The sequence below is a fragment of the Deltaproteobacteria bacterium HGW-Deltaproteobacteria-6 genome (assembly GCA_002840435.1).
In the GTDB taxonomy this organism is placed as follows: domain Bacteria; phylum Desulfobacterota; class Syntrophia; order Syntrophales; family Smithellaceae; genus UBA8904.
This window is the reverse complement of the sequence record PHAT01000003.1, coordinates 115,344-173,014: the sequence shown is the minus strand read 5'-3', so window position 1 is coordinate 173,014 and position 57,671 is coordinate 115,344. Positions and strand designations below refer to the sequence as shown.

53 protein-coding genes (2 of these 53 cut by a window edge) are annotated in these 57,671 nt (G+C 52.6%); 27 read left to right on the top strand and 26 right to left on the bottom strand.

What is annotated here, in order from left to right:
* Window positions 1–380: the end of a catalase/peroxidase HPI gene (gene katG / locus CVU71_07605; GenBank protein ID PKN19365.1), read on the top strand. It extends 1,807 nt beyond the left edge of the window; 380 of the gene's 2,187 nt are visible here — the last part of the coding sequence; its start codon lies off the left edge, out of view; it ends in the stop codon at window positions 378–380.
* 165 nt (window positions 381–545) lie between these two features.
* Here the strand turns inward: katG and CVU71_07600 are convergent, their stop codons facing one another.
* The 3 genes from CVU71_07600 to CVU71_07590 all read right to left on the bottom strand — a co-directional run bounded on the left by CVU71_07600 (window position 546) and on the right by CVU71_07590 (window position 3,630).
* Window positions 546–1,031 (bottom strand): hypothetical protein, encoded by a 486-nt coding sequence (locus CVU71_07600; protein ID PKN19364.1) that lies wholly within the window; start codon window positions 1,029–1,031, stop codon window positions 546–548.
* A gap of 72 nt (window positions 1,032–1,103) precedes the next feature.
* The gene (gene corA, locus CVU71_07595; protein ID PKN19363.1) at window positions 1,104–2,165 is read right to left on the bottom strand and encodes a magnesium and cobalt transport protein CorA; all 1,062 of its coding nucleotides are present in this window, start codon (window positions 2,163–2,165) and stop codon (window positions 1,104–1,106) included.
* A gap of 13 nt (window positions 2,166–2,178) precedes the next feature.
* Window positions 2,179–3,630, bottom strand: coding sequence for a hypothetical protein (locus tag CVU71_07590; protein ID PKN19362.1), 1,452 nt, complete (start codon window positions 3,628–3,630; stop codon window positions 2,179–2,181).
* A 170-nt stretch (window positions 3,631–3,800) separates the two neighbouring features.
* On the opposite strand from CVU71_07590, the gene CVU71_07585 reads away from it, so the two are divergent.
* The gene (locus CVU71_07585) at window positions 3,801–4,595 is read left to right on the top strand and encodes a hypothetical protein (protein PKN19361.1); all 795 of its coding nucleotides are present in this window, start codon (window positions 3,801–3,803) and stop codon (window positions 4,593–4,595) included.
* Window positions 4,596–4,719: 124 nt separating this feature from the next.
* Here the strand turns inward: CVU71_07585 and CVU71_07580 are convergent, their stop codons facing one another.
* From CVU71_07580 to CVU71_07560, 5 genes are all read right to left on the bottom strand, one after another.
* A complete protein-coding gene (locus CVU71_07580) occupies window positions 4,720–7,785 on the bottom strand; it encodes a multidrug efflux protein (GenBank protein PKN19360.1) in 3,066 nt (1,021 codons plus the stop codon).
* A gap of 16 nt (window positions 7,786–7,801) precedes the next feature.
* The gene (locus CVU71_07575; GenBank protein ID PKN19359.1) at window positions 7,802–8,932 is read right to left on the bottom strand and encodes an efflux transporter periplasmic adaptor subunit; all 1,131 of its coding nucleotides are present in this window, start codon (window positions 8,930–8,932) and stop codon (window positions 7,802–7,804) included.
* Between the two features lie 18 nt (window positions 8,933–8,950).
* The gene (locus CVU71_07570; GenBank protein PKN19530.1) at window positions 8,951–10,369 is read right to left on the bottom strand and encodes an RND transporter; all 1,419 of its coding nucleotides are present in this window, start codon (window positions 10,367–10,369) and stop codon (window positions 8,951–8,953) included.
* A gap of 100 nt (window positions 10,370–10,469) precedes the next feature.
* Window positions 10,470–11,243: a DUF1460 domain-containing protein gene (locus CVU71_07565; GenBank protein ID PKN19358.1), complete on the bottom strand. Its 774-nt coding sequence runs from the start codon at window positions 11,241–11,243 to the stop codon at window positions 10,470–10,472.
* A gap of 211 nt (window positions 11,244–11,454) precedes the next feature.
* Entirely contained in the window at window positions 11,455–12,849 is a 1,395-nt protein-coding gene (locus CVU71_07560) for a threonine synthase (GenBank protein PKN19357.1), read from the bottom strand.
* Here CVU71_07560 and CVU71_07555 point away from each other — a divergent pair.
* From CVU71_07555 to CVU71_07540, 4 genes are read left to right on the top strand one after another with little or no spacing between them, the layout of a single operon-like run.
* On the top strand, window positions 12,833–13,054 hold the full coding sequence (locus CVU71_07555) for a hypothetical protein (protein PKN19356.1): 222 nt from the start codon (window positions 12,833–12,835) through the stop codon (window positions 13,052–13,054). The genes CVU71_07560 and CVU71_07555 overlap by 17 nt on opposite strands.
* 24 nt (window positions 13,055–13,078) lie before the next feature.
* Entirely contained in the window at window positions 13,079–14,131 is a 1,053-nt protein-coding gene (selD, locus tag CVU71_07550) for a selenide, water dikinase SelD (protein ID PKN19355.1), read from the top strand.
* Window positions 14,132–14,145: 14 nt separating this feature from the next.
* Complete coding sequence (locus CVU71_07545) at window positions 14,146–15,234, top strand: hypothetical protein (protein PKN19354.1); 1,089 nt, start codon at window positions 14,146–14,148, stop codon at window positions 15,232–15,234.
* A complete protein-coding gene (locus CVU71_07540; GenBank protein PKN19353.1) occupies window positions 15,231–16,271 on the top strand; it encodes a hypothetical protein in 1,041 nt (346 codons plus the stop codon). Before CVU71_07545 ends, CVU71_07540 begins: the two co-directional genes overlap by 4 nt.
* 80 nt (window positions 16,272–16,351) lie before the next feature.
* On the opposite strand, the gene CVU71_07535 is transcribed toward CVU71_07540, so the two are convergent.
* Both CVU71_07535 and CVU71_07530 read right to left on the bottom strand, forming a co-directional pair.
* Window positions 16,352–16,639, bottom strand: coding sequence for a hypothetical protein (locus CVU71_07535; protein PKN19352.1), 288 nt, complete (start codon window positions 16,637–16,639; stop codon window positions 16,352–16,354).
* 17 nt (window positions 16,640–16,656) lie between these two features.
* Window positions 16,657–17,193, bottom strand: a complete 537-nt coding sequence (locus CVU71_07530; GenBank protein ID PKN19351.1) for a hypothetical protein — start codon at window positions 17,191–17,193, stop codon at window positions 16,657–16,659.
* 218 nt (window positions 17,194–17,411) lie between these two features.
* Between CVU71_07530 and CVU71_07525 the strand changes: the two genes are divergently transcribed.
* From CVU71_07525 to CVU71_07480, 10 genes are all read left to right on the top strand, one after another.
* Window positions 17,412–18,260, top strand: a complete 849-nt coding sequence (locus CVU71_07525; GenBank protein ID PKN19350.1) for an ABC transporter permease — start codon at window positions 17,412–17,414, stop codon at window positions 18,258–18,260.
* A 9-nt stretch (window positions 18,261–18,269) separates the two neighbouring features.
* Window positions 18,270–19,520: a diguanylate cyclase gene (locus CVU71_07520; protein ID PKN19529.1), complete on the top strand. Its 1,251-nt coding sequence runs from the start codon at window positions 18,270–18,272 to the stop codon at window positions 19,518–19,520.
* A complete protein-coding gene (gene mlaD, locus CVU71_07515) occupies window positions 19,517–20,002 on the top strand; it encodes an outer membrane lipid asymmetry maintenance protein MlaD (protein ID PKN19349.1) in 486 nt (161 codons plus the stop codon). The genes CVU71_07520 and mlaD overlap by 4 nt, the downstream gene beginning before the upstream one ends.
* Window positions 20,003–20,021: 19 nt before the next feature.
* Window positions 20,022–20,615 carry a toluene tolerance protein gene (locus CVU71_07510; protein PKN19348.1) on the top strand — a complete coding sequence of 198 codons (594 nt, stop codon included), beginning with the start codon at window positions 20,022–20,024 and terminating at the stop codon, window positions 20,613–20,615.
* Between the two features lie 18 nt (window positions 20,616–20,633).
* Window positions 20,634–21,572, top strand: a complete 939-nt coding sequence (locus CVU71_07505; protein ID PKN19347.1) for a VacJ family lipoprotein — start codon at window positions 20,634–20,636, stop codon at window positions 21,570–21,572.
* On the top strand, window positions 21,569–22,369 hold the full coding sequence (locus tag CVU71_07500) for a hypothetical protein (protein PKN19346.1): 801 nt from the start codon (window positions 21,569–21,571) through the stop codon (window positions 22,367–22,369). Before CVU71_07505 ends, CVU71_07500 begins: the two co-directional genes overlap by 4 nt.
* 44 nt (window positions 22,370–22,413) lie before the next feature.
* Window positions 22,414–23,544 carry a D-alanine--D-alanine ligase A gene (locus CVU71_07495; protein ID PKN19345.1) on the top strand — a complete coding sequence of 377 codons (1,131 nt, stop codon included), beginning with the start codon at window positions 22,414–22,416 and terminating at the stop codon, window positions 23,542–23,544.
* 306 nt (window positions 23,545–23,850) lie between these two features.
* On the top strand, window positions 23,851–24,033 hold the full coding sequence (locus tag CVU71_07490) for a hypothetical protein (protein PKN19344.1): 183 nt from the start codon (window positions 23,851–23,853) through the stop codon (window positions 24,031–24,033).
* Window positions 24,030–25,046, top strand: coding sequence for a hypothetical protein (locus CVU71_07485; GenBank protein PKN19343.1), 1,017 nt, complete (start codon window positions 24,030–24,032; stop codon window positions 25,044–25,046). The genes CVU71_07490 and CVU71_07485 overlap by 4 nt, the downstream gene beginning before the upstream one ends.
* Window positions 25,046–27,055, top strand: coding sequence for a hypothetical protein (locus CVU71_07480; GenBank protein PKN19342.1), 2,010 nt, complete (start codon window positions 25,046–25,048; stop codon window positions 27,053–27,055). Before CVU71_07485 ends, CVU71_07480 begins: the two co-directional genes overlap by 1 nt.
* A gap of 273 nt (window positions 27,056–27,328) precedes the next feature.
* On the opposite strand, the gene CVU71_07475 is transcribed toward CVU71_07480, so the two are convergent.
* The gene (locus tag CVU71_07475) at window positions 27,329–27,784 is read right to left on the bottom strand and encodes a hypothetical protein (GenBank protein PKN19341.1); all 456 of its coding nucleotides are present in this window, start codon (window positions 27,782–27,784) and stop codon (window positions 27,329–27,331) included.
* A gap of 50 nt (window positions 27,785–27,834) precedes the next feature.
* Window positions 27,835–28,545, bottom strand: coding sequence for a hypothetical protein (locus CVU71_07470; GenBank protein PKN19340.1), 711 nt, complete (start codon window positions 28,543–28,545; stop codon window positions 27,835–27,837).
* A 102-nt stretch (window positions 28,546–28,647) separates the two neighbouring features.
* Between CVU71_07470 and CVU71_07465 the strand changes: the two genes are divergently transcribed.
* Complete coding sequence (locus CVU71_07465; GenBank protein PKN19339.1) at window positions 28,648–28,842, top strand: hypothetical protein; 195 nt, start codon at window positions 28,648–28,650, stop codon at window positions 28,840–28,842.
* On the opposite strand, the gene CVU71_07460 is transcribed toward CVU71_07465, so the two are convergent.
* Window positions 28,839–29,366: a hypothetical protein gene (locus CVU71_07460; GenBank protein ID PKN19338.1), complete on the bottom strand. Its 528-nt coding sequence runs from the start codon at window positions 29,364–29,366 to the stop codon at window positions 28,839–28,841. The genes CVU71_07465 and CVU71_07460 overlap by 4 nt on opposite strands.
* Before the next feature lie 215 nt (window positions 29,367–29,581).
* On the opposite strand from CVU71_07460, the gene CVU71_07455 reads away from it, so the two are divergent.
* Window positions 29,582–29,857, top strand: coding sequence for a hypothetical protein (locus CVU71_07455; protein PKN19337.1), 276 nt, complete (start codon window positions 29,582–29,584; stop codon window positions 29,855–29,857).
* A gap of 170 nt (window positions 29,858–30,027) precedes the next feature.
* Here the strand turns inward: CVU71_07455 and CVU71_07450 are convergent, their stop codons facing one another.
* The 5 genes from CVU71_07450 to CVU71_07430 form a co-directional block, all read right to left on the bottom strand.
* A complete protein-coding gene (locus CVU71_07450; GenBank protein ID PKN19336.1) occupies window positions 30,028–30,483 on the bottom strand; it encodes a hypothetical protein in 456 nt (151 codons plus the stop codon).
* 308 nt (window positions 30,484–30,791) lie between these two features.
* Window positions 30,792–31,214 (bottom strand): hypothetical protein, encoded by a 423-nt coding sequence (locus tag CVU71_07445; protein PKN19335.1) that lies wholly within the window; start codon window positions 31,212–31,214, stop codon window positions 30,792–30,794.
* A 205-nt stretch (window positions 31,215–31,419) separates the two neighbouring features.
* A complete protein-coding gene (locus CVU71_07440; protein PKN19334.1) occupies window positions 31,420–32,592 on the bottom strand; it encodes a hypothetical protein in 1,173 nt (390 codons plus the stop codon).
* Window positions 32,593–32,787: 195 nt separating this feature from the next.
* Complete coding sequence (locus CVU71_07435) at window positions 32,788–33,753, bottom strand: hypothetical protein (protein ID PKN19333.1); 966 nt, start codon at window positions 33,751–33,753, stop codon at window positions 32,788–32,790.
* Window positions 33,754–33,817: 64 nt separating this feature from the next.
* Window positions 33,818–34,927, bottom strand: a complete 1,110-nt coding sequence (locus CVU71_07430; GenBank protein PKN19332.1) for a hypothetical protein — start codon at window positions 34,925–34,927, stop codon at window positions 33,818–33,820.
* 482 nt (window positions 34,928–35,409) lie between these two features.
* On the opposite strand from CVU71_07430, the gene CVU71_07425 reads away from it, so the two are divergent.
* From CVU71_07425 to CVU71_07390, 8 genes are all read left to right on the top strand, one after another.
* Window positions 35,410–36,540 carry a hypothetical protein gene (locus CVU71_07425; GenBank protein PKN19331.1) on the top strand — a complete coding sequence of 377 codons (1,131 nt, stop codon included), beginning with the start codon at window positions 35,410–35,412 and terminating at the stop codon, window positions 36,538–36,540.
* Between the two features lie 164 nt (window positions 36,541–36,704).
* Window positions 36,705–39,107: a 5-methyltetrahydrofolate--homocysteine methyltransferase gene (locus tag CVU71_07420; protein ID PKN19330.1), complete on the top strand. Its 2,403-nt coding sequence runs from the start codon at window positions 36,705–36,707 to the stop codon at window positions 39,105–39,107.
* Between the two features lie 10 nt (window positions 39,108–39,117).
* Window positions 39,118–39,831 carry a hypothetical protein gene (locus tag CVU71_07415; GenBank protein PKN19329.1) on the top strand — a complete coding sequence of 238 codons (714 nt, stop codon included), beginning with the start codon at window positions 39,118–39,120 and terminating at the stop codon, window positions 39,829–39,831.
* Between the two features lie 27 nt (window positions 39,832–39,858).
* Entirely contained in the window at window positions 39,859–40,449 is a 591-nt protein-coding gene (gene pyrE, locus CVU71_07410; protein PKN19328.1) for an orotate phosphoribosyltransferase, read from the top strand.
* Complete coding sequence (locus tag CVU71_07405; GenBank protein ID PKN19327.1) at window positions 40,442–41,632, top strand: hypothetical protein; 1,191 nt, start codon at window positions 40,442–40,444, stop codon at window positions 41,630–41,632. Before pyrE ends, CVU71_07405 begins: the two co-directional genes overlap by 8 nt.
* Before the next feature lie 79 nt (window positions 41,633–41,711).
* Window positions 41,712–44,690 (top strand): hypothetical protein, encoded by a 2,979-nt coding sequence (locus CVU71_07400; GenBank protein ID PKN19326.1) that lies wholly within the window; start codon window positions 41,712–41,714, stop codon window positions 44,688–44,690.
* A gap of 160 nt (window positions 44,691–44,850) precedes the next feature.
* The gene (locus tag CVU71_07395) at window positions 44,851–45,057 is read left to right on the top strand and encodes a uracil-DNA glycosylase (protein PKN19325.1); all 207 of its coding nucleotides are present in this window, start codon (window positions 44,851–44,853) and stop codon (window positions 45,055–45,057) included.
* A gap of 218 nt (window positions 45,058–45,275) precedes the next feature.
* On the top strand, window positions 45,276–45,581 hold the full coding sequence (locus CVU71_07390; protein ID PKN19324.1) for a hypothetical protein: 306 nt from the start codon (window positions 45,276–45,278) through the stop codon (window positions 45,579–45,581).
* A 204-nt stretch (window positions 45,582–45,785) separates the two neighbouring features.
* On the opposite strand, the gene CVU71_07385 is transcribed toward CVU71_07390, so the two are convergent.
* From CVU71_07385 to CVU71_07360, 6 genes are all read right to left on the bottom strand, one after another.
* Window positions 45,786–47,651, bottom strand: coding sequence for a hypothetical protein (locus CVU71_07385; GenBank protein ID PKN19323.1), 1,866 nt, complete (start codon window positions 47,649–47,651; stop codon window positions 45,786–45,788).
* Entirely contained in the window at window positions 47,652–48,629 is a 978-nt protein-coding gene (locus CVU71_07380) for a hypothetical protein (GenBank protein ID PKN19322.1), read from the bottom strand. It lies immediately after the preceding gene.
* Window positions 48,610–49,320, bottom strand: coding sequence for a hypothetical protein (locus tag CVU71_07375; GenBank protein PKN19321.1), 711 nt, complete (start codon window positions 49,318–49,320; stop codon window positions 48,610–48,612). Before CVU71_07375 ends, CVU71_07380 begins: the two co-directional genes overlap by 20 nt.
* 21 nt (window positions 49,321–49,341) lie before the next feature.
* Window positions 49,342–50,061 (bottom strand): glycosyl transferase, encoded by a 720-nt coding sequence (locus CVU71_07370; protein PKN19320.1) that lies wholly within the window; start codon window positions 50,059–50,061, stop codon window positions 49,342–49,344.
* Between the two features lie 294 nt (window positions 50,062–50,355).
* Window positions 50,356–52,278 (bottom strand): NADH:flavin oxidoreductase, encoded by a 1,923-nt coding sequence (locus CVU71_07365; GenBank protein PKN19319.1) that lies wholly within the window; start codon window positions 52,276–52,278, stop codon window positions 50,356–50,358.
* 128 nt (window positions 52,279–52,406) lie between these two features.
* Window positions 52,407–52,811: a hypothetical protein gene (locus CVU71_07360; protein PKN19318.1), complete on the bottom strand. Its 405-nt coding sequence runs from the start codon at window positions 52,809–52,811 to the stop codon at window positions 52,407–52,409.
* A 304-nt stretch (window positions 52,812–53,115) separates the two neighbouring features.
* On the opposite strand from CVU71_07360, the gene CVU71_07355 reads away from it, so the two are divergent.
* On the top strand, window positions 53,116–53,664 hold the full coding sequence (locus CVU71_07355) for a hypothetical protein (protein ID PKN19317.1): 549 nt from the start codon (window positions 53,116–53,118) through the stop codon (window positions 53,662–53,664).
* A 181-nt stretch (window positions 53,665–53,845) separates the two neighbouring features.
* Here CVU71_07355 and CVU71_07350 read toward each other — a convergent pair whose 3' ends face one another.
* Complete coding sequence (locus CVU71_07350; GenBank protein PKN19316.1) at window positions 53,846–55,150, bottom strand: TolC family protein; 1,305 nt, start codon at window positions 55,148–55,150, stop codon at window positions 53,846–53,848.
* On the bottom strand, window positions 55,147–57,671 hold the 3' portion of the coding sequence (locus tag CVU71_07345; GenBank protein ID PKN19315.1) for an AcrB/AcrD/AcrF family protein. Its footprint extends 577 nt past the window's final position; the window shows 2,525 of its 3,102 coding nt (coding positions 578–3,102); its start codon lies off the right edge, out of view; it ends in the stop codon at window positions 55,147–55,149. The genes CVU71_07350 and CVU71_07345 overlap by 4 nt, the downstream gene beginning before the upstream one ends.

The window sequence follows — 57,671 nt, the reverse complement described above, 5'->3', positions numbered from 1 at the left end:
TGCTGACGCTGACCGCGCCCGAAATGACGGTGCTGGTGGGCGGCATGCGCGTCCTTTTGACAAACTCCGGAGGGTCCCGGCACGGCGTCTTCACCAAGCGGCCGGAAGCGCTCACCAATGACTTCTTCGTGAATCTGCTCGACATGAGTACGATGTGGGCGGCAACCGCGGAAGATGCGGATATTTTCGAAGGTCGTGATCGCAAAACGGGCGAGCTCAAATGGACCGGCACCCGTGTCGACCTGATCTTTGGTTCAAACTCACAACTCAGAGCCCTGGCGGAAGTCTATGCATGTGATGATTCCCGGGAGAAGTTCCTGTACGATTTTATAAGGGCATGGAACAAAGTCATGAATCTTGACCGTTTCGACCTCGGCTGATAGCGGTAAATGCAAGCGCATCGGTTCAAACGGGATGCATGCATCATTCGGATGAAAACGGAAAAGCCGCCAAGACGGGCGGCTTTTTTATGATCCGTGTAATCCCGCTGTTGCGGGACGGGCGTTAATCGCCGGTGCCTGCTGCGAGGCGGTTGATTCGGATATTTATTTGGCGTAGCGTTTTTTCATGTCGCACAGGAGCGCGTAATGCTTTCTCTCTTCATCGATGATTTTCTCAATCGCTTCGTGCTGGGCCGCCGGAACCAGATTTTTGATTTCATGATAATACAGAACGGAATCCAGCTCGCGCTGCATGGCAAAATCGAAGGCGGCAACGGTATCTTTTATGCCTGCCAACTGTTTGTCCATGATTTCTTTCGTGAAAATAAGATTATTGTCCACATAATTGCGCAAATAGGCGCTGTATTCGCCGGCGTACTGCTCGGGCGGATTGTATTTTTCCATGGCGGCAAAGAATTTTTCAAATGTCTTTTTATGGGCTGCCTCGGCATCAGCCAGATGCGCAAAAAGTTTTTTTGCATCTTCCTGTTTGGCGATCTGTTCTGCGAATTTATAAAAATTGATCCCGTTTTCTTCAATTCTAATGGCGACTTCGACGATGTCACTTGCTGCAAATACCTGCATATTCATGCCTCCTGAAATTATTAATTACTGACTTAAATTGACACATTTTATAAGCTAATGCAACCGTTTTGCTATGATCTAAATCCACCGCTTTCTGCGGAAAAAAACGACCATTCCGGCGGCAATCATCAACATGACGCCCCATAATCCAAAATATCCCCAGGTCCATGCAAGCTCCGGCATGTTTTCAAAATTCATGCCGTAAACCCCGGCCAGAAACGTCAGCGGCATGAAAATCGTCGCGATAATGGTTAATACTTTCATGACTTCATTGAGCCTCATGCTGACCGAAGAAAGATAAATATCCAGCATGCCGGAGAGCAGATCGCGAAAACTATCCACCGTATCGATGATGGCAATGAGATGGTCGAAGATATCTTTGAAATAAAGGGCATTGGGTTCTTCAATCAATGGCGAATCCGACCGCTGCAGGGAACTGATGGTTTCCCGAAGCGGCCATAATGATTTTCGAAGAAAGATCAGTTCCCTTTTTAAATTATGAATGGATTGGAGTTTGGCCGGCGTGGTCTGCTTGATCAGATCACTTTCCAACTGTTCAATCCGGTCTTCCATATTATCCAGCAGGATAAAATAGTTATCCACTACATTGTCGATGAGGGCATGCACCAGGTAATCGCATCCGGATTTCCTGATTTTGCCTTTGTCACCCCGCAGCCTTTCCCGAACCGGTTCAAAAAGCGCGCTTTCTTTTTCCTGAAAAGACAAAATGAAATTTTTCCCTAAAACGATGCTGATCTGCTGGGAAAACAGCGCATCGTTTTCATGGTGATAGAAGTTTCTTAAGACAACATAGAGGTAATCCGTTAAATCTTCTATTTTGGGCCGTTGATCCGTATTGAGAATATCTTCCAGAATGAGAGGGTGCAGGCCGAACAGTTGGCCGATGCTTTCCAGCAGAGCCACGTCCTGCAGACCGTCGATGTTAATCCACAGGCTGCCGGGCAGATCTTTTGCCGCGCGTAAATCAGCGGCGGAGTTTACTTCCTTTTCCTCGAAAAAATTTTCGTCGTAGCGGACCAGGGTAATCTTCGATTTTTCCTGATACGCGTAACCGATATGGACCAGGCTTCCCGGACTCATTCCGGCCTTGTTCGATCTTTTTTTCAACAGGGAACCCATGCGTTTTTTCTCCTTATTTCTTTTTGACGCGGATGGTGACATGGACCAGCGGAGCTCTGCCCTCCGGGAAGGAAACACCGCTTTTGCCAACGACCTTCAGGGCCATTGCTACGGAGGATGATATGTTGTTCAGATCGACGGGTTCCGTTTCCAGTTTTATTTCCCCGGGCTTCATCCGGGGGTCCATCATCACCCGGACGGCGGTTGGATTCAATGTGATTTTCTGCAGGCCAAGATGATCGGGCAGCCGGTTTTGCGTGGCAACATGGACCGCCAGCGTCGCCCAAACCAGCTTCGATGCGTAAACATGGATTTTTGCGGGACTGATATCGGCGACTGACAAGCTGGATGGCGCGTTGACCATATCTTTGGTTAAAACGAACTCCCGTTTTCCGGCGGCAACCGGAGCCAGGTCCAGCGAAAGCCTCAGCGACTTTTCATTGAGCAGCCGAAAGGCCTGTTCGGGCCCCTGAAAGACCACTTTGGCTTCCGTTAATTGAGGTTCATCGATCTGCCAGCTTTGTGGAATATTCTTATATTCGATGGGAATGATGAAATCGCGGCGCACAATATCCCGCTGGTAGCCGAAGGCCACCCATAAAACACAGGCCAGCCCCAGGGCGATGATTTTTTCCTTCGTGTTTTCCCGAAGCCACCGGAAAACAGGACGTGTTTTCGGCGTCGGGGCGTTGGCGATGTAGAAATTCTCCAAAGCTTCATTCAGCGCGGCTGCGGTGGGGATAATCGTGAGGGATTCCGACCCGGCAAGCGAGATGGCGCCACGTTCTTCGGAAACAACAATGCACAGGGCATCGGATCGTTCCGTGAGCCCCAGTGCGGCCGTATGACGCAGGCCGATGTTTTTATACTGACTGATGTTGACCGACAGAGGCAGATGGCAGCCGAACATGATGATCCGGTTGTCCTTCACCACGACAGCGCCGTCATGTCCCGGAGAATGAGGATCAAAGATACTTTCCAGAAGCGGCTCGCTGATCAGTCCTTGAAGCGGCGTGCCGCCGTTGATATGCCGGTCCAGCGGGTCATGGCCCTGAATAACGATTAAAGCTCCGACGCGCTTTTTGGCCAGATTGGCCGCCGTCTGGGCAATGATGCCCGCCGTTTTCTCCAGTTCCGACAGGGGATGAGTTTCCTTGCGCAGATTGCCGAGCATGGCGAGGCGTTCAAAGAAGCCGCGCAGATCCTCCTGAAAGATGACAACCAGCACAAAAAGCAAAATGGCAAAGAACCCCTGAAGGACCATGACGGTCAGATAAAGCTGAAAAAACCGCGCCGCCAGATAAACGCCGCCCAGAAGCAGGATGCCGATCAGGACAAAACGCGACGCCCTGGTTTTAAACCACATCAGCAGCGCAAAGATCATCGCGGCGATGATCACCACATCCAGGATATCCTGAATCCGGATGCTTTTGATGACCGGGGTGACGACATGGACAAGATACATAAGCACAGCTTTCCGCTTTTAGTGACGTTGTTGCAAATCATATAACGAAATTCCGCAAAGCGTGTCAAGCAGGATTGCCGCAACCGCTTATTTCCTCTCTTCTTTGCAAACCCGATGAATTATGCTAATTTCCCGCATATGAAGATCAGGTCTTTACACCTTCCGGAGGCATGATGATACGACGCGTCTTACTGTTTTGTGCGGCGTTTGTTTTGATACAGGCGGGATGGGCGTCCGCAGCGCCCGGAGGCAGAACGCCACCGCCTAAATACGGTCCCGCGGAAGCGGCCTATGCCGCACCCCTCTGGCAATCCCATGAATACTTTCAATCAACAAAGAATCCGGCCCCTGATTTCTGGCCGCTGATTACCCATTACACAGGACAGCAAAACAGCATTTCCTGCTCTGTCGCGGCCGTGGCAATGGTTCTCAACGCGATCAACAGAACGCATGGCGCTCTCCGGGCCCAGGATGCCAACTATCAGCAGTCCCGATTGATTGATGACGTCAAAGCGGTGCACTGGAAAGAACGTGTGACCGGTGATGGATGGAAAGGCCGCAGGGGACTGACGCTTGCCGAACTGGCGGACGTGATGACGGATGCGCTTAAAACTTACGGAATTACGGGATGGACGGTATCCCTCCGATCCTTTCAGGACGTCGCACCCGGGGCTCTTGAGGAATTGCGCGCTATTCTCCAGGCCAATGAATCATCGGCAGATGATTTTGTCATGGTGCACTTTCTGCAGGACAGGCTGACTGACGATCCCGGCGGACCCTATGCCCACATTTCACCCGTTGGCGCCTATGATGCGGCCCGAGGCCGCGTGCTGATTCTGGACGTCGACCGGGACTATTACGGCCCTTACTGGGTCAGTGTGGAGAGGCTGCTTGCCGCTCTTGCCGCCAGGACGCCGGTTTATGGTTACGGGGGCCTGCTCATTGTACGAAGGGTTTCCAGATAGCGGATCTTTGCCATGGGCCGGTGGGGGGCTTGTCACGATGCCGCAAATCGAGCTTGTCGATGATTTTTTTAATTATCGGCACGCAGAAATATATTTCTGAAATCGTAAAAAAACCAGCGCACATTCAGGCCGTTTTTTCCGGGTCAGCTTTCTGCTGATGATTGTGGGCCATGAGTAAATACATGGCCGGAACAACAAACAGGGTAAACAGCGTGCCAATGGCAATGCCGGTGGTGATGACCAGACCCATGTTGTAACGTCCCGCCGCGCCGGCGCCTGTGGCCATCACCAGCGGCATCACGCCCAGCACCATGGCGGCCGTAGTCATCAGGATCGGCCGCAGTCGGGTTGCCGCGGCAAGTTCAATGGCTTCACGCTTTGTTTTTCCTTCGCGCTGCAGGTCATTGGCGAATTGCACGATGAGGATGCCGTGCTTGCTGATGAGCCCGATGAGCGTCACCAGGCCGACCTGGGTATAAATATTGAGGCTGGCGTCGCCGATGCCGAGGCTGATGAAGATTAATGCCCCGCAGATGGACATGGGTACGGAAACAAGCACGATAACCGGGTCGCGAAAGCTTTCAAAAAGAGCGGCAAGGCACAGGAAAATAATGATCATCGCGAAAGCGAAGGTCACCAGCAGGGCGCTTGATTCCTTGATATACTGCCGCGACTCTCCGGCATAATCGACGCTGTAGCCTTCGGGAAGCACACGGCCGGCTATGGTCTTGAGCTCGGTAAGCGCCTGTCCCAGCGTAATGCCGGGGGTCAGAATGCCGGAGATGGTGGAAGAGTTGAGCTGCTGGAAATGGTTGATGGATGCGGGCACCACCGTGGTCTTGAGCGTGGCAAAGGTGGACACGGGAATGGATGCGCCTGAGGCGGTCTTGATCTGGTAATTCATCAACTGGTCTTCCGTGAGCCTTTCGCTTTGCCTGACCTGCGGGATGACTTTATAGGAACGGCCGGACATGCTGAAATAATTCACGTAGCCGCCCCCCAGCATGGATGCCATTGCCGCGCCGACATCCTGCATGGTAAGTCCCATCTGTGCCGCCTTGTCCCGGTCCACCTCCAGCGTTGTCTGAGGTTTGTTGATTTTCAGATCAGTATCCACATACATGAACAAGCCGCTTTTTTGCGCTTCCTGCAGAAAGGCCTGCGAGACTTCGTCGAGTCGGGTGAAAGAATCGGTCGTGCCGATGACAAACTGCACCGGCAACCCTTCACCAGAGCCGGGCAGGGGCGGCGGCGGAAAGATCACCCCGTTGCCGCCGGCTATCCTGCCCATCCGGTTTTGCATTTCCGGTTGAAGTTCTTTGATGGTGCGCTGGCGTTTATCCCACGGTTTCAGCACGACGCCGGTGAATCCTGAATTGAGGCCGGTGAATCCCTCGACCTGAAACAGGTGATCGATTTCCGGAATATCTTTCAGCAGGTCGTACAACTGAAGGGAATAGAGTTGTGTCTGTTGAAGCGTGGCGTCCGGAGCGGCGGTAAGCATGCCCATCAGAAAACCCTGGTCATCCTGCGGCGCCAGTTCACTTTTGGAATTGGCAAACAGGAAATAATTGCTGGCGAGAATGATGGCCGCAAAAACCATTACAACGGGCATGGCCCCCAGCGCGCCCCGCAGGAGCCGGGTATAAAAGCTGCGCAGCCGGTTAAACTGCCGGTCGATAAATTCCGTAAAACGATGATGCTCACCCGGAACGGGAGCTTTCAGAAAGCGCGAACACATCATCGGGGAGAGGGTGAGCGCGACAACGGCCGACACGAACACGGCGCCCGCCAGGGTGTAGGCAAACTCGGTAAAGAGCGCGCCGGTGAGACCGCCCATAAAACCAATGGGCAGATACACGGCAATAAGCACCACCGTCATGGCGATGATCGGACCGGCCAGTTCCCGGGCCCCCATCACTGCCGCCTGCAAAAGCCCCGCGCCTTCCTCCATGTGCCGTTGCACATTTTCCACCACAATGATGGCATCGTCCACCACCAGACCGATGGCCAGAACCAGGGCCAAAAGCGTCATTAGATTGATCGTGTACCCCAGAGCCGCCATGATGACAAACGTGCCGACAAGCGACAGGGGAATGGCCACCGTGGGGATCAGCACGGAACGAACGGATCCCAGAGACAGAAAAATCACCAATGTCACAATCAGCAGAGCCTGAATCAGTGTTTCGACAACTTCTTTAATAGAACTGTCCACGTAATCGGTTGCGTCATAAACGATTTTGCCTTCCAGCCCTTTCGGCAACTGCGAGGCCACGGCAGGAAAAGTTTCCGCGACTCTGTCGCACACCGAAAGCAGGTTGGCATTGGGCGCCACCTTGATGCTCATGAACACGGCGGCTTTGCCGTCGAAACGTACGGTCATATCGTAACTGTCCGCGCCGAGGGTGACATGGGCGACATCTTCCATGCGGATAATCGCGCCGTTTACGGATTTGATCACCAGTTTGCGGAATTCCGCAACCGTATGCAGGCCCGTCGCCGCCGTCAGATCCACCGTGACCATTTGCCCCTGGGTCCGGCCCAGCGCCGCAATAAAATTATTAGCGGTCAGGGCATTCGTCACATCCGTGGCCGTCAACCCGTACGCCGCCATCTTATCCGGATCAAGCCAGGCTCTGAGCGCGTACTCCTGCTTGCCCAGAATTTCGGCCGTCTGCACGCCTTCCACGGCCTGGAGCTTGGGCTGCACCACCCGGATCAGATAGTCCGTGATGCTGTTCGGGGGCATATCTTTGCTGTAAAAACCGAAGATCATGGAACCGATATTTTCGCCGGTGGAGATCGTAATGACCGGCTGCTGAGCGGCCTTGGGCAGCTGGTTGAGCACGGCGTTGATCTTGGTGTTGATTTCGGAAAGCGCCACATTGGCATCATAATTGAGGCGCATGTTGGCCGTGATGGTGCTCATGCCTTGTGTGCTGGTCGAGGTCAGATAGTTAATCCCGTTGGCCTGGGCGATGGAGTTCTCGAGCGGCGTGGTGATAAAACCGGAAACCAGTTCCGGGTCGGCCCCGGTATAGACGGTTGTGACTTTAACGACCGCATTCTGTGTCTGGGGGTACTCGCGAACGGGCAGCAGGCTAATAGAGCGGAGCCCCAGCACCAGAATCAGGAGGCTCAACACGGTGGCCAGAACGGGGCGCTTGATGAAGAGATCGGTAAATTTCATAAAGGCGGCTTCTCCATTAAGGATCTTTGGGTTCCGGCCGGGCGTCGTTTTGCGGCTGGACGGCGTTGTTGATAACGACGGGACTGCCGCTTCTGAGTTTGAGTTGTCCTGCGGTAACCACCTGGTCGCCTTCCTGGACGCCTTTGAGGATGGCCACCTGGTCGCCTCTCGCCGGTCCCAGCGTGATGAAGCTCTGCCGGACGGCAAGCGATGGTTTGCCGTCTTTCGTCCTGCCTTTGGTTTCCACGATATAAACCGTTTCACCGTAAGGATTGAAGGTTACGGCAGTCCGGGGGATCGTCAGATAGCGGCCTGTTTTTCCCGCCTGAATTTTGACCGTCGCGTACATCCCCGGAAGCAGTTCATGACGGGGATTGGCCACAATGGCTTCAATCTGGACATTGCGCGTCTCACGATCAACCTTCGGGCTGATGGCGGAAATTCTGCCGTTGAATTTTTTATTCGGATACGTATCGGTTACGGCCACAATCGTCTGCCCTGCGGCCAGACGGGAAAGCTCCTGCTGCGGCAGATAAAAATCAATGTAAATCGAATCGAGCGCCTGGAGCGTCACGATCTTGTCTCCCGCATTCAGATACTGACCGGGATTGATCACGCTGATGCCCAGACGGCCGGCGAAAGGCGCGCGGATGGTCTTTTTAACCAGTTGGGCTTCCTGCTGGGCCACCTGCGCCTGCTTGACTTTCAGATCCGCCGCGTCTGCATCCAGCGACGCCTGACTGACGGCCTCGGCAAGAAACTGCTTTTTGTTCCGTTCATAGACGGTTTTCGACAGGTCGCGGGCTGCCGTGAGCGTCTGTAATTGAGCGGTGTCGGCGTCAGCATTGATCTGCACCAGCAGTTGACCGGCCTTGACCTGTTCTCCCGATTTTATATGAACGCTTTGAACCAGACCGGCCACTTCCGCGGCCATGTCGACGCCGCGCACGGCCCGCAGGCTGCCCGTAGCCGAGATCTGCGGCTGCCAGTCCTGCATGGAGGCGACCGCCGTGGAGACCGTGACTTCCGGATCGCCGCCCGCCGACATATACTTTTTCATCATGTAGGATTGAAATGCCTGGTACCCGAAAACCCCGCCGAAAATCACGCCGACCGAAACCAGCATGATGATCATTTTTTTAGTCATTCTGTGTCACCTCATTCGTTACTGTTTCTTCAACTCTCCGCCTGATGCCTGCGAACGGCTCCACCAGCCGCCCCCCAGCGACTGGAAAAGCGCGGCGGTATCCGAGTGCCTCTGGGCCCGTGCGGTAACGACGCTGATGGAGGCTTTCTGGTAATCGCGCTGGGCGATTAAAAGCGCTGAAAAGCTTACCGCCCCCAGCTTATACTGTTTTTCAATCAGGGTGAGCGCCGCCCCGGCCGCCGTCCGGGCGTCGGTCTGCGCCTGCAGGGTTCGGGCGTCTGTTTCGAGCGCGTGCAGGGCATCTGCCACTTCCTGAAAGGCCTTCAGGACGGTCTCGCGGTATTTTGCCGCCGCCTGATCATAAGCGGCCATGGCGCTTCTTCGCTTCGCGGCAAGCTCCCCGCCGCGGAAAATGGGCTGCAAAAGCCCCGCGCCCAGGCTCCAGGCCACGCTCTGTCCGTTAAAAAGAATATCCGTGCCGGTTGCCTGAAATCCATAACTGGCGGAGAGGGTGATTTGCGGATACATATTGGCCGTTGCCACGCCCACCGCAGCGCTTGCCTGATGCAGTAGCGATTCGGAGGCCTGAATGTCCGGCCGCCGGCGCGCCAGGTCCGACGGCAGACTCACGGGCAGGTCTTTCGGCAGCTGAAGGGAATCCAGGTTGAAGCGGGGGAGCCCCCCCTCGCCGGGGAAACTTCCGACTAATACGGCCAGCGCGTGCCGGGTCGTACCCCGTTGCTTTTCCAGAGGCGGCAGTCCCGCGCGCGTCACGGCCACCTGCGTTTCCTGAGCCAGCACAGCCGCTTTGGCCACGGCGCCCAGTTCAAATTGCCTGCCCAGTAAATCAAGCAGTTTTTCTTCGGCCGTAATGATTTCCCGGGTTGCGGCAAGCTGCGCCCTGAGCGATGCTTCCTGAATCGCCGTTGTCACGATGTTGGCAGTCAGGGTCAGATATGTCGCTTCAAAAATGAAGCGCTGATAGTCGGCCTGGGCCTGATACGATTCAATCTGACGCCGTCCGCCGCCGAAAATATCCAGCGTGTAGGAAACGCCGACGGATGTGTTGTAGAGGTTATAGGTGCTGCTTGCTTCCTGATTCACATTGCCGGACGTCCGCTGCCTTGTGGCCTGGAGATTGGCGTTCACGGCCGGAAACAAAGTCGATCCCTGTATCGCACGCAGATCCTCTTCGGATTTGCGCAGCGCCGCCTGGGCCGCGGCAAGCGACGGATTTTTTTCAAGGCCCTTTTTGATCAGGGCATCAAGCTCGGATGAGCCGAACAGCTTCCACCACTGGGCGGGCAACTCCCGGGCAAAGATAAAATGCTGTGCATCGCCGGTTTGAGAGGCGGCGGCAACCGTTTGTAGCGGCAGGGGTGCTTCCGTATAGCGATCGGGCGCTGCCGGATCAGGCTTTATAAAATCGGGACCCACGGTGCAACCGGTCGGGATGGAGATGGAGAGGGCGATGAAAAACAAAATCAGACGCTGGCCATATATGTTCATGTCTTTGACTCTTTATCAACGAAGCATGTTAAGTGAAACGCGCAATCAGGATGCCGGTAAAATTTTTGTTTGATTTCAGATACGCGGGCAGGGTCTGTCCGGAGATGACGACTGCACCCTCCTTGCTTGATGCATGCAGCAAATGCAGCACTCTGCCCTTACGCACGGCAAAACCGGCATGCGCGACGTCCAGCCCCTCCTGGTCCGTCGCGAAGGCAATGATGTCGCCCTGCCGAATCCCCGTCAGTCTGCGGCTGGCCTGGCCTTTGGCAATGATGTGAAAAACTTTGCGGGAAAGCTTTTTTTCCACCAGCAGCATTTTACTCAGTTCGGCTTCACTTTTCAAGCCGGCATACAATTCACGATGATCGGTCATGAAGGTGATTTTTTTGCGCCGGGGCGCTCCGCCCAGAAGGCGTGAGACATTTTTCAATACTTTTTTCTTTTCATTATCGGCAAGCCAGTCAGTAAAGTAATGGAGGCGGGATGCGTAACCATCGATTTTCCCCTGACGGTAGCGGATGAGCTTGACGTTTTTCTGGAATTCAGAAGGCGATAATTTCCCGTTGGCGGTGCTTCGGGCAATCGCCAGAACCGTTTCCACAAACGTTGTGCAATCAAATTCATCAAGGTTGACGACAAGTTTTTCCCTGCCCGTCGTCTCCAGTGTGGCTGCCTTGTAAGGCGCGCCCAGGAAGAAGAGACCAATCTCAGCCACCAGATCACCCGGAAACAAATCCTGTTCCAGCGCCGTTTGCCAGAATTCGTTTTCTTCGGAATAGGAAATTTCTTCTTTCATCATAAAGTTCACCCTCAATGTCTGAGTATAAAGGAAAACATCATGCTCCGGTTATTCAGAAAGACATTTTTTCCTTATCTGAAATAAAGGGAGACCGTGGATATTGCGCCCCAAAGACGAAAAACAAAGCAGCAACTATTCTTTAAATCATTACGGCCATTTTCTCAATCCCGCTCGGCCAGGCTGTTTGATCGGCTGACGGCGTTGTTTTGCGCTAGTCTTTTATTTTTAGACTATTCTGAAGATACTTTTTAAATGCCGCGAAGTCTTTGGACATGCCGACCGCGCTGCCTTCGCGATGCATCAGGTCTTTCATGCTCTCCGGAAGTTCGGGGTCAATGCCCAGAAGGCTTTTGATCTCTTCCGGAAACTTGGCGGGATGGGCGGTTTCCAGGCAGATGGCCAGCTTGGAATCGCCGGTTTTTTCCCGGTAGGCTTCCAGTCCCGCCCAACCCACGGCGCCGTGCTGTTCCAGAATGACATGGTAGCGGTCATAAATGCTTTTAATCGTCCGGCGGGTTTGTTCGTCGGTGACGCTCACGGAGAAAATGCGGCGGCGCATCTCCTCCAGATCAGGATAGCGGTGGACACAGCCTGCGCGGTCGACGGTGCCTCCGTATAATTCAAAGAAGCGCGCCAGGTTGCTGGGGTGCCCCACATTCATGGCGTTGGAAATGCAGGCCCGCGACGGCGACACTTTTGAATATTTGCCTGTTGCGAGAAAGGCCGGGAATTCATCATTTTCATTGGTGGGCATGACAAGTTTCGCCAGAGGCATTCCCATCCGGCGGGCATATTCACAACCCAGGGCGTCTCCGAAATTGCCGGAGGGAACGGAAAAAACAACTTCTTCACCGGCCCCTGCCAGTTGGGCGTAGGCATAAACGTAATAAACGATCTGCGGCAGAATACGGCCGAAGTTAATCGAATTGGCCGATGATAAATTAAAGCGGGCGAGATCGGCATCGGCAAAAGCCTCTTTCACCAGATCTTGGCAGTCGTCGAATTTTCCATCCACGCAAATTGCCCGCACGTTGCCGCCGATGGTATCGAGCTGTTTTTTCTGCATCAGGCTCACTTCGCCGGCGGGATATAAAATGGTCACGTCAATGCCCGAAACGCCTTTATAAGCTTCACCCACGGCGCTTCCGGTGTCGCCGGAGGTCGCGACCAGAATATTGAGCTTTTCTCCGTGAGGGCGGCTGTGGCTCATCAGTCTGGCCATCATTCTTGCGGCAAAATCCTTAAACGATGCCGTGGGGCCCTGATCCAGGCGCATCACAAACGCCCGCGGATAGACCGCTTCCAGCGGCACGGGGAAGTTGTAGGCGTCCTTCAAGATTGCTTCGAGCACCTCGGGCGGAAATTCATCGGACAGAAAGGCCCGGGCGACCATGAGCGCCGCCTGCCAGTAAGGTTTGTCCCGGAGCGCCATCATATCGTCCATGGAAAGCTGCGGAACAGCGTCGGGAACGAACAATCCTTCATCCGGCGCCTGACCAGCAAGCAGGGCTTCTTTAAAGGAAACATTTCCGGTAAAGGGGGTAATTCCCGCAACATTATTCACATGACGATTGGTGCTGTAATACCTGATGGACATCCTGCTCATCCTTTTTTTTAGTCATTTTTTTATAAACTTATTGGCACAAATAAAGCAACAAAAAAACAACCGGCGAAATGCGGCAGGCAAGATCCTGCCGTCCATACGTCTTTGCTTCAGGAGACGGGTGGCCGCGGCCGATGCCGAATACCTGTTGGAAAATATTGACTTCTATGCTAAAAATCAGAAGCCGTTTTTTTGGGAAGCGGTGTAACTTTTATTTTCAGGCCGAGGAAAAATGGAAGAAAAAAAACCTGTCCGTCTGACGGAAACAGTACAGAGCGCAGGTTGAGCCTGTAAGATCGGTCCGGGGGACCTGTCCGACATTCTCAGCGAGCTGCCGCTCATCTCTGATCCTCATTTATTGACCGGATATGAACATGCGGAAGACGCAGGCGTGTATAAAATTTCCGACGACCTCGCGCTGGTGCAGACGGTCGATTTTTTTACGCCGACGGTTGATGATCCCTATACCTTCGGGCAGATCGCCGCGGCAAATGCGCTTAATGATGTTTACGCGATGGGCGGCAAGCCCCTGACCGCGATGAATATCGTTTGCTTTCCGATCAAGACGATGGATAAATCGGTGCTGCGGGACGTTCTGCGCGGGGGGCTGGATAAAATGCGCGAAGCCGGCGCTCTGCTGATGGGCGGGCACAGTGTGGAAGATAATGAAATCAAGTACGGTCTTTCCGTAACCGGCACGATCCATCCGGATCGCGTGCTGTTCAATCGCGGCGCAAAGCCCGGCGACAAACTGATTCTGACCAAACCGCTGGGCACGGGCATTATCAGCACGGCGCTCAAAGCCGATGCGGTTGGTGAATTGCTCCTTGCCCGATCCATCGCCTGCATGACCGAGCTCAACAAAAAAGCCGCAGAGCTGATGATTGCCGCGGGTGATATTCATTCCTGCACGGACATTACCGGATTCGGATTCTTAGGGCACGCCTGTGAAACAATTGAAGGCAGCGCCGTCGGCCTGCGGATTTTTTCATCCGCAGTGCCGATTCTGGAAGGTGTCCGGGACCTGCTGGAAACAGGCTATGTTCCCGGCGGTCTGTATCGCAACCGGGATTTCCGCATCCATCAGGTCGAAAAATCACCGTCGTGTCCGGACTGGATTTTTGATGTCTGTTTTGATCCGCAGACGGCGGGCGGTTTGTTTTTCAGCCTGCCTGCGGCAAAAGCGCAGCGGCTTGTGGAGACCATGCGTGAAAAGGGCATCGCTGACGCGGTCGTCGTGGGCGACGTCGTTATGGAACATCCGGGTAAAATTTTCATGGCGTAAATCATCAGCAGGCGATGAATGCAAAGGAACCGCGACGATTGAATCGATTGCCCTTAAAAAATGAGACTCCGCAGAATTTAAAAAAGCTGCTGGAACTTACGCGTCCTGATGATTCGCTGCTTCTGCTGATGCATGGCAGCCCGGACCCGGATGCGATTGCCTCGGCCATGGCCCTTCGGGAAATTCTTTCACGCAAAAAAGGGTTGTCGAGGTGTGTTTTTGCGGCAACGGAGCCTTTTCGGCGTCAGCAGAACAGAGAACTGGCCCAGGCGATGCGCCTCAATATTCGATTATTGAGCCAGGTGGACGTGAGCGCCTGCCGGTTGATTGCGCTGGTGGATGCCCAACCTTCTTTTTTCGGCGACACTTTTCACTCAATTAAACCGGCCATTGTCTTTGATCATCATCCCCGCCATGGCGACTGGCAGGCGGAGCTTGTGGACATCCGCCCTCAGTACGGTGCGCTCTCTACGATTCTGACCGAATATCTGCTTTGCGCCCGCATTCGCATTCCCCGCAATCTGCACACGGCGCTCCTGTATGGCATCAAGACCGATACGGATAATTTCGATCGCGAAACAGTGGCCGAAGACATCCGGGCCTATATGTATCATGCCCGGCGCGCCAATATGCGGCTGATCAAACGCATCGAACTCAATCAGACGCCGATGAGCTATCTGAAATATTTCGATCATGCCTTTCATTCCATGAAGCATTACCGCGGCCGCCGTGTTGGTTTTCTGGGGCACGTGGAAAGTCCGGATGTCTGCGTGCAGGTGGCGGACTTCTACTTGCGGCTGATCGGCACCTATTACGTCGTCGTTGCGGGCATCGTCAACGATAAGCTGATTATTATTTTCCGGGGCGACGGCTACCGGCAGGACTGCGGTGCGATCGCTGAAAGCGCGTGCGGTCTGATCGGCCAGGGGGGCGGTCATCGCAGCGCCGCCCGGATTGAAATCTCTCTGGATGTTTTAAAAACAGAATTGAAGGGGGATTTATCCCAGCAGCGTGTGGATAATTTTCTTGATCAATGCCTGAAGAGGGGCTATCCGGCAAAAATAAACGCGCCGGTGACTGAAACGGAGACGGAAAAAACATGAAAAACATCGGATTTCAAAAAGAGATTACCACCGGACGCTACCTGAATCCCTTTGACGGCTTTGAACCAAAAGATATTACCATAGAAGAACGCTATGATGAAACGACCGGCGTGGCCAGTCGAATTCTTCCCTACCGGATACGCCTCGCGCAAAAACCGGACACGGACGCTTATGTGGAAAAATCACCTGAATCCATCTGTCCGTTTTGCCCGGAGCTCTTCGACAAACTGACGCCGAAATTCACGCCGGACATTATCGCTGAAGGTAAATTTAAAAGAGGAAAAGCTTTTTTATTTCCCAACGCGTTTCCCTATGACGCTGCCAACACCGTGGCCATTTTTTCATCACGCCATTTTACCGGGCTCGATCAGTTGACGGCGGATGAAATGCACGACGGCTTTGCCGTCTGCCGCGATTATTTTTACCGCCTTGCCGAACTGCAGAAAGGTTATCAATACTGTTCAATCAACTGGAATTATATGCCGCCCGCGGGGGGCGGCCTGATTCATCCTCACCTGCAGACGATTGTGGGCAAAAAGCCGACCAATTTCATGCAGCGGCTCCTGGCCAGCGCGCAAAATTACACGGCCGTCTCCGACGGCGGCAACCTGTGGAGAAATATCCTGGTGACGGAGCAGGATGCCCGGGAGCGCTTTATTGCGACAACCGGCGTCATTTCCTGGCTGACCGCTTTTTCGCCCAAAGGCATGGCCGGAGAAATTGATTTTTATTTCAGGGAAAAGACATCATTTTTCGATCTGACGGAAGCTAACTTTGATGAACTTTTGCAAGGCCTGTCCCGGATTTTTCATTATCTGTATGTCAACAATTTTATGAGTTTTAATCTGTCTTTCTACGCAACCATGACGCCGGAGAAAAATTTCTGGGTCCAGGGAAAAATCGTGCCGCGTTTTGAAATCAACCCTCTGGGCACCAGCGACTTGAATTACTTCGAAAAACTGCACAATGAAATCATCTGCCCCGTGGTGCCGGAACAGTTATGCAAGGAATTGCAGCCGTATTTCACGGAGGCCTAGCAATCGGGACCATCCGTTCTGACTCACAAAAAAGGCGGCATTTTCATGCCGCCTTTTTTGTCAATTGATTCTGAGTCTCATTAATCTTCTTTGCCGCCTGTGCTTGCTGCTGCCGCAGTATCGGAAGACGTTGAGGAACTTTCGCTGGTGGTCGTCTCTTCCTTTTTAGGTTTAGCGAGTTGGGGCTTTTTCCCCGCATAGTCCGTCGCATACCATCCGCTGCCCTTCAAACTGAAAGATGACAGCGACATCATTTTATGGACTTTTCCCTTGCAGAACTTGCATGTTTTCAAATCGGGTTCCGTGATCCCCTGAAACGCTTCAAATTGTTTGCCACACTTTTTGCACTTATATTCGTAGATAGGCATGGTAAAAACCTCCCAAATTAATTATATAAATCACTGATCGTAAACTCACTCGAAAAGCAGTCCAGAACGATTTCCAGATCATTCTGCCTAACCGGCTGCAAAGCGCTCCTGGTCAGGTTGTGAACGATTTTTTCTTCCTGTTCTTTTTCTTCCTGCGGCGCGTCGAAGTCCATATCGCCGTTTCCGAACCGGAGCACGTGAATCAATTCATGAACGGCAATGTACAGCATCAAAGGCGTAAATTTTATAAATGAATTTGCCCGTTCCACCGCATCCAGAATGATATTATCCTGCAGGCACACCCGGTAAAAATCAAAACCTTCCTTGTCTTCCGGCCTCAGATCGGAAGGCCTTTCATAGGAATACTTGCAAAGATGCGCAAACGCGCCGTCTTTTACTTCATGCTGCTTTAGAAATGCAAGTGTTTTTACGTCATATTTGTTTCTGCGCAGATCGTTTTCGCTGATCCGAAAATGGCGGGAAACCAGTTTTTCCGCATCGTTAAATGCCCTGGCCGCCGCCGGTATCTGCGTCTGATCAAAATAACGAACCATAAAAACACCCTGATAACATTCATGAATTATGAGGCAGTATAGTCATTCAGGCCCCCCCTGTCAATATCGGCATGAGCAATCGTGCCCCGTATGAACTGACATGGGATATTTGTCCTTTCCCGCAGCATTTTCCGGTTTAAGGAAGTTCTTGTCAAATGAAGTTGCCAATGCTAGTATTCATGCTTGTCCAATAAATACATAACAAAAGGAAGCTGTTGATGGCACTCACCGCGGACATTCAGAGCGGATCTGAGAATGAAACAAAAGAAGAACCGGGTACGTTCATTTTCCGTCCATTCGCCTATATCGGCCGGACGGTCATTGCTTGGGTCGATCGTATGGGAGCGGCCGCCATTTTTCTTTTTATGGCGTTTTTGCAGATTTTCCATGGCAAACAGCTGCCAAAAACGGTTGAGCAGATCTATTACATCGGAGCAAGATCCATCACCATCATCATGCTGGTGAGTTTGTTTACCGGCATGGTCCTGGGGCTGCAATCCTATCACGCGCTGCTTAAATTCGGCGCGTCAGGCGCGGTTGGTTCTCTGGTATCGCTTTCGTTGATTATGGAACTAGGGCCGGTACTGACCGCCATCATGATTACGGCCCGGGCCGGATCGGCGATAACAGCGGAGATCGGCATCCAGCGCATCAGCGAACAGATAGATGCCCTGCATACCATGCGGATCAATCCGCTCCGGTATCTCATCAGCCCCAAAATTGCCGCGGCGGTCGTCAGCTTTCCTCTATTGACGGCTGTATTTGACCTTATCGGCATCTTCGGCGGCTATATTTCCACCGTTATGCTCCTGGGGTTGAATGGCGGCGTTTACCTGCATAGCATCCAGACTTACGTGGTCATGAGCGACATCACCAACGGATTTGTTAAATCGCTGGTCTTTGCAGTGATTGTTGCCACGGTTTGTTGTTACCAGGGATATTTTGCGCATATGCGCAAAGACGGCCACGGCGCCCAGGCGGTCGGCCTCGCGACAACGTCGGCGGTGGTGACGTCCTGTGTGCTGATTCTGGTTTCGGACTACGTCGTGACGTCGCTGATGGTATAGAGAGACATGATGGATACGCCACTGATTGAATTTAAAAATGTAACCAAACGCTTCGGCGCAAAAACCGTGCTGGAAAGCGTTAATTTGCAGATCTACGAAGGGCAGATTACAACAATTATCGGTCTTTCCGGATCGGGCAAAAGCGTGATGCTCAAACACATCATCGGACTGATCCAGCCTGACGAAGGCGCCATATATTTCCGGGGCAAACCGATTGCGGAGATGAAGAAAGCAGAGATCGCCGCAGCCTTTGCGCAGATCAGCTATATGTTTCAGGGCAATGCCCTTTTTGATTCCCTCACGGTCTATGATAACATCGCATTGCCCCTGCGGGAAACCACCCATTTGAAGAAAGCGGAAATCGACCGCCGGGTGATGGCCAGAATCGAGCAGACGGAACTGACCGAGGCTATTCATAAATATCCGTCGGAACTTTCCGGAGGCATGCAAAAAAGGGCGGCGCTTGCCCGCGCGCTGATTACCGATCCGCAAATCGTCCTTTTTGATGAACCGACGACCGGGCAGGATCCCGTCCGTAAAAATGCGATTTTGAGCATGATTGCCCAGTACCAGAGAAAATTTAATTTTACCGCCATCCTCGTCAGCCATGAAATTCCGGATGTCTATTTCATTTCCAATCGTATTCTGGCTCTTTATGACCGCCGGATTGTTTTTCAGGGGACGCCGGCTGAACTGGAAAATCTCGATCATCCGTTTATGGATGAAGTCATCAGCAGTCTGGAAGCGCTGCAAAAAGAATTAACCGGTCTTTACTCCAAACGTCAGTTCGGCATGCTCAATCATCTTCAGTTGAAAAGGCGCGAGGTTGGAGAAGCATATAGCCTGGTGGTTTTCAGCCTGAAAGAGCTGAACGCCATCATTACGAAAGTCGGACACGACGCGGCGCAGGAAGCTTTGCGAAATTTAGGATTATATATCGATAAGCACTTTGGCGCCATCGGCGGGTTTTCCACCCGCCGGAATACCAACGAAATTATTACGATGCTTCCCTATTCAAAAATTGCCGAAGCGGAAAGTATTATGGAAAACTTCGTCGTGGATTTTCATAAAAAAATCATTCCCGCCATTCAGGATTCGGCCTGCAACCTGGCTTCGGGGGAGTCGGTGGAATTGACGATCATGGCTGGAATTGCCGAGGGGCAACCGGCAATCGACATCGAGTCGGTGATTGCCCTGGCAAAATCTCAACAAAAAGAAATCGGGCGGCTTCATTGCGCCGCCGGAGGAGTGAATACATGAAAAAGTACACCATGGAAACAATCGTCGGCATCTTTGTTGTTTTCGGTCTGATCTGTGTCGGATATATGACCGTCAAGCTCGGCAAGGTCGATATTATGGGGGATAATTCCTACTCACTCGTTGCCAAGTTTACCACGGTCACCGGACTGAGAATCGGCAGCCCGGTCAATATTTTAGGGATTGATGTCGGACGCGTGGAAAAAATTACCATGGACCAGGAAAATCAGAAGGCCGTCGTGAAACTGAGAATCAAAAAAGACATCAAGGTCTATGATGATGCCATCGCCTCGATCAAAACAGAAGGACTCATTGGAGACAAGTATCTCAACATTGATCCGGGTGGAGGAGGTGATCTCCTGAAAAACAACGGCGTCATTGTCGACACGCAGGCGGCAGTGGATATTGAACAACTCATCAGCAAGTATGCTTTTGGCGAAGTAAAAAAGGATAATAAAGACGTTAAAAAAGACAGCAAGAAATAGGTTTCGGGAGGCCTGAATAATGAAAAAGCGTTTCGCAGCGTTATTAATATTGATCATTTTTGTAATATCCGTTCCGGCATACGCCGGTGTGCCCATGGCTACCGTTGACGCCACCGTCAAGAGAGTCCTCGACGTGCTGCGTGATCCCAAACTGAAACCGCCGGCAGCCAAGGAAATCAAGAAAGAAAAGCTCCGGGTCATCTACAGAGACATGTTTGACGAGATGGAATTTTCCAGACGCACGCTGACGCGCAACTGGAACAAGTTCAGCCCCCAGCAGCGCGTGGAATTTGTTAATCTCTTTGAGCAGGTTCTGGAAAAAGCTTATATCGATAAAATTCTGGATTACTCCAATGAAAAAATCGTTTTCTATAAAGAAACCATGGTCCCGGAAAACAAGGCGGAGGTGGAGTCGAAAATCATCACCTCCTCCAAGGAAATTCCCATCTTCTACCGAATGATCCTTAAGGACGGCAAATGGAAAGTTTATGACGTAGTCGTGGAGAATGTAAGTCTGGTTCAAAACTATCGAACCCAGTTCAATGATATTCTGACCAACGGAACGCCGGAACAACTGCTGGAGACCTTGCGCAAGAAGGTAAAAGCTCACTGAGAATTATAGACCCCGATTATGAAAACTTACCCGTCTTTGATTATCGGTTTTATTATGTTGTCCGCGGGATGCGTCCTTGCCCCCTGCTGGGCAGCTGTGCCGGTGCAGGCGCCGGCGGATGTCCCGTCGCCTCAAACGGTTTTGACGGCCGATGCGGGCGGGCCTTTGGCACAACCGTCAAAACTGCCGAGTGCCGCCGTTACCGATGAATACAAAGACGAATACAAAGATGAATATGACGATGAATCTTTTAAAGAAGAAAGATTAACGATAGCCGATCCCCTGGAACCCTTTAACCGGGGCATGTACCACTTCAACGATAAGTTGTACTTCTGGCTGGTGAAGCCGGTTGCTCAGGGTTACAAGGCGGTTGTTCCGGAGCCGGCGCGGGTCAGCGTAAAAAATTTCTTTTCCAATCTCGGCTTTCCGGCGCGTTTTGTCAGTTGTCTGCTCCAGGCTGATTTCAGCGGCGCCGCCACGGAAGCAGGCCGTTTTACCATCAATACGCTGTGGGGCATCGGCGGACTCATGGATCCATCCGCCGGCAAGGAGCTGGATCTCCAGAAACAAAACACCGATCTGGGGCAGACCCTGGGCGTTTACGGTGTGGGGCATGGCTTCTACATTGTCTGGCCCTTTTGGGGGCCGTCCAGCCCGCGGGATTCGGTAACCATAGCCGGTGATTATTTTCTTTATCCCCCCTCGTACATTACACCCTGGTATGCCTCGTCCGGAGTCATTGCCTATGAGGCCCTCAATAACACCTCTCTCAGAATCGGAGAATATGAATCGCTCAAAGGGGCGGCCATCGATCCCTATGTGTCGATGCGCGATGCGTACATCCAGTATCGCATGAAGGATGTAAAAGCGCGTCAGGCCAGGTCTGTCCTGTTTAAAAACTCGGAGGCCGGCCATCCGGCGGCGGATGCGCCTCAGCCCAAGAATAATCCGGAATGAAAGGAGTAATCCTTACGAAGAAGTTTATCCTGATTGCCATATCGGCATTATTGATTCTGACCGTGAACCCGGTTGCCATGGCCGGCGGACTGTTTGGTCCGCCGCAAACCATTTCCAAAGAAGCCGGCGGTTTGAATACGGCTGTCGGTTACCGGTATCATGAAGATACCTTCAAGGGTGATACGGAGCATGTCGTCAGGCAGAATCAAATTTATTCCCAGGCCGCTTACGGCTCTGCCGACCGGTGGGAAATTTACGGGCGCATCGGACTATCCGATCTGAAAATGTTTGACGCTTTCACGTCAACCGACGCTTCGACTGCGACTTACAAAAATAATTTTGAAGAGAACTGGAAATTGTTCGGGACGCTGGGGGCCAAGGGGTTTTATCCGTTCAACGGCATTTTCGGCATCGGCGCCTTCATTCAGGGAAGCTACCACTTCAGCAGCTATACGGATGAGTTTGTGGGCGTGCGCAACGCAGTGCCTTTTGTCGCCGATTTGAATATTAAAAATTTCTGGGATGTCAATTTCGGCCTCGGCCTTCAGGCCACCGTTCCCTACGGCATAAAACTATATGCGGGGCCCTATGTTTATTATGCCCGGGCGGACGCGACTCTTTCCTCCGCTATTCCGGGGATTCAATCCGGAAATCAGGACGTTTTATGGAAGAACAAATCCATCGCAGGAGGATTCTGCGGCGTCGATATCCCGCTGACCAGAGGATTTCGTTTGAATATCGAAGGGCAGTACACAGACCGGTTCTCCGTCGGATCGGCCATTACCTATACCTATTAATGATACTTTATTAAAAGTCGCTTCGCGGCATAAAAGGATCCGTTATGCAGCCTGAAAAGAACAGACAGCCATCAAAATTGAAAATCGGCGTTTTATACGGGGGCCGGTCCGGCGAACATCATGTTTCGCTTTGCTCGGCGGCTTCCGTTGTCGGGGCGCTGGATAAGTCCAAATACGACATCGTCGCCATCGGCATCGACCGCGACGGACGGTGGTACGTTCAGGAGCAGCCGGAAATTGTCGTGGATAAAGCCTTCGGGAAAATTCTTTCTTTAAAAAAACGGGGATTGTGGCTGGTCAATCATTTCGAACAGCAGAATAAGCTCCACCTCTATAATATGGAAAATCGGAAACAGGACGTTGTCGTCGATTTGATCTTTCCCGTCCTGCACGGCACGTATGGCGAAGACGGCACTCTGCAGGGACTTCTGGAACTGGCGATGGTTCCCTATGTGGGCGTGGACGTGGCCGGTTCCGCCGTGGGCATGGATAAGGACATCGCCAAACGATTATTGAAAGAAGCCGGTATTCCGGTTGTCCCCTGGATGACGTTGGGCAGGCATGAATGGCTTTCGCACCCGGGAAAAATTCTGAGCAAGGCCGTGAATCAGCTGGACCTGCCGTTTTTTGTCAAGCCACTTTGCACCGGTTCTTCCGTGGGGATCAAAAAGGTCAAAGCAAAAAAAGAGCTGGCGGATGCCATTGATTACGCCTTTCAGTTTGATACGAGGATCATGATTGAAACCGGCATCGACTGCCGTGAAATCGAATGCGCCGTTCTGGGGAATGACGATCCTCAGGCATCCGTTCTGGGTGAGATCCTTCCTCAGCATGAATTTTATTCCTATGAAGCCAAGTATCTTGATCCTCAGGGCGCAAAGATGAACATCCCGGCGAAGATCCCCGCCAGGCTGTCTGCCGCCCTTCGCAAGTGCGCCGTTTTGGGCTTCCGGGCGCTCAATTGCAATTCCATGGCACGTGTGGACTTCTTTCTGGATAAAAAGACCGGCGAATTTTATCTCAACGAAATAAACACACTGCCCGGTTTTACCAGCATCAGTATGTATCCCAAGCTGTGGGAAGCCACCGGTATTCCATACGGCAAACTGCTGGATCACCTGGTCGCCCTGGCCCTTGCCCGACACCATGAAAAATCAGCGATCAAAACGGATTAAGACAAATCAGAATCTGCCAAACGATGATTGAGCAGTCCCGGCTTGCATTTGGATTGACGGATGCCGATCATGAAAGTTTTGATGGATCGGATTCATCTGCAAATTCCCATACCTTATGGAATAAGTGCAAATTACAGGCTGCTGTTTTATTTTATCCAATTTGAAAACGCCTCATCTTTCGGGGCCATGATTTCCTTGACATGCAGGGTTAAAATTCCTATAGACTGGCGATGAACAAATAATGTCTGATCAAAATCAACTGATCATAATGATAATAAATGATGTCAATGTATCAAAGGAGCCGTTTTGCGCAGAATCACCGTGTCCATCTTTCTTGCTCTGAGCTTTCCCAGCCTTCCGGAAATGAACAAAACCATTGCGGCGGCGCACGCCTTCAGGCAGGCAATTGCCGGCAGCCGGTTTCCGGACGATGCCCGGATTTTTGCCGTCATGGCGGGTTTCGACCTTGAAACGGTGATGGCGGTATGACCAAAACACATATCCCGAAAACGGCGCTGGTCACGGGCGCCTGCGCTCTGGTGTCGGGCGCGACCGGATTTCTGGGCAGCAGGCTTTCGGCAACACTGGCCCTGCGCGGCTATCGCGTGCGTGCGCTGGCGCGGCCCACCAGCGACCTCTCCCGGTTGTCGAAGCTGGGCGTCGAAATTGTACTGGGTGATGTCAACGATCGTGATTCACTTGCCCGTGCGGCAGCAGGGCAGCGTGTTGTTTTTCACACGGCGGGCAAGGTTGCGGATTGGGGACCGGCCGCCGAGTTTATGGCGGTCAACCGCGACGGGACGGCCAACATCATCGATGCCTGCCTGCGGGCCGGTGTGGCGCAGCTGGTTCATTTAAGCTCGCTTACCGTACTGGGGCTGCCGCGCGACGGTCGGCGGGTTGACGAACAATCGCCGTACACCGCTGCACCGCCCGATCCATACACGCAAAGCAAGATCGCGGCGGAAAAGTTGGTGCGCGCCGCACACGGACAGCAGGGGCTTGCGACAACAGTGATCCGGCCGGGTGTGATCTGGGGCGCAGGCGATGCTACCATCATGCCGCGTATCGTCGCGTTAATGCGGCGGGGACGCATGCCCTGTCTCGGCCGCGGCGACAACCTGCTTGGCCTGTCCCACGTCGACAACCTGTCGCTCGGCTGTGCGCTGGCCGCTGAAAACGCGGCCGCCTCGGGTCAGATCTACCACATCACCGATGACGAATTGATTACGCTGCATCAGGCGCTCACCGCGATTGCTGATGCATACCATACGGCAAGGCCGCAATTTCACGTGCCGGTCCGGGCGGTCAAGGCGGCCGCGGCATTAGTCGAGTTGGCCGCGCGCTTGCGCGGTAGCTCCCGGCCACCTGCCATTACGCGCTATGGTGTGCGGCTGCTTGCCTGCCATTGCCGCTATGACATCGGCAAGGCGAGGCGCGAGCTCGGCTACGCGCCCAGCGTCAGCTTTACCGAGGGCATTGCCAAACTGGAGGAAGTTTAATGTCTGATAAGATCAAGATAGAGAGTCTGGGCGTTTATCTGCCTGAGAAAATACTCAGTATGGAAGCGTTGCTGCAGTCTTGCCACCGGCGGCCCCGCTGGGACCTTGAGCGCATCACCGGTATCCGTGAGCGTCGGATAGCCGTAGGCGAGTATGCGGTCGACCTGGCGGTCAAAGCGGCTGTGCGCGCTCTCTCCATGTCGCGTTATGCGGCCGCCGACCTTGACGTTGTGATTTGTACCAGCATTTCCAAACATCACGCCCCGTGGGAGTTCACCTTTGAGCCGGCGACCGCGGTGCTCGTCTCGCGTGCGATCGGCGCAAAGCGCGCGCTGGTTTTTGATATTGTCAATGCCTGCGCCGGCATGCTCAACGGCATCTGGGTGCTGCAGGGATTGATTCGAGCGGGTGTTGCCCGCTGCGGCATGGTGGTCAGCGGCGAACAGAACATGCCGCTTGCCGAGACGGCGGCGCGCCAGATCCGCCACAGCTTCGACGGTCAGATCGCATCGCTGACGCTGGGCGACTGCGGAGCGGCGGTCATTATCGACCGTTCGGTCGACGAGCATTACGGGTTTCACTGGCTCGATCTGGTCACCGGCGCCAAGCATGACCAGTACTGTTACTCCAAGCCGTCGCCGCGCGGTCCGGGCGGCATGCTCATCACCAGGGCGCGCGATTTTCAGAAGAAGGGTTCCGAACACTTTCCCTTTTATCTGAAGCAGGCGCTTGATGCGACCGGCTGGACCTTTGACGACTTGCAGCACGCGATACCGCATCAGGTTTCGGTGCGCGCCATCCATCAGGGGGTCAAGGCAGTCAAACGCTTCATGGGCTGCGAAGTGCCCGACATTTTCCCGTGCAGTGCGGAGAAGTTCGCCAACACGACCACGACCAGCCATTTTCTGGTCATGCACGACTATATTCTGCAAAACAAGATGAAGTCCGGTGACAATATCCTGCTGATCAGCGGCGCTTCAGGCATCGTCATTACCCACGCCACGCTCACGCTTGATGATCTGCCGGCGCGCTACCGCGCCTGTTTTGGCGCTGAGACTGATGAGCCCGCCGTTTCCGCATCCCGGGTTGTCGAGGCGGTCCGGCCTCAACCGCCGGCGCCGGTCAACCGTCGCCGCTGCCGCATCGCAAGCCTGGGGGTAAGCCCGCCGCGCAGGGGATGGACGGCCTGGAGTTCTCTTAAACACGCGCTGGCTGCCGGACGCAACTGCCTTTCGCGTTCGCATTACCGCCGCGCCGACGTACGCGTCCTGATCAACTGCGGCGTTTACCGCGACGATCACGTCTGTGAACCGGCCATTGCCGCCTATATTGCGCACGGGCTCGATCTCAATATTGAATTTCAAGGACGCCGCACCACGGCCTTCGATCTGCTCAACGGAGGCTGCGGCATGCTCAACGCGATCCAGGTGGTCGATGCGCTCTTGAAGAGCGGTGAGGTGCAGGTCGGCATGGTTGTGGCAAGCGAGATCAACTCCGACCGGCAGCCTGATCCCTCCTATTCCTATCCGCCGAGCGGCGCTGCGGTAATGCTCGACTGTGCGCCGCGTGACGGCGTCGGTTTTGGCTCCTTTGCTTTTGAGACCGACGATGCCGAGGCCGATCGTTACCGTTCGATCGTCAGCCTCAGAGAAAAGCGCGGCAGGCTTTTCCTGCGGCGTGATCCCGGGCTTACCGAGCTCTATCTGGCCGGATTGAGCCGCGTGGTTGCCGATGTGCTGGCCCGCGACGGTTTGCGACCCGGGGATATCGATGTGGTTGTGCCGCCGCAGATATCCGGGGAATTTATCGGCGGACTGCCGGCGGCGCTCGGGATCGGCGCTGACCGCATCGCAGATCTGACCGGTCAGTTACCCGACACACTGACCACGTCAACGCTGCTCACGCTGCATCACGAACTGGGCGGCGCGCGGTGCGCGCCGGGCAGGAAGGCCCTGCTGCTGGCCTGCGGTTCCGGCGTCACGGTCGGCGCGGCCACTTATCACTTCTAGCGCGTAGCGCGCCAATAAATGTCTTAAGAGGATTGTATTTGCCGCAAATAGAAGTTGCTGATGCCGGCACACAGAGCAGGGAAGGTATCGGATGATCGTTCAGGTATCGATCCCGCCTTCCTTGAGCCGTGTTGTCACCCGCTCTGCAGAGGAAAATCTTGACGTTGATTGCCGTATTAAGCACGGTTTGAATTCAACCGAAAATGACTTTTCCGTGACGGCTGGAATGACCTTCGGATTTCAGGGTTAAATTAATGCCATTGGTTTGAGTGTTTAAAGATCATTTTCTTCTTCCCTGAACTTGCCATGCAGTTTAAAAGTCGCTTCAACCGCTTTAATCGACAGCCAGAAGATGATGATCGTGAAAATTATATTTGTCCCGACAATTTGCGTATACCCGGCGATATTTAATAGGGTTACCACAAGAGAGGCTATGCCGAATAACAATAGTAAAACGGCGACGATTCTACTCTTCAGCCATAATAATAAGACCCCTGATATCAGCAAAAATATTGCGTCGGGGACCACGGCAGGCAACGTTAATGATCCTATAAGGCCATTCAAAAAGGCAATAATCAAAACCCCGTAAGATGATTTCATGATAATGCTTAGCGCTTCGTCCTCATCTTCAATCCACTTGAAAAATCCGGATATGATTTCCAGTGCTTCGTCCTTTTTTTCACTCCATTCAAATAATGCAGATTGATTATTTTTGTCTTCTTCTTTCAATTTAATCTCCTTGCGGCAACTCTAAAAAAATCCGGCCTGTAATACTGATATTACAGTCTCTTCTTCGGAAAAACAATTCTAAATAAAATATCACCCATTGAATCAGGAATGATTGGTTTTACGTTTTGTCCGGAACAGTCTTTCTCCCCTAATATTCCCCCTTCATGATCCAATAATACATATTGCATGCTTTTAACAGAGCGATTTAAATAATTCATTTCAACAAGTTCAGTCATTGCGGCTAACTTATCCAAACGATCTGTAGCCAGGTTGTTATTTGTTCTTGATTGAATGATGTCTCTGATCTGTTCCCGGGAATATTGAACTTTAGTCCAGACCCGGAGCGTATCGGGAGTTATATGATGAATGGAGTATTTTTCGTAGTAATATTTTTTACCATTTTTCGTTCCATATAATATCCATTCCGTCCGCGATTGATTATCCGCCCTTTGATCCGGTATGACCGTTTGATCAGAATTTTCAATCCCGTCCCCGCAGCAATGAAGGCCATCCTCATGGCGGCCGGACTGTTTGTTTTTTTCCTTTTCATGTTCCTCGGCGTCATCATTCAAATGCCGGTTTATTCTGGGCGTGATACACGACCATGAAAAACAAAGAACCCAGCCGATGATCGTCCACCCGAAAAAAATATTTAATAGAATAATTAATTTTTTTTTCTCTCCGTCTCTGGAGGCCACAATGAACGCGGGCAGGAAATAGATCATAAGACCGATTAGAAAATAATTTAGAATTTCACCCATTTCACAATCTCTTCGCGGTATATTTGATATGTTCCGCTGCGGTACATGTACCACAAGTTGAGTTCGGGTTCAGCTTTTTTGATGATGTCCGATTAGACTGCCGTGAAATTGAATAAATGGGAAAGGCGCCACTGCAGGAAGAACCCGGAGGCTGCCCCGGGGCTGATTTTAAAAATTGCCGGGCCGGCGGTATTGCCGGCCGCACATACGGACTGCCCTTCTTTGAAAATGATTATTGCCCTGAATGACGGTGTGAATGGCGCGGCGTTAAAGATCAGAGGTTATTTCCCGCATTAATCCGGCGGAATCGGCATTGTCTGCAGCAGCTGACGGGGCTCCTTTTTTTCCTTCAGGTATTTTTCAGCTTCATCCATTCCAAAGTCATAGCCTCTCCGGCCCGCTTTTCCTTCAGGCGAGTTTTGCCATTCAATCATCAGAGGTGATGCGCCGTTCAGGACCGTATGGAATCCGACTTTGAACCAATGGAGAAAAGCATCCCTGGCTTTGGGATCGGAGTCATAAGGTGTGGCCGCAGAAACGATTGTGGCCTCCTGGTCTGAAACCGAGTATTTTATGTAGGGGGGATCGGCTGTATCGCCCGCCGCCCTGCAGGGACATGCCAAAATGGCCGCAGCGGCAGTCAGAGTCAAGAAAACGGAAAGTGCGCATAGCATGTTTTTCATGGTTTTTGCCCGATAACAAACAGTCCGGGCTGCCCCTATCGCGATTATCTGGCTATCATCATAACATAATCCATTTTTTTTAATAAGATTAAACCCACGGCTTTGAACCTGCCGAATAAATTTTGACGGCCGCAGCACTTTACATTTCTTTCAATGGATTGAACGTTTCATTGCAATCAAAGACGTAAAAAGAACGTTTTGAAACTTTGGCGTCAATAGGGGTAGTCATTGTATATCTTTATATTTCAAATAGATAAGCTATATTTTTGTTTGCTGTTAAAATCTGGCACGCAAATTTCATTAGTAGAAAGGCAAATGAAACGAAACAAATTACCCCAAGGAGGTAACAGATCATGAAGAAAACATTAGGAACCATCGTAGCGGCAGCGGCAGTAGTTCTTTTAACGGCAACCTTCGGTTTTGCTGAGTATGCGGCAGCGGGAGCAGCTAATTTCCCGTATTTTCAACTGGGCTGCCTGATTGTGGGCGGACTGATTTTAGTCAGCCTGAAACGGAAGTATAACAAAATGTACACGGCGGAAGTTGTTGGCGCCTTTGCCCTTTACACCATTTTGATGGCGCTGTTTACCAACCCGGTTATTGATGCAGTGAAAAACATTGTCACCTGATAAAAGCAGTTTGGAACGGCCGCTACAACAACAAACATGATCTGTTGATATAGCACACCCCCTCAAGGCTCTTATGGCTTGAGGGGGTTTTTATTGGAATTTATGCAGTAATATTTTAAGAAGACGGCGGAAACCGGCTTTGCCTGAGGCTGTCGTTTCTTGTCTATCAATTAAATCTTTTCTATTTTGGAAATCAGGCTATCGAACTTTTCCACATCGACAACCGGCGAAGTGGAAAAGGATATGCCGGTCAGCATATTTAAACCCGTCGATGCACACAGCGCTTTTTCAGCATCGGGAAAATCCAGGGTAAAGACCAGATCGTGTTCCCCCATAACGGCATACATGGAAACCACTTTGCCGCTGTTTTTTTCGATGATCTTGAGCGCCTTTTTGGTCCGCTGCGCCGATACGTCCTTCAGCGAATCCTGCGTGTATTTGCCGAACATTATAAATATGGGCATGGCAGAGCCTCCTCTACAAAGTCTCTTTCCCGGGATAGGGCTTTTCAATATGCCTGTTCCAGATATTTTCCGTCGCCTTGATTTCCAGCAATGTTTTAGAGAGAGACTGTCCGCCGTTCCAGAAATGATATTTCGGATCAGCGCTGAATGGAACGATGACATTTCCTGTATTGTCGATATAAGGGGTGCTGTTATTGTCCATGTTTTTAATGCTCCTTATTTATTTATTACCGACAAAACCGGCGTTGATTATATTGCAAATGGTCATCAAGGTCAAAGAGAAAAAATACATAATGAGCGGAGGAGGAATCGGTCCGTAAACGCGCAAAGGTTGATTTGTTAAATCAATGATCATATCGCCGGACAACTTTGCCCTGATTCTCCTGAACTGGCGATAAAGCGATGAACGAGCCGTCAACCTTACCTTTCACGTTTTTCTCCGTTCATCAGGGATGGCTTGTTTTTTACTATTATTTATTTTTTTTGCCTTTGCCCTTGCCTTTGCCTTTTCCGCCATAAAGATCGTCCCCGCGTTTGAGGGCATGAAATTCTTTTGAACCGGGTTTAATGCCCAGGCTTTTGGCCAGCGCGCCCCATCCCCGGCCCCTGTTTCCTTTATATTGTGTGGTGACGTAGTCGATCGGCTTTCCGGACATCTCTCCCAGGCGCAGGGCGACGTAAGCATCCGCGGGTTTGGGGAAATTACTGAGCACGGTTGTGATCTGCGCATCGCCGATATTGAAACGGGTGGCGATTCTTGCGCGGAATCCTGATGGATCCGCCTGTGCCTGAATGTTAAAATCCGGCATCCAGCCGAAGTCAGCCGCCCATAGTGTGGAGGGTATCAGCAATAACATCACCATGACCGCGAAAAAAATATTTTTCAATTTCATGATTTTCTCCTTTTTTAGTTAAGGAATTATAAAACCGGTAAAGCGCCCTTCGAACCTCAACGCCCTGTTTTACGCATCTATGGAACAGCTGATTTTAAAAATTATACCACCAACGGCTCAAAGTTTCGACGTCTTTAATGAATGCCGCAAAATGTTTTGCGGAAAGTCAGAGGATGCTCTTGCTCAGCAGATGACAGAGATACCGTTAGATATTGCCCAGCAAATGATAGAAAAGCTTTGTGGTCATGGATATGTTCGCCGCGGAACTGAAAACAAAATTTCTGAACGTGTGAGAAAGATTTTCATATTCCTTTTGAAGCGCATGGGCGTCCAGGGCCTCCGCCTCAAAGGGATTTGACGTCATGATGGATGCGGATAAGGGTTCATGTCCGAAATCCAGGAAAGGGATCTTTCCAAAGACATCATCATGGCCCAGAGACAGGAGCTTAACATCCTCCCTGGGGCCTTTGCCGATGATATCGGCTGTTCCCTTTTTGATGATATAGAGTTCCGCATCATTATATTTTTGTTCAAGCACCTTGTCGCTCGGCAATTCTTTTGCATAACTCCCGGTGTAAGCCTGAACGGCATTGTCGTTGATCATTCTTAACCGGTTATCAAGGCCGAGCAGGACCTTTTTAAAATTCTCCGATAATGACGCATATTCACGATGGAGGGTTTCTACGTCCAGAATGCACAGGCGGACATCTCCTTCGGCAACCGCTGTGGCAATCCGTTCATTTTCACCGTATAAAAGCGCCCTGATGGTCCCGATGAAACACCCTTCGCCAAGCTTGGCCAGCGTTAGAGCGCCTTTGGAAGTTTCCCTGGTTATTTTTACCGTGCCCTGATAGATGACCCACAACCATTTGCCGTAATTCCCCTCTTTTACAATAACCGAACCGTCCGGGTAAAAATCTTCTCTGGTGACATACTGATAATCCACCAGGGACCCTTTAATGGGATGCACAAAATCAAATTGGACGCCGTCAGGTCCTGCTTTTTCAATGTATTCCTGATCGAGAGGTTCAGGGCCGACTCTGGCTATTTCTCCGTCGTCCAGCAGCCTCAAGGCATCCAGAACGATTCCCATCCTGCCCTGCGTAATGACCGGATCAACTCCGGTCAATTTCTCTTCGGAAAACTCGTATTTCCCGTCAGTCCATCCAAACAGTCCATGAACCGCCTCAAGCCCTTTCAGCTTGCCGTAGGAAGCATTGATCGGATTTCCGTCGCTGAAATATACGATACCCATATCGGGTGAATACTGGCTCCGCAGGGTCAGTATTCCGGTGCAGTTATTGGTGCCGAGCAATTGAAAGAGATCGGCAAGAGACACGAAGATCAGACTTCCGGAGAATACAACATTTTGGGCCATAGCTATTCATTTCCATCCTTATAATAGACAAAAGTATAGGAGACACACTCCCGGAAGTCAAGAAAATCTAAAATATAAAAGGAGCCGGCGTCACGAAAGACCTTGTTGCCGTTGTTTTGCATCAGTTTTCCATCCGGCTGTATCGTGCCGTTCAAGAAAACGTCAGGTGTCGGGGGCATGCATCATTAAAGGAAATTATATCGCTATGGTCAGATCATCATAAGACAGATAAATCTCCAGGTTGGACGAGCCGTCCAGTATCCTGAGATATTTACGCGTATCTTCCAGAAACTGATCAAGCGCCGTATCATCGAATGTGTGCTCATTATGAAAAAGGCAAAGACGCCTGACGCCTGCACGCACAGCCAGTTCAACGCCCAGAAGATTACTGGAATGCCCCCAGTTGACTTTTGCATCAACCGCGTCCAGAAAGCTGTATTGGGCGTCAAATATCAACAGATCCGCTTCTTTAAAAAACTCGATGAATCGGTAATTGTCATTTTGCGCGCCTTCCTTGTGCTCCGAATCCGTTGAGTAAACGATTTTCTTCCCATCTTTCAGGAAGCAATACCCGTAAGAGTCTCCCGGATGATGCTGTTGGATGCCGGTTACTTTTACTCCGGCGATATCGTATGTCCTGTCCGGTTCCAGAACATGAAAGGAGATATCCGCCCGCATGGCCTGCAAAGGAACCGGAAAGCACGGATCCTTCTGCTGATTCACGAATGATTCTTCCAGCGCTCCGTGGCAGCCGTAAATGTTGATGCGGTTGCCCGGCATGAAGGCCGGCGTGAAAAAAGGAAAGCCCTGAATGTGGTCCCAGTGCAAATGCGACATGAAGATATTAAAGACGTTCGGCAGGTTTTTCTCTCCGCTCATCCTGGCTTTCATATAATGATTTCCGAAGTCTCTCAGTCCCGTTCCCGCATCACAAACGATATATTCCGTCTGGCCGGCAATTTCGACACAGGAGGTATTGCCGCCGTAAGTTTCCCGGACGCAAAAGGGCAGTTCATTACGGATAAATGCTTTAATGGCGTCATCTGTCTCCAGCTTATAAGCCTGCGCAGCCTGAACAGCCTTGAATATTTTTGCCTCGATCATTTTGGCCGTGATGGAAGTCGGCAAAGATCCGCGTGTTCCCCAGAAATGAACCTGCATAAAATTTCCCTCTCCGTTGCCTTTGGTGTCAAGATGTCAGGAAAACAACGCCCTGATCACATCCTCATTTTCCACTCAGGGCCTTCAGCATCGCGCGTACCGCTTTCATTTGCGGAGCTTCTTTTGTTGCGTATGTGTCTTTCGTATCGGCGAGATAACCCCACCAGTCAAAACAGCCATGGGGGTTAGCTTTATTTTTTTGCGCCTGCGGATACAGCACAATGATATGATTGGCAGTAGCCCATTCATTATAACCGGCATGGAGGACCATCTGCAAGCCAAATGGCCTGCCGCCTTTTTCCGGATCGATACCGGCCGGATCCTTATTGTAAACCTGCCGGCAGCCATGAAACACGATATGGATCCTGCACGGCTCGTCGTCCAGGCAGGATCGGGGAACATAAGCATAGCCGAATTCATTCAGGCTGGCTTGCTCTGCCAGATCCTCAGAATTCAAAGGTCGCGGATCAACAAATTCCCTTTGAGCAAATTCGATCAATTGTCCGGTTGAGGCTGTAACCGGCCGGGCGGGATTTAACACACCGTAAATGTGTTTTAATACCTCGCCGGCTCCGTCATAATCGCAGGCGCTCATCCAGGGCGCGCTGCTTACTTCCTCACACTTGTTTCCATAGCGCAAGGTGGGCATGGCGTGTCCGGTCATCATATCTTTTTTATAAAAAATATTGTTTCGCGGGACACCCATGTTCAGATACCAGTCGTAAACTCTGCCCACAACCTCGGGGCGAACAGTCTTATCGATCATGCCGCCGAACAGGAATATTTTCTTTGATTTCAGGTTTTCCAGCGGGTCGATGCGACCATTTCCGGAATAGGCACGGGCCTTGTCGGTAAGCTTTGTCATGACTTCATCTGTGAGAAAATAAGGGCGGGCCATGCAATCATGCAAAGCTTTCAGCAGATCACCGCGGGCGCAGCCGTAAGGACCTCCGGCAAAAACGCCGACACCGGACATGATGCCGGAATAAGCCACAAAGAATTGATTGGCAAAAAAACCGCCGGCGGACAGACCGGAAACAGAGCTTTGATGAATGTCAATATTGTATTTTGCAAGTCCTCCGTGCACCGGTTGAATCCCATCAGCAGCAGCGCTGCGGCAGAGTGCCGCCGCAATAAAAAATGCCACGCAGATTGTCGGGAGAATCCTCTTCATCTTTTCAATCTCTCCAGGTCAGCCTTCACACCATGTCCGTTTCACCGGACGTCCCGGAAATGTCCGGTGAACGGCCGGACAACCGAGAGTATGTTTATATCATTTTGATGATTCTGTTAACATGATAAAAAACAAATTCTGCAGGAATGGATTTGATGGGGCAATGCCGGGGTGATGAGCATTGTGCGGATGAAGAACTTGCCCGTCAGAAGGGAAGGGGCGGCACGCCTGGATAACATCATGAATTTTTGACGCAAAAATGCAAATAATGCTGGGAATTATTGAAAAATTATGTATATTGAAAAAACGGTTCCGATCATGGCGGGTCTTGATTCCGCTGTTGCAAGACGAGCTGATTGACCCAAGTGTGCTGCGAAGGCGGTTGATTAAATTTCGGCAAAATTGAGCAGGGTTCCGGTGAATGATACCATTCCCGGTGGAGAGAGGCAGAAATACTGAATGTTGAAACACGGAGGTTCATAGTGTCGGTTGACGCAGCGCCTGAAAAAATTCCGGTCGTCTTATTGTATAATGTTGATCCGGACTGGACACAGGATGAAAAAGAGGACGTCATCAGTTACTCGACACAACTCGGCCACGCATTAATTGGGGTCGGATACCCCACCGTTTTCGTTCCCATCGCCGATGATGACATTGCCAGCCATCTCCGTTCCTTTGATCCTTCAGAACATATTATTTTTAACTGGTGCGAAAGCCTGCCGGGGCTTCCGCATAGTGAGTGGCTGGTGGCCAAACGGCTTGAGATGCTGGGTTTCACGTTTACCGGCGCCGATTCAGAAGCTCTGGCTCTTGCTCAGGATAAGTTCCGGGTGAAGGTCCTGCTCGATCAGGCCGGCATTCCGACGCCCGCCTGGCACATTTTTCATCATCATGAATCCGTGCAATGGGACAGATTCCCCGCAATCGTCAAACCGATGAACGAGCATTGCTCCGCGGGCATCACCCGTGATTCCGTTGTCCTCAATGCCTGCGAACTGAAGAATCGTATTCCCTTCATTCTGGACACGTACCATCAGCCGGCCATGGTCGAAGACTTTATCGACGGGCGTGAATTTCATGTCTCCGTCTGGGGAAACGAAAAGCTTACCGTCCTGCCTGTCGCGGAAATGGACTTTTCCTTTTTTGAAGACATCAAAGACCGGCTTTGTACCTATGATGCCAAGTTTATTCCCGGCTCCGACCCCTATGAAAAAATTGAAACAAAGCTGCCCGCGTCGCTTACCGGTGAAGAGATGCAGGCGCTGGAAAAGGCGTGTTGTGAAGCCTACCGGGTGGTGGGGTGCAGGGATTATGCCCGGATGGACGTCCGCCTGAGAGATGGCATTTTCTATGTTCTGGACATCAATCCCAACGCGGATATCAGCCATGACGCCAGTATGGCCTGCGCGGCGGAAGTTCTCGGGATGAGCTATGGGCAAATGGGAAGTCTGTTCATTCGCCTGGCCGCAAGCCGGCACCCCGTTTTCAGCAAAACTTTTGAATTACGGGAATCGGAAAGCAAAAAAGCGGCCCTCAAGCGGTCCCGGGTCAAACAGACGTCCCCGCTAAAACGCCGGGGGCAATCTGAACAGGCAATGCTATTCCCGGATTGAAATGGTTCGCAAGCCCAAGTCCCCGATGAATCTGTTCAACGCTAATCCCTTGATGTTCAAGAGAAATTCATTATCATTCCGATAAAAAAAATATTCCACTTCTGATTCCAAAGATGGTATAAGAACGCACTTTTGAAAAATTGATCATGCTCAGGGAGCGTATGATGACTAAAAGCTTTAAAATGAAGAGTCTTCTCGATAAGCAGGTTGTTATTCTGGACGGGGCAACCGGAACCGAGTTGCAGAAAAAAGGTCTGCCGTCGGGTGTCTGCCCGGAAATCTGGTGCCTGGAAAATCCAACGGTCATTCAGGACGTTCATGCGTCCTATCAGAAGGCCGGCGCTCAGGTTGTTTATACCTGCACTTTCGGTGCGAACCGGTTCAAGCTCAAACAATTCGGCGTTAAAAAAGATGTCTATTCGGTGAACAGGGAGCTTGCGCTCCTGGCCAAACAAGCTTGCGGGAAAAAGGCGCTGGTGGCAGGGGATATCGGTCCCACCGGTTTATTTATCGAGCCCACCGGCCCGCTGGCTTTTGAAGAAGCGGTCGAGGCTTTCAAAGAGCAGGCGCGGGGCCTGATCGACGGCGGCTGCGATTTGATCGTGATTGAAACCATGATCGACATTCAGGAAACGCGTGCAGCCCTGCTGGCGGTGAAGGAGCTGTCGGATATCTTCACCATCACATCCCTGACCTTTGAAAAAGACGGACACACGCTGGGCGGCACGCCGCCTGTGGCCGCGCTGATTACCCTGCAGAGTCTCGGCGCGGATGCCGTGGGCTGCAATTGTTCCGCCGGTCCCGAACAAATGGTGGAGTTCATCGCCGCGATGAAGCCTTATGCGACCGTACCGCTTCTGGCCAAGCCCAATGCCGGGATGCCCAGACTTGAAGGTTTGAAAACTGTTTTTGACATGGATGCAGGCTCATTTGCCGCTTATGCCCGGAAGCTGACGGCGGCAGGCGCCAATCTGCTGGGCGGTTGCTGCGGGACGACGCCGGATCATATTGCTGCGCTGGCTAAAGTGATGGGGAACGGAAAACCGGTTAAACCCCGCCGCGCATCGATTAGCGCGCTCAGTTCCGCGCGGAGCGCCCTCGTTCTGGATGAGAAGCAGCCGCTGTTTATCGTCGGTGAAAGGATCAATCCCACCGGGAAAAAAGCCCTGCAACAGGAGCTCGCGGAGGGAAAACTGTCTATTATTCGCCAGATGGCGCAGGAACAGGAAGCGCAGGGCGCATCTCTTCTGGATGTCAATGTCGGTCAGCCCGGCATTGATGAGGTGCAAACCATCAAAAAAGTGATCGGACTTTTATCCACGGCGACGTCTCTGCCGCTGGTAATCGATTCATCCAAAGTAGAAACGATTGAAGCGGCGCTCCGGATCTATCCGGGCCGGATGCTGATCAATTCCATTTCCGGAGAAAAAGAAAAGCTGGCGAGGCTTTTGCCGCTGGCCGCTAAATACGGCGCGATGTTTATTTTGCTGCCGCTCACTGACGGCGATATTCCGAAGACGGCGAAAAAACGTCAGGCGGTCATCCAGTCGATTTTCCAGAAGGCGCAAAAGGCCGGGATGACCAAAGATGATTTTGTCGTGGACGGTCTGGTCATGGCGGTTGCCTCCGACAGCGAGGCCGCCAAAGAAACACTGGCGACACTGGCCTGGTGCAAAAAAACTTTCAAAAGCAAAACCATCCTGGGGCTCTCCAATGTCTCGTTCGGTATGCCGGGGCGTCCCTGGCTGAACGCCGCTTTTCTGGCCATGGCACAGTATTGCGGCCTGACGATGGCGATTGCCAATCCGGCCAGCGTGGAATTCATGAATGTGAAAAAAGCGGGAGATACCCTGATCGCCAAAGAAAAAGCGCCGCTCCTTTTCATTAATCATTTTGCCCAGCAACCGGCTGCCGCTGTGCCGGCTGCCGGTTCATCCGTCATATCGCCGGAGGAAAAAGTTACCGCGGCGATCCTGGACGGCGACCGGGATCATATTACAACGCTCATCGAAGCGCTTCTGAAAGACGGTCAACCGGCCAACCGGGTGGTTGATGAAATTCTCATTCCGGCCATTGTCCGCGTGGGAGATCTGTATGAAAAGAAGACTTATTTCCTGCCGCAATTGATGGCGGCGGCGGAAGCGATGAAAAAAGCACTGGCCTACCTGGACCCGCTCCTGAAAAAAGCGGCTGCCGCCGAAAAGGGCAAGGTTTTACTGGCCACCGTGCGGGGCGACATTCATGATATCGGTAAGAATATTGTCGCGCTGCTTTTGAGAAATTACGGCTATTGCGTGATCGATCTGGGCAAAGATGTCGAGGACAGGATCATTATCGAGACGGCCAAAAAAGAGAAGCCGGATGTGATAGGACTTTCCGCCCTGATGACCACGACGATGGTCAACATGAAAGACATCATCGGGCTTGCCCGCGCTGAAGGGATTCAAACGGCTTTTCTGGTCGGCGGCGCGGTGGTTACGGAAGCCTACGCTGCGTCCATTGGCGCGTCCTTTGCGAAAGACGGTGTGGCGGCCGTTAGAGTCGTTGATCAATTAATAAACAAGTAAAATTATTTTCATGATGGCTGAAAAACAAAATAAATTACCGGGTATTGTCGCGTCGCTTGGCCTGCACGGGCTGGCGGCGGTGATCCTGATTTTCAGCATGCCCGGCAATGCCATGATTTCGCGGGAACTGGGCAAGCTTGATTTCGTGTGGGTTTCGTTTACCGCCGGAAATAAAACTTCTCCTGCTCCCGCCCGGAGAGTCAACCCAGCCAAAACACAATCAGCGGCAGTCCGTACCGGCTCTGTTTCGGAAGTGCCGGCACAGCAGCATTTCCGTGTGGAAGCTGCGACAACCCCGGCCCTGCCCGAAGAGGCTGCTTACGATAAAGCGCCGGCTGCTCCGGGGGCTAAAACAGCAGCCTATGCCGCCGCCGGTCATCCTGCTTCCGATGCAAACAGGCCCGCGATCGCGTCTGCCGCGGCGCCTGCCTTTTCCCGCGCCTATCCCCTGTACCGGGAAAATCCGCCGCCCGGATATCCGGAAATGGCGCGGCAGCAGGGCTATGAGGGGGTTGTGCTCGTTGCGGCGGAAATTCTTGCGGATGGGCGCGTCGGCAAAGCCGTCGTCAGACAATCATCCGGTTATGCCATTCTGGATCAAACCGCGGTCAAGGCGGTAAGGGCCTGGAAATTTGAACCGGCTAAAAAGTCGGGTATTCCGTATAAAACCTGGGCGGAACTGCCCATAAAATTTGTAATAAACGAAAATAACTCTCACTCATGAGAAATCTCTACCGGAGGAAATAACAACATGACCATCCAGCAAAAAAAGGAACGTCTCGGTGAAATCATTCTGGAACGCTCCTTTAAATACAGTGAAAATCCGCCTTTTACACTGGCCTCGGGCCGGCAGAGCAACTTTTATTTTAACTGCAAACCGACCACGCTCGATCCCGAAGGGATGAACCTGATCGGCGAAATTATTTTTGATATGATTAAAGACGCGCCGATTACCGCGGCGGGTGGTCTCACGCTGGGCGCCGACCCGATTGCCGCTGCGCTGGCCGTCATTTCCTGGCAGCTGGGCAAGCCGGTCAAATCATTTATCGTGCGCAAAGATGTGAAGGATCATGGCACGAAAAGCGCCATCGAGGGCAATGTGAAGTCCGGTGAAAGAGTGGTGATTATTGACGACGTCATCACCACCGGCGGCTCTACGATTACCGCCATTGAACACGCCCGCAAGGCCGGGTTGATTATTGACCGGGTGATTACGCTGATCGATCGCGAAGAAGGCGGCCGTGAAAATATTCTCCGGTATGTTGATCATGTGCAGTCTGTTCTGACCCGGACGGAAATCATGGCGCTCCGCGCGAAACGAATGGCAGTCCAGCATGGGTAAGGCAGGGTTCACAGTTTTACGCTGGTTGTTCACGCTTTGCTTCGTCTTTGCCGTTTGCCCGCCTATTTCGGCGTCCGTCATTCCGGTGACCAAGTATCGCTCCACGGAAATGCCGGGCGGAGCGCCGACAGGCTGGTTTGTAGAGAAGAAAGTCGGCGTGCCGTCGATGAAAATGGAAAAAGACGGGGAAAACTATTATTTGCATCTGCAGTCGTTCGGCAACTCTTCATTCGGCGTCCGCACATCGTCACGGGTGAACGTGAAAGACTTTCCGATTATTACCTGGCGCTGGCGGGTCGATAAAATGCCGGTCGGCGGCGATGTCCGCAAGAAAGCAGCCGATGATCAGGCCCTGCAGATTTACATTGCTTTTAAGGAAACGGGATTTCCGGCCGTGCTGAATACGCCTATTGTCGGCTATATCTGGGATAATGAGGCGCCCAAAGGCTGGAGCGGCCGCAGTTCACAGATCGCAGGCGATAAATTGCGATACATCGTTTTGAGAAATAAAACGGACAAGACGGGCCAGTGGTATACGGAACGCCGTAATATTTATGAAGACTACAAGAAGCTTTTCAGCGATATCAACGGCGGCGAACCGCTGGGGGTAACCACCGGCGTGCAGGTTTATATCAATACGCAGCGAACGAAAACGCCTGCGGAAGGCATGATGGGTCAAATTTATTTCAGCAACGAGACGCGGGATGTTGTCGTCACGGAAGCAGCCAAGGAGAAAATCACCGCCCGGACAGCCGTCATTTCCGCCAAACCCGTTGTCATTGCCGCTCCCAAACGGAAACCGGGGCCCGTTATCGCGTCCGAGAGGGACTTAAACAAACCCGGATGCGTGAACATCAGCGTTGAATTTGAAACGAATTCAACGGAAATCAATCCGGACATCGACGACAAAGTAAAAGTCATTACGGAATATCTGGTGAAGTATCCCAAAGCCAGATTTACCATAACCGGCCATACGGATAACGTCGGTTCGGATGCTTACAATATGGCGCTTTCCCTCAGGCGTGCCGAAAGTGTTAAAAGTTATCTGATTGAGAAATTCAGCATTGAGGCGCAACGATTAATCGTCAAGGGCGCCGGCATGTCCCAGCCTGTCGCCGACAACAGCACGCCGGAAGGGCAAAAGCAGAACCGCCGCGTCGTGATTCAGGACTGTCCGGAATAAAATTAATCAACCGACTCGCGGCACAAAGTGCGGCAAATTAACGCTCGTCTTTGTCAAGCGGGATTGAAAAGGAGTAGGAATGACGTCATCCAATGTTCCAGAACCGACCCTGCAAGCCGGCGATCTGTTCACAGGTTTTAAAGTATTAAGAGTAGAAGCCATTCCGGCCATGCGTCTCACCGCTTATGAAATGGAGCATCTCCAAACCGGCGCGAAAGTTCTGCACCTTCACGCTTTTGACCGCGAAAATTTATACGCGATAGGTTTTCGCACGCCGCCTGCGGATTCCACGGGTCTGCCCCACATCCTGGAACATTCCGTGCTGGCGGGTTCGGAGAAATATCCGCTTAAGGACGCGTTCAAGGAATTGATGCGCTCCACCATGCAGACGTTCATCAATGCTTTTACCTACCCCGATAAAACCGTGTATCCGGTTGCCAGCCAGATCAAAGCGGACTTTTTCAATCTTGCCCGCGTTTATACGGATCTGGTTTTACATCCCCGGATGCTCAGGGAAACCTTTTTGCAGGAAGGTCATCATCTGGAGTTTGCCGCGCCTGGCGATCTCACGAGCGATCTGATTATTTCCGGGATTGTCTATAATGAAATGAAGGGCGCCTACTCGTCGCCCGATTCCCTGATGTATAAAGACATTCAGGAAAATCTTTATCCCGACACCATTTACGCTCTGGATTCCGGCGGCGACCCGGAGGTTATTCCCACACTGACGTATGAACAATTCAGGGACTTTCACCGGAAATACTATTCACCGACCAACGCGCGCTTTTTTCTCTATGGAGATATTCCAACCGCGGAGCATCTGAAATTTTTATCGGAGATGCTGGCCGGATTTGACCGGGTGGACGTTGATTCGTCTATTAAAAGCCAGCCTTTTTTCACCGCTCCCAGGCGTGTTTCCGGATTCTATCCCGTGGACATAGACGAGCCGCTGACGGGGAAAGCCATTGTCAACGTCGCCTGGATGCTGGCGGAAAACAAAGATTTTGAAACGGCGCTGATGCTGGAAATTATTTCAGGCCTGCTGGTGGGCAGCGCGGCCGCTCCCCTGCGCCAGGCCCTGATTGATTCGGGGCTGGGCGAAGATATGTCGCCGGTTTCCGGGATGGAATCCGATCTGAAGCAGCTTTTGTTTTGCGCCGGTTTGCGCAACGTGCAAAGCGCCGACATCCCGAAAGTTGAGAAGCTCATTGACGACACATTGCAAAAGATTGTGTCCGAAGGATTCGACAGGGAATTGGTGGAAGGCATTCTGCATCAGGTCGAATTTCACGGCAAGGAAATTTCCCGCGGCTCTTACCCGTATGGCATTACGCTGATGGGCAACGTGTTTCAAACCTGGCTGTATGACGGCGATCCTCTGATCGGCCTTGATTTTTCCCGCATGATTGAAAGCATCCGCAAGCGCTGGACGGATGATCCGCAGGTCTTCCAGAAAATGATCCAAAAGTGGCTGGTGGACAACCCCCACCGCCTGCTGGCCGTAATGGAACCGGATCCCGACTTCAGCCAAAAGAATGATGCAAAGTTAAAGCGGAAGATGGCGGCTTTGAAAGAAGGCTTTTCGAAAGAACAATTGCGGCAAATCGACGAGCAGGCAGCGCGGTTGAAAGCATTTCAGTCCGACACCGATTCGCCCGAAGCCGCGGCATCGCTGCCTAAATTGCAGCTGGCGGATATTCCCGGAGAAGTGGAAACCATTCCAACCGTGTATAAGTCCCTTCAGTCGGTGCCGGTACTTACGCACGACCTGTTCACCAACGGCATTGCCTATGTCGATCTGGCTTTTGATATTGCTCATGTACCCGAAGACCTTCAGCTTTACCTGCCGCTTTTGGGTAAAATCATGACCGGCATGGGTGCGGCGGGTTTGACGTATGATGAAATGTCCAAACGCATCGCGCTGAATATGGGGGGATTCGGCTATGACCTGTCCGCCGGTTTTTCCGCGGACGCGACGGACACCTGGCAGAAAATGATCTTTTCCTTTAAAGCGCTTTATCGCACCATTCCGGACGCGTTCGACACCGTTTACGATATTCTTTGTGAAGGCGATCTGGAACAGGAAGCAAGAATGCGCGATTTACTCGCGGAACGGAAAAATAATCTACAGTCCTCCATTGTCCCGTCCGGACACGTCTTTGCCAAACGGGCGGCGGGAGCAGGGCTTACGCTGCCCGCATATCGTGATGAACAATGGCATGGCCGGACCCAGTTGCGATTTGTTCAGCAGCAGTCGGGCGATTTCGATGTTTCCGGACAGAACCTGCGCGAAAAGCTGGCTCAGCTGAAAGCGATCATCTTTCACAAGAATAACCTGACCATCAATGTCACCGCCGGGGCCGATGGTTTAACGCTGGTTGAAACTCATATTGACCGGCTGCTTGCCAAACTGCCCTCGGGCCAGCGCGCGGACAGGTCGGCCAAACCGCCGCTTACACCCGTCTATGCGGGCATTGCCGTTCCCACACAGGTCTCTTATGTCGCCCGCGCCATGACAGCGCCCGCATACAATGATCCGTCTTCCGCTCTCCTGATGCTGGCCGCAAGAGAGCTTTCCAACAGCTACCTTTACAAATATATCCGTGTTCAGGGCGGCGCTTACGGCGGCATGTCTTCCTTCGACACGACGCTGGGGATTTTCGCGTTTCTGTCTTATCGCGATCCGCATATCGTCGAAACCTTGAATGTCTTTCAGGAAGCGCAGAAATTCTATTCACAAATTGATATGTCCGCCGACGATATGGAAAAAGCCATCATCAGCACGCTTAGTGCACTGGACAAACCTCTTGACCCGTCCGGGCGCGGTTATGTTGCCCTGATGCGGCATTTTATCGGTGTCACGGATCAGATGCGTCAGTCCTTCCGGGATCAGATATTTTCCGCGACGCCGCGAAAAGTAAGAGACGCGCTGGCCGGCTATTTTGAAAAAGCCGGCGGGTCCAGAGCCGTAGCGGTTTATTCAGCGCAGGAAAAACTGGAGGAAGCGAACCTGCTTCTGACGGACAAACTGAATCTGGAAAAGCTTTCGGAAACGTAAAAAAGGCTGAAGGCCGAAGGCTGATACCCCTGCGGGGCACACGAGACTGAAGGTTAAGATGAAAGGCGTGAAACGCGCCGTCATCCAGAAAGATTAAAAATGCCGAAGGCTGACAAAATAGACCTTCAGCCTAGATACCTTGTTCTATCGGAGTTGTTCAATGGCCGACGACAAAAAAGAAGGCACCCTCATCAATTGTTTCTTCTGTGAACATTTCTATATTACCTATGAGAGAAAGTATCCCTACGGGTGCCGCGCGATGGGTTTCAAATCCGCCCGCATGCCGTCGGTTGATGTCTATAGCAATTCCGAAATGGACTGTGCTCTTTTTGTCCGGAAGGAACGGGGCCATCAGCATCACGACTGAACCGTTTCGTCTGCTTGTGTAGTGTGTCAATAGCTGCTTTACAATGATGTTATTCCGAACACAGCGAGAAATCCTTGTCCCGAAACACAGTGAGGGATCTTAAAGATATCTCCCCGGCATACGCCGGGCTGTCGCCTCCGGTCGATATGACAATGGTCAGCATGACCACACATGAAGGAGACGTTATACGGATTATTTGCAAAAGGAGAAAAACAACCATGAACATTTCAGAATGGCTGGATCAGAAGGAAGCCCGGGGCGTGGATGTCTCCCGTATTGTTTTGCCCGCAGATATGGCCAATGATGAAGAGCCGGATGAGACGATTTACTTCAAGGAAATCCGCACGTGCAGTGTTTTATGCGCCGGTAATCATCCGTTTGCCACCGTCGAGCGGTTCGGCCACTGGTATTACAGCCGGGGCAGGGAAAAAGAAGCAGGCCCGCACACCACGAAGCCGCAGTGGTGGCTGTTTACCAGAGACAAAGACCTCGCCGTTACAACGGCAAAGTCCCATATAGAATAAACCCGATCAATTATTGCTATGATGCTTTCCGGGAACCGGGCTTTGTTATACTTTATCAAATTTGATCTTTCGAAAATGCTCCGCTCATCTTCTCCATCAGCATAATAAAATTATCAGCGAATTGCACGCCGCTGCATATTTGCCCTCAGCATCCGGAGACACTGCATCGCTGACTGGAAAAATCCGGTTGCCGCCTTGTCCGGATCACCTTGCTTCTGCGGTTTTCTGCCTTGCCGGGTAAAGGCTGGAAACGTATTTGAATCGCGCCTCCCATGCGGCGGCTTTCGCGGGGTCCGTTTTTTGATAAATCCGGATCAACTTGAAGAGCGCCTGCCTCTGACCGGAGTTGATTTCAAGGGAACGCTCATAGGCTCGTGCCGCTTCCCCGGTCTTCTGCTGCCGCATCAGGATATCCCCCATGATATTGTATTTTGGAGCCGCGGCAAAGGAGTTGTCAGGAATACGGTCAAGATAACCGTATGCCTCCGAAATGAGACCCCGCTTCGCGTATTTGCCGGCCAGAGCCAGGTTGGCGAAGGCTGAGAAGGACTGGTTCATCTCCGAAGCCTGCCGCCAGTAGAGGATGGCCTCGTTTTCAAGGCCTTTGGAGTTGAGGATGACGGCATGTGTGTTGTAATAGGCCGTCCGGTCGTCGGTTCCCCGGATGGGGAGGAATTCAACGAGCGCCAGGACGAAAACGGCGGAGCTGAAGATGGCCGCTCGACGGAAGCGGCGCTGCCGGAGCATTCCCGGCAGATCGGCGCACGCCAGGGCGGCGTAAGGAATCAGGATGGAAAGCATCGGTATCCGGTACCTGGCGTTGGTGAAGAAGATAATGAGCGTTGATGCGTATGCCGCAAGGACCAGCCCGAGCGCCCGTGTCTTCCGGTCGTGAAAGAGCCGAAATACGATAGCCGCCATCCCCAGCGGGAAAATGAACCAGAAACTGAAGAAGGGCAGTTTGAAATATCGTGCGAAATTGCTGATAAAATCAATATCGTAGTGGTCGCAGGCTTCGAAGCGGTTTACCACGGCAAAGGTTTTCCGGACAATCTTCCAGGCGAAGGCCCCGGGCGATTCGAGGGCCAGGCGGATGGTCTCTTTTGTCCAGTAGTCCGATGCTTCCGTCGCACTCAGGATTTTCCCCGTTCTCCGGCCGGCTTCGATGGTGAAATGGATTCCCTGCTCATAAGGCGAGGGCAAGGCAAAGGGGACGGGGCGGTAATAGGGATCGGGATTTGCCGGATTGTTTCCCAGATAGAGGTTAAATCCGGATTGCGAGGTGGTAAAGGCGAATTTACCGGCGACCACGTAGTTCCGGATCACGAAAGGGGCGATAGCGATCCACAAACCAAGCAGGTAGAGTACGAAATGAGTTGAGACGGTTCGGACCTTATCACCGTTTTGGCGCCGGTGCCAGATGATCAGCAGCATCAGAACGGGGACGAGGATCACGGCATTCGGTCTGACGTTAAACAGCAGTCCTGAAACCAGACCCAAAAGACCTGTGGACATCAGGGCCTTTTTATTTTCAATGGACGCCAGGAGCAATAAGGCTGTCAGGGCGAACAGCAGGACAGTCAAAGATTCCTTAAGGGGCACGATGCTGTATAAAATAAAAGTTTTGTAGAGGGCGGCCAGGAGACAGGCCAATAAGCCGATTTTTTTCCCGCCCAGCCTCGCGCCTATTCCATAGATAACCCAGCAGGTGAGGACTCCGAAAATGATGTTCAAGATACGGATATAGAAGATCTCCGGTGAGAAAAGACCGTAGATACCGGCCAGGAGGTAGGCAAACAACGGCGCGAATGCGTAAACCTCCCGGCTGGCAAAGGTTCCGTTGGCGATCTGAACGGCAAGATCATGATAGGGCCGCTCATCCCAGAGCATATAGTCGACGTAGATGGTTTGGCTCAGATCAAACAAGGCGGCAATCCGCAGGACAAGGGCGCAAAGTAGAATCAGGACGAGGAGCAACCAGGCATATTGTTCGATGAAGGATTCCTGTTTTACCGCAGGCGCCTGCGCCGGTGTTTTAGATATTGCTGCGGGTTTCTTTTTTTTGTTCATTCAGTCTCTCCCGACTTTTTTCCAGCAGCGTTCCAGATATTGTTCCGCCGATCCGCCGATGTTCCGCGAGTACTCCTTAAGTGACCGTCTGAGCGCCGCTTCGTTTTCGAAAAAAATATTGATCTGCGACTGATAGTCCCGGATGGCTGCCGTCTTTTTTTCAAAAAAAGAGGCGGCATCAATGACCTCCGGCTGTAGGCGGTTGCTGCTTTGGTATCGGTTTAGCTTCCCGGCGGTTTCCATGCAGATGATCCCCGCCGAAAGCGCGGCAAGAAGCGCCGCTTTCCGGCCGATCCGGTTTCCGGTCAGCGTGGGGAGATTGCGGACCGACCGGTAAATGGCCATGATTTTCTTGCGGACGGATACCGGTCCGCCAGATTCCGGCAAAGCGGCAAGACCGGTTAAACGGAGGCGGTAGTCCAGGGCGTGGGGAATGAATACATAGGGGATGTCCTCGTAGAAGAAGACAGAGGGATGGTCACCCGGATATTGCCTGAACTGATCGCCAATCAGGTAGGCAAGGTGATGATCAATATGCTGGCCGATGCCGAGGGGGAAGTAAAGATTCCGGCAGGCGGCGGCGGAGCAAATCCGTTCCAGGTCGGTCCGGATCATTTTCAGGACGCCGGCAAACCGTCTTGCCGAGCGCAGGTGGGAGCCGTAACGCAGGACAGGAAAGTTTTGCCGGAAGGCGCCATCCTGGTAATTCAACCGGAGATGATCGACCCCCAGGCGTTCCAGTGCGGTCTCATCATTGTCCTGCATTTCCCGAAGGCCGCAAGGCGGCATTCCCGGCATCATGGCAGCCGCCTTTGCTTCGTCGATTTCGGAGAAGATGGTGACCACCAGAACGCTTTCTCCCTGCGCCGACTGCATGGCAATTCTGCCGCCGCAGGACAGGACGGCGTCGTCCATGTGCGGTGATATATAGATGTGGGGGTAGTACCGGCAGATTGCATCAGCGGAGGCGAGTTTCATGCTCCTCCTCTCCGGTAAGCGGTTTCACGTCGCAGAGCAGCAGCCGCGCATACCATTTGCAACCGGTTGACTTTTCCCATAATGTGTTGCGCCGGACGGCAACGATCCGATAGCCCATTTCCCGGCAGAGGAAGGCCGAAAGGGCCTCCTGTCCTTCCGGTTCACGGATGATCGTGTGGAGCCCTTTAACCCCCTTCGATATGACGTATCGGCGGAATGTTAACGCGAGCCTCCGTCCCACGTTCCGGCTGCGGTAATCTTTTGCCATATTGAAATGGGGGTGGGCACAGTATCGTTCCGGGGGGTCGGGCAGGGCTTCTTTCCAGGAACCAGAAACGATCCACCACAGGGTCCGGAAGGTTTCCTTTTCCCGGTATTGCAGGGTCAGGATCTTTCCTGCAATGCGCAGGGCGACACGCGGGTAGATACGGGTCCACATGATCCGTCGCCGCAGCCGGGGATTCAGGCTGCCGACTTCATAACCCACAATCCGGCCGCCGTCCTCGGCAACGAAGCAGGCATCGGGCTCATAGTCGAGATAATAATCAACGTAGAGAAGGGGGATGATTTCCTCATCCTCGAAAAAAAGACGGGTTGGATTTCCCTTGAGGCCGGTTTCCCGGGCGATCCGGCGGATCGACTCCCGGTCCTTTTCCTCGAAGGGGCGGACGATAATCTTATCCATATCCATAAAAGTGATCCTTGATGGAGATCAACCGACGGAGCGGTACTTGAGCAGTGTCCACACGGCGACCAGACCGTCTTTCCAGCTTATTTTTTTACCTTCTTTATAGGATCGGGGATAATAACGGATGGGGACCTCCTCGATCCGGATGCCGCGTCTGGCGATTTTCGCGGTGACCTCCGGGCAGAATTCAAATCCTTCGCACGTCAGAGGAATGGACTTCAGCAGGCTCGTTTCAAACATTTTGTAGCAGACGGGTTCGTCCGTTATCCGCTGCCCATACAGGATGTTGGCGAGCAGGCTCAGTACTTTCCGCGCTAGGCGAAAGCGGATGAGAGGTGGGATGTCGCCGTTGACTTTCCTTGAGCCGTAAACGACGGGACAGCCGGTCGCCTCGTGACAGGCGATCATTTTCAGGTAATCCTGCGGGTCGAGTTCCAGATCCGCGTCCTGGATGATAACGAGGTCCCCCGTTACTTCCGGAAGGGCAAGCCGGATGGCCGCTCCCTTTCCGACATTTCTTCCACAGTGGATAATCTTGATTCCTTCCTTATTCCGGAAAGGGTCGAGGAGCCGGGGAGTAAGGTCCGTGGAGCCGTCGTCCACAACGATCACTTCCTGCACGACGGATACGGCCAGCACTTTTTGCAGGAGAACCAGCAGTGTCATCCCCTCGTTGTACGAAGGGATGATGACCGAAAGCTTCAGTGGCGCCTTTTGGGCCGATATGGATTCCTGTTCAGTCATTCCCCGTAACCTGTGGCTCTTGGCTTAATGGGATGTTACTTTTGGCGGGAGGGAGTATAAGCAACAATAGATTGATATGTCAATGAAATATGAGTCACCATATGCAGAGCGGATGTTAGAAAGCCTCTATAATTTATCAGATTTTATAAGACCCGCAATGGGCAAGCAAGAGGAATAAAGAGACGATTTCATTAATGGGCAAAAGCAAATGAATTATCTTTTCTCTGAGTTAAAAAAATACTGGCGATCGAAAATTGGCGCCGGGTAACCGGATTTCTCTTACGCTTCACGCTCTTAAATCTTCAACCCGGTCATGTATCCTTCGGCAATGGCATCCAGGGCTTTGCGGATTTTTGAGGCATCGCCGATCGTGATCAGTTCCGGGACTTTTCCGGCCAATATTCCGGAAAGTTCGTTTTCTGGCTCAACACCCATGGCCAGAACAATCGTATCGTAGGAACCGATGTTTTCTTCGCGGCCGTCTTTTTCAATCATCAGGCCGTCGGGCCCAAGGGCTTTGACCCTGGCGTTGACGCAGATCCGGACGTTTTTTGCCGCCAGATCTTTCATTAAAAACGCTCTGGCCGAGAGTGTCACGTCGCTGGCGATCTCGGCCAGCATTTCTACAATCGTTACCTGTTTACCGTGATGGGCCAGATGGTTAGCGGTTTCCGTGCCGATCATTCCGCCGCCGATGATGGCCACACGGCCTTTGGCATTGGCTTTTCCTTCCAGAATATCCCGGGCATGCACAAGGTTGACTTTGGGAGGGCAGGATAGAGCCATAGAAAGCGGCTTGCTTCCCGTGGCGATCACCACCACATCGGGTTTCTGCTCACTGACAATGCTCTCCGTCAATTCTGTTTGAAGATGGATGGAAACACGGTGATCGGCCAGTTGCTTTTTTTGCCAGATGATGAATTGGGCAATTTCACCTTTATGCGGCGGGATGGCGGCGGTATCAAATTGTCCGCCAAGCTTTGGGGATTTTTCAAAAAGGTGAACTTCATGCCCGCGAATAGCTGCGACCATGGCGGCCTCCATGCCGGCAGGGCCTCCACCGGCAATGAAAACTTTCTTGCGTGTATTGGCCTGTTTGATCCGAAGCTCTGTTTCTTTTCCCAGCGTGGGATTGACCATGCAGGTGGCGGGCTGGTAAAGGGATATTCGGCCAATGCAGCCCTGCAGGCAGCCGATGCACGTGTTGATATCGGCAATCTCACCTTTTGCGGCTTTGCTGGGAAACTCGGGATCGGCAAGAGAAGCCCTGCCCATGGCCACCAAATCGGCTTTGCCGGAGGCGAGAACTTCTTCGGCAAGAAAAGGATCGTTGATCCGCCCGACCGTGATGACCGGAATTTGAACAACGCTTTTTACCTCCCGGGCATAATCGGTAATCCAGCCATGGCTGACCGCGGCAGGCGGCGCAATGCTGTAAAAGCTGCCATACGTGCCGGCGGAGATGTGGAGGGCATCGATTCCCGCCTCTTCCAGCATCCGCGTGATGGCCTTTGTGTCTTCAATATTCCGTCCTCCGGGCACCAGTTCGTCACCCGATATTCTGAAAATGACCGGGAAGTCTTTCCGGACCCGGGCGCGGATGTTGGCCAGAATTTCCAAGGGGAAACGCATCCTGTTTGGCAAGCTTCCTCCGTATGCGTCGGTTCTCTTGTTGGAATACAGAGACATGAACTGGGCAATCAAATAGCCGTGGCCGCCGTGGATTTCAATACCGTCAAATCCCGCTTCTTTTGCCCGGCGCGCGCACTGACCGAATTGTTCAACAATTTCGGCAATGCCGTCATGATCGAGTTCGCGGGGAATCTCCTGCATCATCGGGCAGGCAATAGGTGACGGCGCGACAGGCTGGCTGCCGATGCAAAACCGGGAAGTCTGTCGTCCGGCATGATAGATCTGGGCGAAAATCCGGCCGCCTTTTTCATGGATCCTTTCGGTGAATTTTGCGTGGCTTACGATCTGGTCGTCGCACCAGAGCCCCGGGATATTCGGAAAACCTTTTCCGGTAGGGGACACCGCATAATCTTCCGTAATGATCAGGCCCCAGCCGCCTCTGGCCTTCGACTCATGATAGGCCGTGTATCGCTCCGTGGCCGTGCCATCGGCATTGCAAAAGTTCATGACCATGGCCGGGACGACCAGTCTGTTGGGGATTTCCAGCTGACCGATGCGGATGGGTGAAAATATATTTTTGAACATTGAATATCTCCTTTGGGGTGGGTAAAGACGTATTCAATTTCCAATTGCAGGGTTACGGTTTTAAACCGTTCCCTGCAAACGATAAATATTATTCATGCCAAATCCGGAAAATGATGATGTCCCCGTCATCAATTGGGTGAAGCATCCGCCAGTCCGAAAAGCGCCCGGGCGTTGCCGCCCAGCATCCGGTTTTGCTTTTGCATTATTTCGGGAGTAAAATATTTAATTTGTATGTTGTCCACATTCACGGCAACGGTGATGTCAATGCCCCCTTCGTCCATTCTGTCGATGAGCCGGTCTGCCAGCGGATCTCCCCAGGTCTCCCCGGCGGTTTTTAACAGAGCGTCATAGTCCGGATTCGTCCCTATTATTTTCGCTTCATGGGCAATCATACCAACCATCTCAGCGGCTGCTTTTTCGGTCATACCGGTCATATAGTGGTAATGGGAATCGATAATCATGTTGTCCTGCTTCCGGTCTGTGCCGATACGCGGCAAGGCGTATGTCTTCAAATGGTTTTGGGCCGGGGTCAAAACTAAGAGATAGTTTATGTATTCCTATAAACCTTTCCCGCAATTTCGGCAAGTCTTCAAGAACATTTTTGCTTCCTTCGTGAAAAAACTGGAATTGAAGAAAAAATAGTAGTCATTCATCTGTCATATAGACTTTCACAGGTTTTGATGTAAACGATAATCAATGACGGTTGAATTTCTTTTCCGCGGTTGATACAATGTTCCCGGTGATGAAAAAAGCGGGGATTGAAAAAGCGTTTGCACGTCTTTCGTTGCATTTGATTTTCAAATTCGGCAGTGCAGAAAATAAAAGGTGAGAACTCGCATGGACAAAAGAGTAAAAATTTTTCTGATCGTTTCGGCCATCTTCATTATTGCGGCTTACGCTGCGGCGTTGAAACTCGATACGTTTGCCACCGGCATTGTCACGTTTATCGCGATGGTTTATTTTGGCGTGACCGGCCTCAAGGCGGTCATTCAGATGGTCAGAACCAAGGAAACCGGCGACAACCTGATCATCGGACTGGGCTGCATCGTCGCCTTCTTCATCATGTTTCACGCCGTTTCCGTCAGTGATCAGGGATTGCAGGAACTGACCAAACAGAGGATGCAGACATTAAGCGCGCTTCGTCCCGTCCTCATCAAGTACAAGACAGAACGGGGAAACTTTCCCGACAGGCTCCAGGACCTTGTTCCCCTGTACCTGCGTACGGTTCCACCCGAACTGGTCAACGACGGTAAAGAGGATGCGTACAAGAAGATCACTTACGAGGTTCGCAAGGGGGAAGCGCGATTTGTCTTTTCGCGGACACGGGGACCGGATGCCCGGGTCACCTACCACGTCCATGAAAACAAATATGAACACGCCCGGTAATGAAGCACCACAAAACACACGGCCGCGGGGATGAGCGCGTGTGGAAACGGAAGCATTTCATGATCAGGAGCCGGCCGGGAACAGCCGTCCATTCTTCATTCCGGATGCCGGAGACTGACCGGGCCTTATCCGGGGCGCCGGTCAAATCTTTATGCAATTTTCAAAGGAGTCTTCAGGGCATTTACGGCTCAGGTTTTTCCCCGAGAACACCCATCACCCAATCCAGCTGCGTCAAAGACAACAGGTAGTTTCGTTTCGCACGGCTCAGGTTGCCTTTCGCCTGGAGGAGATTGAACTCCGCATCATCAACCTCCAGACGAATCTTGACACCCAGGACGTAACCCTTTTCGGACATCGCCAGAAGGCGTTCGGCAAGGGTTACCGTGCCCGACATCGACCGGACGATTTCTTCCGCTTCCTTCACCGCATTCAGGGCATCCCTTGCTTCGAGCGCGATGGTGTCCGTCTGCTTTGCCTCTTCAATCTGGAGGCGTCGATGGTCGCTTGTGGCTTGGGCGACGCGTCCCCTGGTCCGTAGTCCGTCAAAGATCGGGAAACTGAGTTGAACGCCGATGCTCCACGCAGGCCCGTCGGACTTCTGGTCCAGTACTTCCAGGCTTCGCCACCCGTATCCGCCCCGGGCATCCAGGCGGGGCTTGTTGCCGGCATTGGCTACCCTGACCAGATCGGCGGACATGTTGATGCGGTGACGCAGATCGGTAAGCTCCGGACGCTGCTTTTGCGCCCGGTCAACCACGTCTTCGTAAGCTGGGCGGGGTACAAACCGGGCATCGAGGCTGCCCGCGACATCCACCTCTTCGCTCAGGGCCAGAAGGTGGCGGAGCCTCTCCCGCGCAATGTGAACTTGGTTTTCCGTCCGGATGACTTCAGGACGGGCGTTCCGGACGGCGACATCTGCGGCGAGCACGTCATAGTCGGTCGCCGTGCCCAATTCATGTTTGCGGCCGGCCTCGTTCAAATGCCGCTTCTTCTGTTCTTCATTCTGTTTTGCCAGGAGATGAAGCTCACGGGCAAGGAGAACGTCGTAAAAAGCGGCGGTCGTGTCCCTTCTTGCGGCCTGCGCATAGAATCGCACCTGCTCTTTGGCAGACTCGAAGCCCGCGCCTGCCGCCCTTATGGCGGAGCTGACCTGTCCCCACGTGAAAAGGGGCTGTGTGACGCCGACATCGCCCATGAACTTCTGAACCCGTTCGGCCATGATCGGCGCATAAAGGCTCTGGCTGTCGTCTTTTTCGCGCGCAGCCAGTCCGGTAATCGTGACCTGCGGCAGCGCGGCCGCCCGCTCCTCGATGTACTTTCCCTTCGCCCAGTTGATGTTTTCCCGGGCCTTCTGGAGATCCCGGTTGCTGTCGGTGGCGATGGCGACGGCTTCCTCGATGGTCAGAACGCGAACCTGGGCTCCCGCCTGGGGTGCCGCAAGCAGAACCGCCCCGATGAAAAACAGCAGGAAGTGCACTTTCTTCATGACATGGACTCCTTTTTACCAAAAAGTTTTCTCATCCGGACGGCGGCATCGTCCACCAGCGTGTACATGACCGGAACGACCACCAGCGTCAGGAGTGTCGAGGTCAGAAGACCCCCGATGACGGCGCGGGCCATGGGCGCCCTCATCTCGGCGCCGGTCCCGATTTTGAAGGCCAGTGGAAGCATCCCGAAAATCATGGCCAGTGTGGTCATTAATATCGGCCTCAGCCTCGTGCGTCCGGCCGTTGCAACGGCCTCCCGCCGGTCCATGCCGCGGCTACGCAGGACCTTGATGTAATCCACAAGCAGGATCGCATTTTTTGTTACCAGGCCCATCAGCATGATGAGACCAATGAGCGACATGATATTGATCGTATCCCCCGTCAGGAAAAGCATGCCGGCCATGCCGATGATCGACAACGGCAGCGAAAACATGATGGCGAGCGGTTCAAGAAATGATTCAAACTGGGCCGCCAGGATAAAATAAACAAACAGGACGGCAAGGATCAGGGCTTCTCCCAGGTAGGCGAAGGATTCCCTCATGTCTTCCGATTCCCCGACAAATCCTACGCTGTATCCCGGTTCAAAGTTAATTTTTTTGGACGCTGCTTTGATGCGTTCCACGGCGGTCCCGAGAGGAAGTCCCTCCAGGTTGCCGCTGATGGTAATCTGGCGCGTCATGTCCTGACGGTTGATCTCCGACGGGGTTTCATGAGATTCATAGGTCACGATGTTTTCCAGAGGCAGGAGGACCGGACCTGCGCCCTGTCCTGCCAGGACCAGTTGCAGATTTTTGACCTGATCCGGATTCCGGCGGAGATCTTCGGGCAGCCGCACCCGGATATCCACAGCGTCGCCGTCCTCGTCCTCGTAGGTGGAAACAACTTCGCCCCCCACTAAAGCTCCGACCGTTTTCACGACATCATCGGTTACAACGCCTGCGTTTAAGGCCTTGTCCCGGTCCACCGTCAGGCGGTATTCCGGGATATCGTGTTCCATGCTGATCTCCAGATCCACAATCCCCCGGATGCCGTACATTTCGTCCCGGAGCCTTCTCGCGTAGTCTTTGAGGCGATCGATATCGGCGCCCCGGATGGTGACATTCAGTACTTTTTGCTCTCCATCCAGCCGGTCGGCCTCCGTGACCGCAATCAGAATTCCGGAGATTTTCTGCATCCGTTCCCGGACGAGGCGCTGAAGCTCGGCCTGGCTTAAGTTGCGCTCCCTCTGCTCCTTGAGCTTGACATACAGGATGCCGCTGCGGACCGTGCCGTTGTCCCCGGCCCCGATTGACGCATAGGTATGCGCGACTTCCGGGAATTCCCGGACCACAGCCAGCATGGCATTGAGCCTGTCTTCGCTTTCGGTGATGGATGCGTCGGGCGCCGTTTTGAAGAAGACCTGAAATTCCGACGTGTCGAACGTCGGCATGAAATTCGATTCAAGCAGGGCGAAGACGGCCAGGCCCGCCACAAAAGCCGCCCCGGCCGTGATCATGACCTTTTTTCGCCGGTCCAGGACCCAGCCGATCAGGCTTTGATACCGGTCCGCGATGTGATCAAAACCACGGTTGAAACGGTCAAGGTAAGCGGCAAGCCCCCGCCGGCGACCTTTCATTTCGATGGCCGGATCGTGCCAGCGGGATGAAAGCATCGGATCAAGCGTGAACGAAACCAGGAGAGAAACCAGGACGGCAAATGCCACGGTGATTCCGAACTGGAAGAAGAACCGCCCGACGATGCCCTTCATGAAAGCGACCGGAACGAAGACGGCCACAATCGACATCGAGGTGGCAAAAACCGCCAGACCGATTTCGCTCGTTCCGTTGCGCGCCGCGGTGAAGTGATCTTCCCCGTTTTCGAGATGGCGCACGATATTCTCCCGGACAACAATCGCGTCGTCGATCAGGAGGCCGATGGCCAGCGAAAGTGCCATCATTGTCATCATGTTGAGCGACATTCCCATGAACTTCATGACGATGAATGACGAAATCACGGATATCGGAAGCGTCAGGCCCGTGATCACGGTAGAGCGCCAAGAGTTGATAAAGCAAAAGACGATCAGGATCGTCAGGACCGCGCCGATCAGCAGCGACTGCTGCACGTCTTTGAGAGATTCCCGGGTGGCGATCGAGGCATCGCGCACCAGGGTCAGCGTGACGCCGGGGGGAAGTTCGGCCTGAATGGCGGAGATCCTCTTTTTGATCTCGTCTACCAGTTGGACGACATTGGCTCCCGATTGTTTCCGGATATCAAAAGCCACAGCCGGGACGCCGTTGACCATCCCGAGCGAGCGTCGCTCCTCGGTTCCGTCCCGAACATCGGCTACTTCGGAAAGCGCAATGGGGCGTCCGGACCTCTGGGCCACCACCATGGTTTTAAAGTCTTCCGCCCGGGCAGGTTTGCCCGATACCCGGATCGTGTATTCCGTTCCCTTGTTGTTCAGTCTGCCCAGCGGCGTGTTGACATTTTCGGAACGAAGTCCGTTGACGATCGATTCGATGCCCAGTCCCAGCGCCTGGA

What these genes read in the sequence shown, in the direction of transcription:
- CVU71_07600 (PKN19364.1), bottom strand. Translation starts at nt 1,031, where the DNA reads ATGAATATGCAGGTATTTGCAGCAAGTGACATCGTCGAAGTCGCCATT.
- corA (PKN19363.1), bottom strand. Translation starts at nt 2,165, where the DNA reads ATGGGTTCCCTGTTGAAAAAAAGATCGAACAAGGCCGGAATGAGTCCG.
- CVU71_07590 (PKN19362.1), bottom strand. Translation starts at nt 3,630, where the DNA reads ATGTATCTTGTCCATGTCGTCACCCCGGTCATCAAAAGCATCCGGATT.
- CVU71_07585 (PKN19361.1), top strand. Translation starts at nt 3,801, where the DNA reads ATGATGATACGACGCGTCTTACTGTTTTGTGCGGCGTTTGTTTTGATA.
- CVU71_07580 (PKN19360.1), bottom strand. Translation starts at nt 7,785, where the DNA reads ATGAAATTTACCGATCTCTTCATCAAGCGCCCCGTTCTGGCCACCGTG.
- CVU71_07575 (PKN19359.1), bottom strand. Translation starts at nt 8,932, where the DNA reads ATGACTAAAAAAATGATCATCATGCTGGTTTCGGTCGGCGTGATTTTC.
- CVU71_07565 (PKN19358.1), bottom strand. Translation starts at nt 11,243, where the DNA reads ATGATGAAAGAAGAAATTTCCTATTCCGAAGAAAACGAATTCTGGCAA.
- CVU71_07555 (PKN19356.1), top strand. Translation starts at nt 12,833, where the DNA reads ATGGACATCCTGCTCATCCTTTTTTTTAGTCATTTTTTTATAAACTTA.
- CVU71_07560 (PKN19357.1), bottom strand. Translation starts at nt 12,849, where the DNA reads ATGAGCAGGATGTCCATCAGGTATTACAGCACCAATCGTCATGTGAAT.
- CVU71_07545 (PKN19354.1), top strand. Translation starts at nt 14,146, where the DNA reads ATGAATGCAAAGGAACCGCGACGATTGAATCGATTGCCCTTAAAAAAT.
- CVU71_07540 (PKN19353.1), top strand. Translation starts at nt 15,231, where the DNA reads ATGAAAAACATCGGATTTCAAAAAGAGATTACCACCGGACGCTACCTG.
- CVU71_07535 (PKN19352.1), bottom strand. Translation starts at nt 16,639, where the DNA reads ATGCCTATCTACGAATATAAGTGCAAAAAGTGTGGCAAACAATTTGAA.
- CVU71_07530 (PKN19351.1), bottom strand. Translation starts at nt 17,193, where the DNA reads ATGGTTCGTTATTTTGATCAGACGCAGATACCGGCGGCGGCCAGGGCA.
- CVU71_07525 (PKN19350.1), top strand. Translation starts at nt 17,412, where the DNA reads ATGGCACTCACCGCGGACATTCAGAGCGGATCTGAGAATGAAACAAAA.
- CVU71_07520 (PKN19529.1), top strand. Translation starts at nt 18,270, where the DNA reads ATGGATACGCCACTGATTGAATTTAAAAATGTAACCAAACGCTTCGGC.
- mlaD (PKN19349.1), top strand. Translation starts at nt 19,517, where the DNA reads ATGAAAAAGTACACCATGGAAACAATCGTCGGCATCTTTGTTGTTTTC.
- CVU71_07510 (PKN19348.1), top strand. Translation starts at nt 20,022, where the DNA reads ATGAAAAAGCGTTTCGCAGCGTTATTAATATTGATCATTTTTGTAATA.
- CVU71_07505 (PKN19347.1), top strand. Translation starts at nt 20,634, where the DNA reads ATGAAAACTTACCCGTCTTTGATTATCGGTTTTATTATGTTGTCCGCG.
- CVU71_07500 (PKN19346.1), top strand. Translation starts at nt 21,569, where the DNA reads ATGAAAGGAGTAATCCTTACGAAGAAGTTTATCCTGATTGCCATATCG.
- CVU71_07495 (PKN19345.1), top strand. Translation starts at nt 22,414, where the DNA reads ATGCAGCCTGAAAAGAACAGACAGCCATCAAAATTGAAAATCGGCGTT.
- CVU71_07485 (PKN19343.1), top strand. Translation starts at nt 24,030, where the DNA reads ATGACCAAAACACATATCCCGAAAACGGCGCTGGTCACGGGCGCCTGC.
- CVU71_07480 (PKN19342.1), top strand. Translation starts at nt 25,046, where the DNA reads ATGTCTGATAAGATCAAGATAGAGAGTCTGGGCGTTTATCTGCCTGAG.
- CVU71_07470 (PKN19340.1), bottom strand. Translation starts at nt 28,545, where the DNA reads ATGGGTGAAATTCTAAATTATTTTCTAATCGGTCTTATGATCTATTTC.
- CVU71_07455 (PKN19337.1), top strand. Translation starts at nt 29,582, where the DNA reads ATGAAGAAAACATTAGGAACCATCGTAGCGGCAGCGGCAGTAGTTCTT.
- CVU71_07450 (PKN19336.1), bottom strand. Translation starts at nt 30,483, where the DNA reads ATGTCATCGTTCCATTCAGCGCTGATCCGAAATATCATTTCTGGAACG.
- CVU71_07445 (PKN19335.1), bottom strand. Translation starts at nt 31,214, where the DNA reads ATGAAATTGAAAAATATTTTTTTCGCGGTCATGGTGATGTTATTGCTG.
- CVU71_07440 (PKN19334.1), bottom strand. Translation starts at nt 32,592, where the DNA reads ATGGCCCAAAATGTTGTATTCTCCGGAAGTCTGATCTTCGTGTCTCTT.
- CVU71_07435 (PKN19333.1), bottom strand. Translation starts at nt 33,753, where the DNA reads ATGCAGGTTCATTTCTGGGGAACACGCGGATCTTTGCCGACTTCCATC.
- CVU71_07430 (PKN19332.1), bottom strand. Translation starts at nt 34,927, where the DNA reads ATGAAGAGGATTCTCCCGACAATCTGCGTGGCATTTTTTATTGCGGCG.
- CVU71_07420 (PKN19330.1), top strand. Translation starts at nt 36,705, where the DNA reads ATGACTAAAAGCTTTAAAATGAAGAGTCTTCTCGATAAGCAGGTTGTT.
- CVU71_07415 (PKN19329.1), top strand. Translation starts at nt 39,118, where the DNA reads ATGATGGCTGAAAAACAAAATAAATTACCGGGTATTGTCGCGTCGCTT.
- pyrE (PKN19328.1), top strand. Translation starts at nt 39,859, where the DNA reads ATGACCATCCAGCAAAAAAAGGAACGTCTCGGTGAAATCATTCTGGAA.
- CVU71_07405 (PKN19327.1), top strand. Translation starts at nt 40,442, where the DNA reads ATGGGTAAGGCAGGGTTCACAGTTTTACGCTGGTTGTTCACGCTTTGC.
- CVU71_07400 (PKN19326.1), top strand. Translation starts at nt 41,712, where the DNA reads ATGACGTCATCCAATGTTCCAGAACCGACCCTGCAAGCCGGCGATCTG.
- CVU71_07395 (PKN19325.1), top strand. Translation starts at nt 44,851, where the DNA reads ATGGCCGACGACAAAAAAGAAGGCACCCTCATCAATTGTTTCTTCTGT.
- CVU71_07390 (PKN19324.1), top strand. Translation starts at nt 45,276, where the DNA reads ATGAACATTTCAGAATGGCTGGATCAGAAGGAAGCCCGGGGCGTGGAT.
- CVU71_07385 (PKN19323.1), bottom strand. Translation starts at nt 47,651, where the DNA reads ATGAACAAAAAAAAGAAACCCGCAGCAATATCTAAAACACCGGCGCAG.
- CVU71_07380 (PKN19322.1), bottom strand. Translation starts at nt 48,629, where the DNA reads ATGAAACTCGCCTCCGCTGATGCAATCTGCCGGTACTACCCCCACATC.
- CVU71_07375 (PKN19321.1), bottom strand. Translation starts at nt 49,320, where the DNA reads ATGGATATGGATAAGATTATCGTCCGCCCCTTCGAGGAAAAGGACCGG.
- CVU71_07370 (PKN19320.1), bottom strand. Translation starts at nt 50,061, where the DNA reads ATGACTGAACAGGAATCCATATCGGCCCAAAAGGCGCCACTGAAGCTT.
- CVU71_07365 (PKN19319.1), bottom strand. Translation starts at nt 52,278, where the DNA reads ATGTTCAAAAATATATTTTCACCCATCCGCATCGGTCAGCTGGAAATC.
- CVU71_07355 (PKN19317.1), top strand. Translation starts at nt 53,116, where the DNA reads ATGGACAAAAGAGTAAAAATTTTTCTGATCGTTTCGGCCATCTTCATT.
- CVU71_07350 (PKN19316.1), bottom strand. Translation starts at nt 55,150, where the DNA reads ATGAAGAAAGTGCACTTCCTGCTGTTTTTCATCGGGGCGGTTCTGCTT.